Source organism: Planctomycetota bacterium, assembly GCA_033763975.1.
In the GTDB taxonomy this organism is placed as follows: Bacteria; Planctomycetota; Phycisphaerae; order Phycisphaerales; family UBA1924; genus RI-211.
Genome location: JANRJM010000009.1, coordinates 1 through 57,217, shown reverse-complemented (window position 1 = coordinate 57,217; position 57,217 = coordinate 1). Strand labels below are relative to the sequence as shown.

At 70.4% G+C, this 57,217-nt stretch carries 51 protein-coding genes, 2 tRNA genes and 1 pseudogene (1 of these 54 cut by a window edge); 26 read left to right on the top strand and 28 right to left on the bottom strand.

Annotated features, from left to right (window positions below; all coding sequences use genetic code 11):
• The 6 genes from SFY69_05510 to SFY69_05485 all read right to left on the bottom strand — a co-directional run.
• Positions 1-830 carry the 5' portion of a hypothetical protein gene (locus SFY69_05510; protein ID MDX2131488.1) on the bottom strand. 223 nt of this gene lie to the left of the window's left edge, so 830 of the gene's 1,053 nt are visible here — the first part of the coding sequence; its start codon is at positions 828-830; its stop codon lies beyond the left edge, outside the window.
• Positions 827-2,215 (bottom strand): hypothetical protein, encoded by a 1,389-nt coding sequence (locus SFY69_05505; GenBank protein MDX2131487.1) that lies wholly within the window; start codon positions 2,213-2,215, stop codon positions 827-829. Before SFY69_05505 ends, SFY69_05510 begins: the two co-directional genes overlap by 4 nt.
• A gap of 13 nt (positions 2,216-2,228) precedes the next feature.
• Complete coding sequence (locus SFY69_05500) at positions 2,229-2,996, bottom strand: glycosyltransferase family 2 protein (protein MDX2131486.1); 768 nt, start codon at positions 2,994-2,996, stop codon at positions 2,229-2,231.
• 98 nt (positions 2,997-3,094) lie between these two features.
• The gene (locus SFY69_05495; protein ID MDX2131485.1) at positions 3,095-3,718 is read right to left on the bottom strand and encodes a hypothetical protein; all 624 of its coding nucleotides are present in this window, start codon (positions 3,716-3,718) and stop codon (positions 3,095-3,097) included.
• A gap of 21 nt (positions 3,719-3,739) precedes the next feature.
• Positions 3,740-4,885, bottom strand: a complete 1,146-nt coding sequence (locus tag SFY69_05490; GenBank protein ID MDX2131484.1) for a hypothetical protein — start codon at positions 4,883-4,885, stop codon at positions 3,740-3,742.
• Positions 4,882-5,598, bottom strand: coding sequence for an ABC transporter ATP-binding protein (locus SFY69_05485; protein MDX2131483.1), 717 nt, complete (start codon positions 5,596-5,598; stop codon positions 4,882-4,884). The genes SFY69_05490 and SFY69_05485 overlap by 4 nt, the downstream gene beginning before the upstream one ends.
• 135 nt (positions 5,599-5,733) lie before the next feature.
• Between SFY69_05485 and SFY69_05480 the strand changes: the two genes are divergently transcribed.
• The gene (locus SFY69_05480; protein ID MDX2131482.1) at positions 5,734-5,952 is read left to right on the top strand and encodes a hypothetical protein; all 219 of its coding nucleotides are present in this window, start codon (positions 5,734-5,736) and stop codon (positions 5,950-5,952) included.
• A 16-nt stretch (positions 5,953-5,968) separates the two neighbouring features.
• Here the strand turns inward: SFY69_05480 and SFY69_05475 are convergent, their stop codons facing one another.
• Positions 5,969-6,955 carry an NAD(P)H-binding protein gene (locus SFY69_05475; protein ID MDX2131481.1) on the bottom strand — a complete coding sequence of 329 codons (987 nt, stop codon included), beginning with the start codon at positions 6,953-6,955 and terminating at the stop codon, positions 5,969-5,971.
• A gap of 87 nt (positions 6,956-7,042) precedes the next feature.
• Here SFY69_05475 and SFY69_05470 point away from each other — a divergent pair, with 87 nt between their 5' ends.
• Both SFY69_05470 and SFY69_05465 read left to right on the top strand, forming a co-directional pair.
• Positions 7,043-7,888, top strand: a complete 846-nt coding sequence (locus SFY69_05470; protein ID MDX2131480.1) for an ABC transporter ATP-binding protein — start codon at positions 7,043-7,045, stop codon at positions 7,886-7,888.
• An 8-nt stretch (positions 7,889-7,896) separates the two neighbouring features.
• A complete protein-coding gene (locus tag SFY69_05465) occupies positions 7,897-8,739 on the top strand; it encodes a hypothetical protein (GenBank protein ID MDX2131479.1) in 843 nt (280 codons plus the stop codon).
• Positions 8,740-8,772: 33 nt separating this feature from the next.
• On the opposite strand, the gene SFY69_05460 is transcribed toward SFY69_05465, so the two are convergent.
• The 4 genes from SFY69_05460 to SFY69_05445 form a co-directional block, all read right to left on the bottom strand.
• On the bottom strand, positions 8,773-9,453 hold the full coding sequence (locus SFY69_05460; GenBank protein ID MDX2131478.1) for a hypothetical protein: 681 nt from the start codon (positions 9,451-9,453) through the stop codon (positions 8,773-8,775).
• Positions 9,454-9,513: 60 nt separating this feature from the next.
• The gene (locus tag SFY69_05455) at positions 9,514-10,899 is read right to left on the bottom strand and encodes a Type 1 glutamine amidotransferase-like domain-containing protein (GenBank protein ID MDX2131477.1); all 1,386 of its coding nucleotides are present in this window, start codon (positions 10,897-10,899) and stop codon (positions 9,514-9,516) included.
• A gap of 134 nt (positions 10,900-11,033) precedes the next feature.
• A complete protein-coding gene (locus SFY69_05450; protein MDX2131476.1) occupies positions 11,034-11,882 on the bottom strand; it encodes a DUF4394 domain-containing protein in 849 nt (282 codons plus the stop codon).
• The gene (locus tag SFY69_05445) at positions 11,879-12,073 is read right to left on the bottom strand and encodes a hypothetical protein (protein ID MDX2131475.1); all 195 of its coding nucleotides are present in this window, start codon (positions 12,071-12,073) and stop codon (positions 11,879-11,881) included. Before SFY69_05445 ends, SFY69_05450 begins: the two co-directional genes overlap by 4 nt.
• A gap of 12 nt (positions 12,074-12,085) precedes the next feature.
• Between SFY69_05445 and SFY69_05440 the strand changes: the two genes are divergently transcribed.
• From SFY69_05440 to SFY69_05430, 3 genes are all read left to right on the top strand, one after another.
• Positions 12,086-13,462, top strand: a complete 1,377-nt coding sequence (locus SFY69_05440) for a DUF418 domain-containing protein (protein ID MDX2131474.1) — start codon at positions 12,086-12,088, stop codon at positions 13,460-13,462.
• Between the two features lie 36 nt (positions 13,463-13,498).
• Positions 13,499-14,698 carry a 3,4-dihydroxy-2-butanone-4-phosphate synthase gene (gene ribB / locus SFY69_05435; protein MDX2131473.1) on the top strand — a complete coding sequence of 400 codons (1,200 nt, stop codon included), beginning with the start codon at positions 13,499-13,501 and terminating at the stop codon, positions 14,696-14,698.
• Positions 14,699-14,870: 172 nt separating this feature from the next.
• Positions 14,871-15,776: a DUF1579 family protein gene (locus SFY69_05430; protein ID MDX2131472.1), complete on the top strand. Its 906-nt coding sequence runs from the start codon at positions 14,871-14,873 to the stop codon at positions 15,774-15,776.
• Between the two features lie 92 nt (positions 15,777-15,868).
• Here SFY69_05430 and SFY69_05425 read toward each other — a convergent pair whose 3' ends face one another.
• On the bottom strand, positions 15,869-17,152 hold the full coding sequence (locus SFY69_05425; GenBank protein ID MDX2131471.1) for a diphosphate--fructose-6-phosphate 1-phosphotransferase: 1,284 nt from the start codon (positions 17,150-17,152) through the stop codon (positions 15,869-15,871).
• A 102-nt stretch (positions 17,153-17,254) separates the two neighbouring features.
• On the opposite strand from SFY69_05425, the gene SFY69_05420 reads away from it, so the two are divergent.
• From SFY69_05420 to ftsH, 4 genes are all read left to right on the top strand, one after another.
• Positions 17,255-17,521, top strand: a complete 267-nt coding sequence (locus SFY69_05420; protein ID MDX2131470.1) for a hypothetical protein — start codon at positions 17,255-17,257, stop codon at positions 17,519-17,521.
• 58 nt (positions 17,522-17,579) lie between these two features.
• Complete coding sequence (gene bamD, locus SFY69_05415; protein MDX2131469.1) at positions 17,580-18,668, top strand: outer membrane protein assembly factor BamD; 1,089 nt, start codon at positions 17,580-17,582, stop codon at positions 18,666-18,668.
• Entirely contained in the window at positions 18,665-19,240 is a 576-nt protein-coding gene (locus SFY69_05410; GenBank protein MDX2131468.1) for an LptE family protein, read from the top strand. Before bamD ends, SFY69_05410 begins: the two co-directional genes overlap by 4 nt.
• Positions 19,241-19,404: 164 nt before the next feature.
• Positions 19,405-21,450: an ATP-dependent zinc metalloprotease FtsH gene (ftsH, locus tag SFY69_05405; protein ID MDX2131467.1), complete on the top strand. Its 2,046-nt coding sequence runs from the start codon at positions 19,405-19,407 to the stop codon at positions 21,448-21,450.
• A gap of 6 nt (positions 21,451-21,456) precedes the next feature.
• Here the strand turns inward: ftsH and SFY69_05400 are convergent, their stop codons facing one another.
• From SFY69_05400 to SFY69_05390, 3 genes are all read right to left on the bottom strand, one after another.
• Complete coding sequence (locus SFY69_05400) at positions 21,457-22,008, bottom strand: hypothetical protein (GenBank protein ID MDX2131466.1); 552 nt, start codon at positions 22,006-22,008, stop codon at positions 21,457-21,459.
• A 21-nt stretch (positions 22,009-22,029) separates the two neighbouring features.
• A complete protein-coding gene (locus SFY69_05395; protein ID MDX2131465.1) occupies positions 22,030-22,317 on the bottom strand; it encodes a hypothetical protein in 288 nt (95 codons plus the stop codon).
• A gap of 82 nt (positions 22,318-22,399) precedes the next feature.
• Positions 22,400-23,950 (bottom strand): DNA recombination protein RmuC, encoded by a 1,551-nt coding sequence (locus SFY69_05390; protein MDX2131464.1) that lies wholly within the window; start codon positions 23,948-23,950, stop codon positions 22,400-22,402.
• 226 nt (positions 23,951-24,176) lie between these two features.
• Between SFY69_05390 and SFY69_05385 the strand changes: the two genes are divergently transcribed.
• The 4 genes from SFY69_05385 (at position 24,177) to groL (ending at position 27,168) form a co-directional block, all read left to right on the top strand.
• Positions 24,177-24,689 carry a response regulator gene (locus SFY69_05385; GenBank protein MDX2131463.1) on the top strand — a complete coding sequence of 171 codons (513 nt, stop codon included), beginning with the start codon at positions 24,177-24,179 and terminating at the stop codon, positions 24,687-24,689.
• Between the two features lie 78 nt (positions 24,690-24,767).
• Positions 24,768-25,079: a co-chaperone GroES gene (locus tag SFY69_05380; protein ID MDX2131462.1), complete on the top strand. Its 312-nt coding sequence runs from the start codon at positions 24,768-24,770 to the stop codon at positions 25,077-25,079.
• Between the two features lie 67 nt (positions 25,080-25,146).
• On the top strand, positions 25,147-25,434 hold the full coding sequence (locus tag SFY69_05375) for a hypothetical protein (protein ID MDX2131461.1): 288 nt from the start codon (positions 25,147-25,149) through the stop codon (positions 25,432-25,434).
• A 99-nt stretch (positions 25,435-25,533) separates the two neighbouring features.
• The gene (groL, locus tag SFY69_05370) at positions 25,534-27,168 is read left to right on the top strand and encodes a chaperonin GroEL (protein MDX2131460.1); all 1,635 of its coding nucleotides are present in this window, start codon (positions 25,534-25,536) and stop codon (positions 27,166-27,168) included.
• A gap of 192 nt (positions 27,169-27,360) precedes the next feature.
• Here groL and SFY69_05365 read toward each other — a convergent pair whose 3' ends face one another.
• Positions 27,361-29,901: a DEAD/DEAH box helicase family protein gene (locus tag SFY69_05365; protein MDX2131459.1), complete on the bottom strand. Its 2,541-nt coding sequence runs from the start codon at positions 29,899-29,901 to the stop codon at positions 27,361-27,363.
• 683 nt (positions 29,902-30,584) lie between these two features.
• Here SFY69_05365 and SFY69_05360 point away from each other — a divergent pair.
• On the top strand, positions 30,585-30,740 hold the full coding sequence (locus SFY69_05360; protein MDX2131458.1) for a hypothetical protein: 156 nt from the start codon (positions 30,585-30,587) through the stop codon (positions 30,738-30,740).
• Between the two features lie 127 nt (positions 30,741-30,867).
• Here the strand turns inward: SFY69_05360 and SFY69_05355 are convergent, their stop codons facing one another.
• Entirely contained in the window at positions 30,868-31,704 is an 837-nt protein-coding gene (locus tag SFY69_05355; protein ID MDX2131457.1) for a hypothetical protein, read from the bottom strand.
• A gap of 141 nt (positions 31,705-31,845) precedes the next feature.
• Positions 31,846-32,682, bottom strand: coding sequence for a hypothetical protein (locus SFY69_05350; GenBank protein ID MDX2131456.1), 837 nt, complete (start codon positions 32,680-32,682; stop codon positions 31,846-31,848).
• A 198-nt stretch (positions 32,683-32,880) separates the two neighbouring features.
• Between SFY69_05350 and SFY69_05345 the strand changes: the two genes are divergently transcribed.
• A complete protein-coding gene (locus SFY69_05345) occupies positions 32,881-34,068 on the top strand; it encodes a hypothetical protein (protein ID MDX2131455.1) in 1,188 nt (395 codons plus the stop codon).
• Positions 34,069-34,112: 44 nt separating this feature from the next.
• Here SFY69_05345 and SFY69_05340 read toward each other — a convergent pair whose 3' ends face one another.
• A complete protein-coding gene (locus tag SFY69_05340) occupies positions 34,113-36,272 on the bottom strand; it encodes a PDZ domain-containing protein (protein ID MDX2131454.1) in 2,160 nt (719 codons plus the stop codon).
• Between the two features lie 194 nt (positions 36,273-36,466).
• On the opposite strand from SFY69_05340, the gene SFY69_05335 reads away from it, so the two are divergent.
• Positions 36,467-36,537, top strand: a tRNA-Gln gene (locus SFY69_05335).
• A gap of 262 nt (positions 36,538-36,799) precedes the next feature.
• Here SFY69_05335 and SFY69_05330 read toward each other — a convergent pair.
• The 4 genes from SFY69_05330 to SFY69_05315 all read right to left on the bottom strand — a co-directional run bounded on the left by SFY69_05330 (position 36,800) and on the right by SFY69_05315 (position 40,619).
• The gene (locus SFY69_05330; protein MDX2131453.1) at positions 36,800-37,642 is read right to left on the bottom strand and encodes a helix-turn-helix domain-containing protein; all 843 of its coding nucleotides are present in this window, start codon (positions 37,640-37,642) and stop codon (positions 36,800-36,802) included.
• 66 nt (positions 37,643-37,708) lie between these two features.
• A complete protein-coding gene (locus SFY69_05325) occupies positions 37,709-38,938 on the bottom strand; it encodes a serine hydrolase (GenBank protein MDX2131452.1) in 1,230 nt (409 codons plus the stop codon).
• Between the two features lie 105 nt (positions 38,939-39,043).
• Positions 39,044-40,141, bottom strand: coding sequence for a hypothetical protein (locus SFY69_05320; protein ID MDX2131451.1), 1,098 nt, complete (start codon positions 40,139-40,141; stop codon positions 39,044-39,046).
• The gene (locus SFY69_05315) at positions 40,035-40,619 is read right to left on the bottom strand and encodes a hypothetical protein (protein MDX2131450.1); all 585 of its coding nucleotides are present in this window, start codon (positions 40,617-40,619) and stop codon (positions 40,035-40,037) included. The genes SFY69_05320 and SFY69_05315 overlap by 107 nt, the downstream gene beginning before the upstream one ends.
• 240 nt (positions 40,620-40,859) lie before the next feature.
• Between SFY69_05315 and SFY69_05310 the strand changes: the two are divergent.
• Both SFY69_05310 and SFY69_05305 read left to right on the top strand, forming a co-directional pair.
• A pseudogene (locus tag SFY69_05310) lies at positions 40,860-41,174 on the top strand (multidrug efflux SMR transporter).
• A 202-nt stretch (positions 41,175-41,376) separates the two neighbouring features.
• A tRNA-Arg gene (locus tag SFY69_05305) sits at positions 41,377-41,450 on the top strand.
• Positions 41,451-41,539: 89 nt separating this feature from the next.
• Here SFY69_05305 and SFY69_05300 read toward each other — a convergent pair.
• Positions 41,540-42,904: a SpoIID/LytB domain-containing protein gene (locus tag SFY69_05300; GenBank protein ID MDX2131449.1), complete on the bottom strand. Its 1,365-nt coding sequence runs from the start codon at positions 42,902-42,904 to the stop codon at positions 41,540-41,542.
• Positions 42,905-43,060: 156 nt separating this feature from the next.
• Between SFY69_05300 and SFY69_05295 the strand changes: the two genes are divergently transcribed.
• The 3 genes from SFY69_05295 to lexA all read left to right on the top strand — a co-directional run bounded on the left by SFY69_05295 (position 43,061) and on the right by lexA (position 45,845).
• Positions 43,061-43,390 carry a hypothetical protein gene (locus SFY69_05295; GenBank protein ID MDX2131448.1) on the top strand — a complete coding sequence of 110 codons (330 nt, stop codon included), beginning with the start codon at positions 43,061-43,063 and terminating at the stop codon, positions 43,388-43,390.
• Positions 43,387-44,598, top strand: coding sequence for a DNA-processing protein DprA (gene dprA, locus SFY69_05290; GenBank protein MDX2131447.1), 1,212 nt, complete (start codon positions 43,387-43,389; stop codon positions 44,596-44,598). Before SFY69_05295 ends, dprA begins: the two co-directional genes overlap by 4 nt.
• A gap of 629 nt (positions 44,599-45,227) precedes the next feature.
• Positions 45,228-45,845: a transcriptional repressor LexA gene (lexA, locus tag SFY69_05285; protein ID MDX2131446.1), complete on the top strand. Its 618-nt coding sequence runs from the start codon at positions 45,228-45,230 to the stop codon at positions 45,843-45,845.
• Positions 45,846-46,058: 213 nt separating this feature from the next.
• On the opposite strand, the gene SFY69_05280 is transcribed toward lexA, so the two are convergent.
• The 4 genes from SFY69_05280 to SFY69_05265 all read right to left on the bottom strand — a co-directional run bounded on the left by SFY69_05280 (position 46,059) and on the right by SFY69_05265 (position 51,211).
• Positions 46,059-47,786, bottom strand: coding sequence for a hypothetical protein (locus SFY69_05280; protein ID MDX2131445.1), 1,728 nt, complete (start codon positions 47,784-47,786; stop codon positions 46,059-46,061).
• Between the two features lie 132 nt (positions 47,787-47,918).
• Positions 47,919-48,749, bottom strand: coding sequence for a heme-binding protein (locus tag SFY69_05275; GenBank protein MDX2131444.1), 831 nt, complete (start codon positions 48,747-48,749; stop codon positions 47,919-47,921).
• A 292-nt stretch (positions 48,750-49,041) separates the two neighbouring features.
• Positions 49,042-49,992, bottom strand: a complete 951-nt coding sequence (locus tag SFY69_05270; protein MDX2131443.1) for a PEP-CTERM sorting domain-containing protein — start codon at positions 49,990-49,992, stop codon at positions 49,042-49,044.
• Between the two features lie 184 nt (positions 49,993-50,176).
• Positions 50,177-51,211: a phytase gene (locus SFY69_05265; GenBank protein ID MDX2131442.1), complete on the bottom strand. Its 1,035-nt coding sequence runs from the start codon at positions 51,209-51,211 to the stop codon at positions 50,177-50,179.
• 92 nt (positions 51,212-51,303) lie between these two features.
• Here SFY69_05265 and SFY69_05260 point away from each other — a divergent pair, with 92 nt between their 5' ends.
• The 4 genes from SFY69_05260 to SFY69_05245 form a co-directional block, all read left to right on the top strand.
• Positions 51,304-52,278 (top strand): prepilin-type N-terminal cleavage/methylation domain-containing protein, encoded by a 975-nt coding sequence (locus SFY69_05260; protein ID MDX2131441.1) that lies wholly within the window; start codon positions 51,304-51,306, stop codon positions 52,276-52,278.
• 55 nt (positions 52,279-52,333) lie between these two features.
• Complete coding sequence (locus SFY69_05255; protein ID MDX2131440.1) at positions 52,334-53,545, top strand: hypothetical protein; 1,212 nt, start codon at positions 52,334-52,336, stop codon at positions 53,543-53,545.
• A 379-nt stretch (positions 53,546-53,924) separates the two neighbouring features.
• Positions 53,925-54,842 (top strand): prepilin-type N-terminal cleavage/methylation domain-containing protein, encoded by a 918-nt coding sequence (locus SFY69_05250; protein ID MDX2131439.1) that lies wholly within the window; start codon positions 53,925-53,927, stop codon positions 54,840-54,842.
• 104 nt (positions 54,843-54,946) lie between these two features.
• On the top strand, positions 54,947-57,217 hold a 2,271-nt coding region (locus SFY69_05245), incomplete at its 3' end, for a hypothetical protein (protein MDX2131438.1).

Sequence of the window (57,217 nt, the reverse complement as noted above, 5' to 3'; positions counted from 1 at the left end):
GCGCCCGGCACGAACGCGATGATCGCGCCCGGCGCCAAGGCCCGCACGTCTTCCAGCGTCAGTACCTGCCACGCCCCGCCCGCCGCGAGCGCCGGCGCGCCCCCCAGCCGCACGAGCAGGTCGTGATGGCAACTCCCCGGCCCCAGCGCGCCCGGCGGCTCGACCGCGCCCAGGAGCAGCACCCGCCCGGCCTGTGCCACCCCGGGCTCGGGCTCCAGCGCCGCGTCAAACGACGCCGCCAGCGCCCGCCCCTGCGCCGAGCCCGACGCCCCGCGCACAAAGGCGTCGATCGCGTGGATCTCGCGCGCCACGTCGTCCAGCGTCAGCAGCGCCGCGTCGTGCAGCGCGCACGCGCCCGACGCCGCCATGTCGCGCAGCGCTGCGGGCAACTCTCGCGCGCCCCACTGCGTGATGACGTGCGTCGGGCGAACCGCGCGGAGGGCCTCGAGATCGATCCCCGTCTGATCACCGCACACGGGCAGCCCCGCGCGCAGCACCATCTCGTACGCGTGCCGCCCCACGACCTGCTCGCCCAGCCCCAGGTCGCGCAGGATCACCGACACCGCGGGGCTGAGCGAGACGATCCGCGCCGCGCCCGAGCCGCCCGAGTCGCCCGCACGCGGCCCGTTCGCGCCCGGCCCGTTCGCGCCCGGCGCGTCGTCCGCCCCGCGCCGGCGTTCGCACCCACCCGTCAGCCCCGCCACGCCCAAACCCGTCGCGCCCAGGCCCGCGCCCAGCAGCCCCGCCAGCACGCGCCGGCGCGACAGCGAGCGCACATCCGCGCCTCGCCCCGCGCCGTTCGCCACGCGCTGCGCTCGCACGCTGGTCACGCGTTCGCTCCAAAGCCCGCCCGCACCGCGTCCCGCAGCTCGCGCAACACCGCTGCCGGGTACAGCGGGAACGCCCACGTCCGATCGTGCGCCACCGCCGCGCGCGACGCCAGCCCCGCCAGTTCGCGCGCCCGCGCGGCGAGCGACTCAACCTCGCCCCCCCGGCGCGCCCGGACCTCCGCCAGCAGGTCGTGCATGGCGCGGAACAGCCCGGCCCGCTCGGCGCGCGTGCCCGCGCCGCGGATCGCCGCCACCAGCGCGCGCTTTCGTGCGCCCGCCTCTGCCTCGCCCACCATCGCCGGGTCGTGCGCCGCGCGGTGCGCCGCGGCCCGCGCCCGCTGGATCTCCGACGGCTCCGGCAGCGTGCGGTCGCCTAGCGCCAGCCGGCGCGTCGCCGTTGCCACGGCCGTCGGCGCCAACTCCCACCCCAGCCAGTTGCGCAGCCACGCCTCGGTCACCAGGTCGTACTTCTCGCCCCCCAGCCCGTGCACGAACAGGTCGCACGCCGCCCGGCGCAAGACTCCGGTCAGCAGCAGCGCCCGCGGCGCCAGGGTCGCGCCGTCCCGGCCCGCGCCGCCGGGCCCCACGCCGCCGCCCGCGAGTTCATCCGCGTACACCCGCCGGCGCGCCGCGCCGGGCCGCACCCACCACAGGGGCAGTTCCACCCGCGCGCCGCGCGCGTGCAGCGCGCGGACGCGCGCGCCCGGGTGCGCCGCCGCCGCCGCGTTGTGCGCCGCCACGCACGCACCGGGCTCACGCCGCATCGCCTCCACCGCCTCGCGCATCACGGGCGTCTCGATCAGCGTCAGCGCCCACACCGGCGTGGGCGCAGGATCTCCCGGGGCGACCAGGCCCGCCCCGCGCAGCAGGTCGCCCCGCGCCCGCTGCACCTGGCGCGCCAGCGACGCCTCGCCCGTGTGCGCCGCGCACGCCGCGCGAATCGCCCGCAGCCCGTTCGCGACGAACTCCGGCACGCCCTCGCCCGGCGCCGCGGCCTGCGTCACCCGCAGCGCGCCCACGCACCCCGCGGGCGTGCCCTCCGCCGGCGGCCCGCCCTCGGGCTCGCCCACCCGCCACACCCGCCGCTCCAACCCCCGCGTCGGGTACGCGACGTCCCACGCCGCGCCGCTGTCCTGATCGACCTCCGCCCACGCCGCGCACCCGCCCAGAGCGCGCGCGCACGCCTGCGCGGCGAAGAACTTGGCGAGAATTCCCGGGTGCCAGAACTCGCACTGGTGCCCGCTCATCACCACTGGCCTGTCCGTCGGCAGGCCCAGCGCCCCCCGCGTCGCGTCGCGCATTCCCGCGTCGCCCCGCGCCCACCACGCGCGCGCCGCGTCCATCCACGCAGCCGGCGACGGCCGCATCGTCGGCGCCTCGCTCACGCTCGCCTTCCCCTCACTGACACGAGCACTCGGTCCCGTCCACGTCCAGCCCCGCCAACGCCGCCACCGGCAGGCGGTCCGCCCGACGCCGCAACTCCCGGTGCAGCACCCCACGGTAATGCGCCAGGCGCTTGGCGGCGTCGTCCAGCACGCCCCCGAACGTGCGGCTCGGATCGTTGTAGATCCGGCGCACCGGCAACTCGCGCACCCGCAGGCGCAGCGCCGCCGCCTGCGCCCAGAACTGCATCGGGAACGCGTACCCCCGCACCGTCGGCTTCATGCGGCGCAGCGCCGACACCCGGTACGCCTTGAACCCGCAGAACGCGTCCGTCAGCATCGTGCCCAGCGAACGCGACAGACGGCAGTTCAACTCCCGCGTGATGGCCTGGTTGATCTCCCGCCGATCGGGCGGCGCCGCGTCGCCGTTGTCGGCGCGCAGGTAGCGCGACCCGCTCACCACGTCGAACCGGTCCTCGCGCGCCGCCGCGATGAACGCCGGGATCGACGCCGGCTCGTGCTGGTCGTCGCAGTCCATGGTGATCAGCCAGTCGAACTTCTCCGCCGCCGCGAACCGGAACGCGTCCCGCAGCGACGACCCGTACCCGCGGTTGCGCACATGCCGGATGAGCTCCACCGGGTATTCCGCCAGCAGTCGCGGCGTGTCGTCCGTCGAGCCGTCGTCCACCACCAGCACGTCCCGGGAGTACACCAGCACGCGCTCCAGCACGCTCTGCACGTGCCGCGACTCGTTGTAGACGGGAATGGCGACGAGCGTCCGCATGCACACCTCCGGCCCTGCGATTGATTCGCCCGTCCGCCCGGGTCGGATGATACGGACACCCCCGCCCCGCGGTTCGCGTCACGCACCCCCGCGCTGCGCTATTCCGCAAGCCCCGGCCCGACGATCAGCGGCCCGGGCACGCCCGCCCCCTCCCGGCGCGACCGCGCCAGGCTCGTGAACGCCGCGAACCCGAACGGCATCTCCTCCCGCGCTTCCTCCGGGCTCGCGCTGTCCGACGACGCGCCCTTGATCCGCTCCATCAGTTCCGCGCTCAGCGCGTGCACCGCGCGGATCTCGTGCAAGGGCAGCGTGAACGCGTGCCCCTCGGGCGTTTCGATCTGGAAGACCGTGCACTCCACGGCCGTGCTTAACGCGCGCTCCTGCTCGCTCGTCGACACCGCGCACGCGAACAGCGGGTACACCGCCCCGATGGGCACGCGCGCCCCGTGCGCCGTGATCACCGCGATCCGCCCGTCGAACACGTCGGCGCCCGCGCTGTCGCCGCTCGTCCGCTTCGCGTGCAGCACCGACAACCCGGTCAAGATCTCCTGCACCACGTTGTGCCAGAACAGCTCCCGCGTCCGGAGCAACTGCTCCATCGCGTAGCCCTGCCCCGCGCTGAGCGCTCCCGCGCCCTTCGGGCCCCGCGCGGGCGCCGTCATCGCTCGCCGCCCTTTCTTTTCCCCGTCGTCCTGATCCCGCGCCCGTGTCTCGCGTCCCATGCAAGGCCTCCCGTCTCCATCCTACTGCCGCAGGTAGTCCGCCGCCTTCGCACGCAGCGTCTTCGCGCGCGCGCGTGCGTCGCGCGCCGCCTTCCGCCATCCGCTCTCGTACTGCGAAGCCCGCACGCGCCGGTCCCCGTCCTCGCGCGCCGTCCGCAGCACCTCGGGCACGCGCTCGACCAGCGCGTCGAACTCGTCGAGCGCGCGCTCCGCATGTGCCAGCGACTCTCTCGCCTCGCGCCCCGCCTCGTGGTACTTCTTCGCCGCCACGCTGTGGGTCGACGGGTCCGCCAGCGACAGCGCCCCCTGGGCCCGCGCCAGCGCCTCGTCCGCGCGCGCCAGGTGCCCCAGCGCCTCGCCGCGTGCCGCCCTCGCGCCCGGCGGCAGCCGTCGCTCCAGCACCATCCGCCCGCCCACGTCCAGCCGTCGCGCCGCCTCGCGCCACGCGGGCGCCTCCGCCGCGACCAGCCCCACCTCCGAAAGCGCCGCCCGCGTCAGCATGAACTCGCACCCGTCACGCCCGGCCCGCACCACCGGCTCCGCGTTCGCGCCCCCCTCGGGCAGCACGCGCAGCGTCGCGCGCCCGCCCTCGCGCACCAGGCGCAGCCCGTCGCAGGTGCCGGTCAACGCGATGGCGAGATCGGGCCCGTGCTCACGCGCCCCCAGCCCCCACTCCAGCCGCCCGCGCAGTTCCGCCGCCACCGCCGCCCACGCCGTGTCGTCGGGCGATAACTCGTCCGACGCGCCCCGCGCCGCGCCCGTTACCATCACGCGCGGGTGCGCCACCATCCGTGCCGTCATCAGCCCGAGCGCCAACTGCCCGGCGCCCACGCGATCGTTCTCGCCCCCCGTCAGATACCCCGCCAGCGCGACCTCCGCCCGACGCAGCGCCCCCGCCATCCGGTTCACCACGTCCAGGCGCGCCCCATCGCCGGATAACTCCAGCACGACCAGCCCGGCCTTTGCGCCCTTGGCCTCCTCCAGCAACGCCTCCAACGCCGCGGCCTGCGCGATCGTGTCCAACGCATCGCTCGCGATGATCCGCACCACCGGCCCCGCGTCGGCGCCCCGACCCGGCGGCCCTGCCGGCTGCCCCGCCGCCGCCGCCGCGCCCAGCACTACCGCGCCCAGCGCCACGGCGCCCACCACCCGCGCCAGCGTGTTCATGCGGCGTCCTCCGCACGCGCTCGCGCGAAGAACGCCCGGGCCAGCGTCGTCGGGGGCGTCGCCCGCAGCGCCGCCAGCGTGCCCGCGCCCGCCACCACGCCCCCCTCGAGCACCACGCCGTGCCCGCACAGCCGCACCGCCTCGTCCGCGTCGTGCGTCACCAGCACCAGCGTGCACCCGAGCCGCTCCCGCACCCGCAGGATCGCCTCGTGCGCGTCGGCCCGCGCCAGCGCGTCCAGCGCGGTGGTCGGCTCGTCGAGCAGCAGCACCCGGGCGCCCCGCACCAACTCCCGCGCCAACGCCGCCCGCCGACGCTCGCCCCCCGACACCTCCCATGCCCGCCGCTCCAGCACGTGCTCGATCCCCAGCGCCGCGGCGGCGTCCTTGGTCCCCATTCCGCTCGCGCCGCGGCGCGCCATTTCGATGCTCTCGCGCACCGTCAGGTGCGGGTATAACCCCGCCCCCTGCGACACCAGCCCCACCCCGCGCGCGTGGGGCGGCACGTCCGTCACCTCCCGCCCGTCGATCAGCACCCGCCCCGACGTCGCCCGCAGCAGCCCCGCGACCACCCGCAGCAGCGTCGTCTTCCCCCCGCCAGAGGCCCCGATCAGCGCCACGCTGCCCGACGCATCTACGGCGAGGCTCACGCCGCGCACGACCTCGCCCGCTCGCGCGTACCCCACCCGGATCTGATCCAGTTCCACCCGCGCCATGGGCACAGCCTATCGCCCGGGTCCGCGTGACGCCCGCGCAGACCGAACGACCCGCCGAGTCGGTACCAATGGTCTCTCGAACCCCAAGTCGAGCGCAGGATTGTCCGATGCCGGTGTCGCCAAGGAGGGCCGGCCATGGGACCGTCCGAAAAGACGTTCAATCAGGTGAAGTCAATCCTCGGGAAGCTCGATCGCTCGATCGACCAGCTCCGCGCCCAGCGCACCTCGCCCGCGCCGCCCGCCCAGGCCATCGCGCCCGAGCCCGCGCGCCCTGTAGCGCCCGCGCCCAACCCGCCGGCCGCCCACCGCCCCACCAGCATCTTCGGGCGCGCCACGCCCATCCGCTCGAACTGAGACCGTCCGCCGCGCGTTACACCGCGCCCGCGTACGCCCGGAACGTTGCGCGGAACCCGCTCGCCCTGAACTCCAGGTCTTCCGTCGCCTTCACCACGCTCGCCGTCGAGTCTTCGGCGCCCATGCGCGCCATCCCCTCGTCGAACGGCAGCAGCCCGCCCAGCCCCACCGCCCCGGCCGCCTTCGCGCCCCACGCCGCCGCCACCGACGGCACGCCCATCGGCTCGAGGTCGCGGTTCGCCCCGTGCACGTGGTCCCGCACCTCGCGCAGCATCTCGGGCCACGTCAGCACCTCGCCGCCCGCCAGGTTGTAGATCTCCCCCACCGCCGCGGGCGTCCCCAGCGATCGGACCATCGCGCCCGCGACGTCCTGCACCCACACCGGCTGCACCCTGGGCGCCACGAGCGTCACCGGCCCCAGCGGCACGCGCACGTCCTCCACCTCCCGCGCGAAGTACGGGATGAACACCCACGGCGCCTCGTGCCCGCTGCACAGCCCCTTCGCCAGGCGCACGAACTCACCCTCGGGCCCGTGGATCAGCGACGGGCGGAAGATCGTCCAGTCCAGCTCGCTCAGCCGCACCGCCTGCTCAGCCTCCCACTTCGTCCGCTGATACTCGCTCACCCCCACGTCCCGCACCCCGAGCGCGGACATCTGCACGAACCGCCGCACGCCCAGCGCCGTGCACCGCTCCACGAGCAGGCGCGCCGCACGCGTGTGCACCCGCTCGAACGTCTGGGCCCGCCCCCCCGTGCGCACCTCGCGGATGATCCCCGCCAGGTTCACACACGCCTGCGCGCCGCCCAGCAGTTCGTCCACGCGGCGTTCGTCGAGGATGTCGCCCTCGACCAGCGTCACCGATCCCGGCAGCGACGACCGCGCCGCCGCGCGATCGCGCACCAGCGCCCGCACGCCGTACCCCCGCGCCAGCAGTTCGCGCACCACGTACCCGCCCACGAACCCCGTCGCACCCGTCATCGCCACCGTCGTGATCGTGCTCATGCGGGCACAGCATAGTCGACGCCGCCCCGCCCACGCCCGATCTCCCCCCTGCGGCGCGCCGCGACGCCCCGCCCCTACCCTCCCCCCGTGACGCTCGCCGCCCACGACCTCCATGTGGCGTTCGAGCCCGGACTCCCCGTGCTCCGGGGCGTGTCCGCCTCTTTCGCCCCCGCCACCATGACCGCGATCCTCGGGCCCAACGGCGCGGGCAAGTCCACCCTCCTCCGCGCCCTCGCCGGCCTGCTCACGCCCGATTCCGGGCGCGTCCTCCTCCACGTCGCCCCCGACCGCGCCGAGAACATCAGCACACTCCCCGGTTCCGCACGCCCGCGCGTCGCCTCCCGCCTCGCCTACATCGCGCAGTCCGCAGACGTCGCCTTCGCCTTCACCGCGCGCGAGATCGTCGGCTTCGGGCTCTACGCCCGGGGCGACGCCCGCCCCGCCCTCGCGCCCTCGCCCGCCGACCTCGCCCTCCAGCGCGTCGATCTGCTGCCCCGCGCGCACGACCTCTTCGCCGTCCTCTCCGCGGGCCAGCGCCAACGAGTCTCCCTCGCCCGTGCCCTCGCCCAGATCGGCTGCGCCCACCCCGACGCCGACCCCGCCGGTCGCCTGCTCCTCGCCGACGAGCCCGTCAGCGCCATGGATCCCGCGCACGCACTCCGCACTCTCGCTCTGCTCCGCGCCCTCGCCGACCGCGGCGGCACCGTCGTCTGCGTCCTGCACGACCTCTCCCTCGCCCGGCGCTTCGCCTCCCACGCCCTCCTGCTCTCCCCCGCCGGAACCGTCGCCGCCCACGGTCCGGCGCGCGACGTCATGTCCCCCGGCGCGCTCGCCGATCTCTTCGGCGTGCGCTTCGACGCCCGGGGCGACGCCGACCACGTCGCGTACATCCCGCACGACGATCTCGCCCCGCACCGCCCCGGAATACACTGATCCGCCGCATGGGCACGCTCCAAGCCATCTTCCGGTTCTTCGCGAACCACCCGCAGATGCTCATCGCGATCGTCGTGATCGTGGGGCCCATTCTCAAAGTCATCTTCCAGGCGCTCGCCGAGCAGAAGCGCAAGCGCGACGCGCTCGCCCTCCGCCGGCGGCAAGAGGAAGAACAACTCCGCACCGGTCGCGTCGAGACGCCGCCGCAGCGCGCCCGCGAGATCGAACAGGTCTCCGCGCGTCAGAAGCTTGAGGAACTCGCCGCCCGCCGCCGCGCCACGCTCGAGGGCAACCAGGCGCCGGCCCCCAGCACGCAGCAGCCGGCCCCCACCCAACCCCCCGCCGCGGGCGGCACCACCCACGTCCGTCTTCCCGGGGGCATCATCCTCGAAGTCCCGACCGACATGTTCCCGCAGCAGCCCGCCCCGGTGCCGCAGCCCGCGCCCGCGCCGGCTCCGCGGCCGGCACAGGCGCCGCGACCCGCCCAGCGCTCACGCCAGGGCCCGCGCCCCGCCCCGGCCCAGTCGCAAGCCCCCGCGCAGGGTTCCCGGCGCGCCGCACGCCAGGCCCAGGCGCAGCGCCCCCGCCCGGCCCCGCTGCAGGCCCCGACCGAGGAAGATCCCGACGAACTCCGCCGCCGCGCCGCCTTCAAAGCGGCGTCCGATCCGCTCGACGACGTTCCCGCCCGCGCCACCTCGCTCGGCACCGCCACCCGCGCCGACGTCCGCCGCCGGCAGACCCCCGTCGATCTCGGTGTTCCGATCTTCAGCGTGCCCGTGACGCGCGCCGAATGGCGCCGCGCGATTTTGCTGCGCGAGATCCTCGGCGAACCCGTCGGCCTGCGCCGCTGAGCCACGTCCCGGCCGGTTCGCGCTCGGCCGGTCTCACGCCGTCCCGGCGCCGCCGCTGCTCGCGCGTGCCGGCTTCACCGCGCCCCACGCCCGCACGGCCGCGCCCCGAGCCGCTCGCGCCGCCGACGACCCCGCCGCACGCCGCGCCGCCTGGCGCGTCACGCGTGCCGCCTGCACGCCCGTCATGCACAATCGCCCGACACCCTTGCCCGTGGCGACGCACGTATCCCGCACGCCGCCCGCGGCCAATCGCACCTTGCCCCAGCGCGTCAGGGGCTTCTTGATCGCCGCCCGCGCCGCCGCATGACGCACCGCGCTCTGCGTCACGATCCCGCCGACCACCGTCGCCATCATCCACAGCAGCCACGCGCGCCCGTGCGTCAGCGCCGGCTCGTCCACCACGCTCACCAGCAACCCCGCGAACGCCGAGATCGCCAGCGTCGTGGCGAACCCCACGCGCAGCATGCCCTTCGGCGGCGGCACCGGCTCGGGCGTCGAATCCACCACCTCGAACGCCGTGCGCTGCTCCGCGCCGGCCGGCGCGTCGTCCGCGACCCCGGGCGACGGCGGGGCGCCGTGCGGGGCACGACCCGACGCCTCCGTCCGTCGCCGATCGGAGTCGTCAAACGCCCACCACAACAGCAAATACCCCCGCCACAGCAGCAGCACGGGGGCACACACAATCCACTTGATGATCGATGACACGTAGAGCACGCCGCGGCCCTCCGCGAGCCCTCGCCCGCGCCACTTCTTCGGGATCCGCCGCCCACCCTTTCAGCCGCCCGTCGCCGCCTCCGGCGCCACAACCCCCCGCGTCCGCAGCGACAGCCCCCACCCGGGCCCCAGCACATGTACCCGCGCGCCCTCGAGATGGCTCGCGGCCCGCGCACCCGGCGCACCGCGCGTCCCGGCGTACGTCGCCCCCGCCGAATCCAGCACCAGCACCGACGACGTGCTGTCCGCACGCACGCGCACCAGCCCCGCCTCGTCCACCGCGAGATGGCACCCCTCCGGCACCCACCACCCGACCAGCCCGGGCCCCGCGGCCAACGCCCCCAGCACCGCCGCGAACGAGTCCCACACGTCGTCGCTGAACGCCCGCGTCCGCACCACGCTCCCCGGCAGGCGCCCCTCGCCCGACACGCTCTCCCACGCCCCGCGCCGCTCTTCACCCGCGCCCGCCTCCACCTTTCGCACGCGCAGCACGCCCAGCCCGCCGTCGCCCTCACGCGCGCCGTCGATCGTGAGCGCCTCGAACGATCGCTCCTCCACCACATCCCCGTGCCCGTTGCGCGCGGCCTCCGCGGGACGCTCCACCACCGCCCCGTCCGCCATTCGAAACGCCGACCCCGCCAGCAGCACGTCGCACGACAGGTCCGTCACCGTCGGGGGCCCGCCGCTCCCCACCCGCACCCGCGACCCCGCCGTCTCGCGCAGCAGCGTCACCGTGCCCTCGCCCATCACCCGGGCGATACCGTCGGCCCCCACCGCCGCCGCCGTCCGCGGATCACACCCCACGCCCAGCACCGCCCGCCGCTCCTCGAACAACTCGCGGCTTCTTCCCAGCAGCACCGGCAGCCGCCCCAGGCGCCCCCGCTCGGTGAAGTGCGTGTCGAACAGCACGCCCGGCGCGAGGCCCGTGAACCCGCGCACCAGCGTGGCGTCCGGGTGGGCCGGGTCCGCCAGCGCTTCCGTCGCCGACAGCGAGTCGTTCTCCGCCGAGTACGTCACCTCGCCGAGCACCGCGCACCCGGCGCTCGTGCCCGCGACCACGCCCCCGCGCGCCGCGAGTTCCCGGATCGCCGCGAACACCGACGTATTCCGCCAGCCCCGCACGTAACGACCCTGGTCGCCCCCGCGAAGAAACAGGACGTGCGCACGCCCGATCGCCGCCGCGGCCTCCGCCTCGCCGCCCCCGTCATCCGTCACGATGCACGAGCGCACCTCCGCCGCGCCCGCGTCGCGCAGGGCCTGCTCGCGCTCGTCGGGCTCGTCGAGCGTCACCGCGCCCAGAATCACGGCGCGCACGGCACCGTCCCCGCCCCCATCGCGGGCCAACCGCTCGCGCGCCGTGCGCACCATCCAGCCGAACGCCGCCGCGCTCCACGCCGTCGGCGCCGACAGCCCGCCGCCTTCCGCAAAGATCCGAGCGTGCTCCATGCGGGCAGTCTACCTGCCCGCCGGCGCGCGCCTCGCTCCAAGCACGAACCGCCCGCGAGGAACACTCGTCCCCCGCGGGCGGTAGAGATAGAGGCAAGTGATGTCGCCCGCCCGTGCGGGTGTGCGATAGGGGCTCAGCGCCGGCGACGCAGCGCCGCCGCCATGCCCAGCCCGAGCAGCGCCGCCGAGGCCGGCGCCGGCACCACCGTCATCGCGGTGATGATGCTCCCCCCACCCACTTCGCCCACCATCATCCCCGCGCCGGTCGACAGGTTCACCGTCCAGAACGTCGACCGCGACAAGTTCATGTCGCGGATCGACATGTACGCCACGCCCGTGTTCCCCGAGATGTCGAAGGTCGAGAGATCGGTGATGTCGGTCCCCAGCGACCCGATCGTCGTCAGTTGCCCGCTGTTCGCCGGGTTCTGCAGGAGCAGCGCGTCGAGCCCCGCGTCGACCACGAACAACTGCGTCCCCGCGCCGGTCATGAAGTTGTTCGTGTACGCCGCGCCAACCACGTTGGGGTTCACGCCCGCGTTGACGTCACCCGCCGCGAAGGCGAGCGTCCCGTCGACCGTCGTCACACCCGTCGACGGCACCGAGCGTAGGTTCTGGTCCGCGTCGCTCACCGTGCGGATGCGGTCCACCGTCGGGTTGAAGTCGAACCCGAACGACGAGCCGTTCAGCGACGCGGACAGCGGCGCGACGAACGTCGCCTGCCCGTTCGCCGGGTTCACGCGGTACAGGTTGCTGAAGCTCCCCAGCGCGAACAGCTCCCCCGTCGCCGGGCGGAGGTCCAGGCCCTGCACGGTCTCGTTGGGCGCGAGCCCCTGCACCGGCGCCCCCGACAGGATCGTCCCCGGCGCCGCGCTGTCCCAGGACACCAGCGTCTGCGTCAGCGTCACCCCGTACACCAGTTCCGCCATCGCCGGCGCCCCTGCCCCGCACAGCACCATCCCCGCGATCAATGTAACATGCTTCATGAGTGCTTCCCTTTCTCCAGACCGATCGCCGCCGACAGCACGGCGCGTCCGCGCGCGGCCTGCTCGCCACGCGGCGAACGCCCGCACTCGGACTCGATGCCCGCGACCGTACCAGCATGTATCTCCGTGGCCACCATCTTGCGGCCGCATTGACTGATTTTCGGGATGAAGTTCAGGACTTGCGCTTTCACCGAGGATTGTGAATGAAACCTCACTCACCCGTTCCCGCATCCAATCGCATCGACGCCGTCGACGTCGCCCGGGGCTTCGCGCTCCTGGGCATCCTCTGCGTCAACGTCCAGTTCTTCTCCGAGCCGTTCGGCGAGTACATGAACTTTGCGCCCACGGGCCCACTCGCCGATCAACTCGTCCACGTCGGCGTCCACGTCCTCTGCACGGGCAAGTTCTACAGCCTCTTCTCGCTGCTCTTCGGCGTTGGCTTCGCCCTCCAGCGCACCCGCGTCCGCGACGCCGCCGCCGTCTCCTGGGGCCCCCTCTACGCCCGCCGACTTGTCTTTCTGCTCGCCGTCGGCGCGATTCATGCATTGGGCTTCTGGTACGGCGACATCCTCTTCCTCTACGCCACCCTCGGCTTCGTCCTCCTCCTCCTGGGGCACCTCCCCGCGCGCACCCTCGCCATCGTCGGCGCCGCGCTCCTCGCCTTCTCCCTTTTCCTCAACACCACCTTCGCGCTGCTCTCGACGCTCAGCCCCCGGCCGCAGCGCACCGCGTCGGTGGAGGTAGCGCCACCCGCGCCCGCCGAGCCCGCTCCCGCCGAGCCCGCTTCCACTGATTCCGCTTCCGCCAATCCGGACGCCGCCGCACCGACGTCCACCGAACTCGCGTCTCCCGCGCCCGCCAAGCCGCCCTTTGAGCGCCTCCTCCACGCCTGGCGGCAGGGTCAGGGCCAGAGCCCCGACGACCCCGTCTGGATGCAGGCCGAGACCGAGGCCTACCGCGACGGCCCGTACGACCAGCTCTTCGCCTTCCGCGCGCTCTCGTGGGGGTTCATCCTGCTCATCTCGCTCTTTGGCTTCGGCTGGAGCGTCCTGGGCATGTTCCTCATCGGCGCCGCGCTCGCCAAGGGCAACGCCTTCGCCCCCCAGCACCGCGCGCTCCACCGCCGCCTCGTCGCCGCGGGGTTCCTCGTCGGGCTCCCCGTCGCCGCCCTGGGCATGTGGGTCATCTCCTCCGGCGATCAACTCTGGCGGCTCGCCGTCTTCACCTTCACCCAAGGCCTGTCCGGCCCGCTCATGGCCGGCGGCTTCCTGGGCATGTGGGTCCTCATCGTCGCCTCCGGCAAGCTCCGCCTGCTCACCGCGCTCCTCGCCAACGCAGGCCGCATGGCCTTCACCAACTACCTCATGCAGACCCTCATCGCCACCACCACCTTCTACTTCTACGGCCTGGGCAACTTCGGCTCGTTCTCCCGCGTCGAGCAGATCGTCTTCGTCTTCAGCGTCTACCTCTTCCAGCTCGTCTTCAGCACCCTCTGGATGCACTTCTTCCAGATCGGCCCACTCGAGTACCTCTGGCGAACCGCCACCTACCTCCGCGCCCCCCGCCTTACCCGTGCCTGACGCCGCACCCCACGCCCACCCCGTACCCTGCCCGCGATGCCCTTCTCCCCCATCCCCGACGTCCTCGACGACCTCCGCGCCGGGCGCATGGTCGTCCTCACCGACGACGAGCACCGCGAGAACGAGGGCGACCTCGTCCTCCCCGCGCAGTTCGTCACGCCCGAGGCCGTGACGTTCATGCTCCGTCACGCCCTGGGCTACCTCTGTCTCTCGCTTACCGAGACCGACTGCGACCGGCTCAATCTCCATCCGCAGGCCGGCATCAACACCACGCCCCGCGGCACCGCGTTCACCGTCTCCATCGACCTCCACGCCAAGCACGGCGGCACCACCGGCGTCTCCGCCAAGGAGCGCGCCGCCTGCATCCGCATGGCCATCGACCCGCGCTTCGGACCCGACGACTTCGCCCGCCCCGGGCACATCAACCCGCTGCGCTCGCGCGACGGGGGCGTCCTCGTCCGCACGGGCCAGACCGAGGGCTCGCTCGACCTCTGCCGCCTGGCCGGTCTCTACCCCGCCGCGTGCATCATCGAGATCATGCGCCCGGACGGCGAGATGGCCCGCCTCCCCGACCTCAAGGCCTTCTGCGCCGAGCACAACCTCAAACTGTGCTCGGTCGCCCAGATCATCCAGCACCGCCTCGCGCGCGAGACCCTCGTCCGCCGCCTCCCGCCCTTCGAAGGCCGCCCCCTCCGCACCGAGTTCGGCACCTTCACGGCGTTCCTGTTCGAGTCCGTCGTCGACCCGCTCCCGCACCTCGTGCTCACAGTCGGCGACGTCGGACGCACCATCGGCGCGGACGCCGTCTCGCCACCCGACGACCGGCCGACCCTCGTCCGCATGCACCGGCGCCACCTCCTGGGCGATGCGTTCGGCGATCTGGACGCATCGCCCGACGGCCCCACAAGCCGCATCCTCCACGAGTCCATGCGGCTCCTCCAGCGCGAAGGGCGCGGCGCGCTCGTCTATCTGCGCACCAGCGGGCCCGACCACCCTCCGGGCGCGGACCTCGAGAACCACCTCCAGACGCTCCGACGCCACCCGCTCGACGCCGATCGTCCGGAGCTCGCGTCCCCCGCGTCGGGTGATGCACCACGGCGCGAGTTCGGCGTCGGCGGGCAGATCCTGCGGGCACTTGGCCTGCGCAAACTCCGCCTGCTCACCAACTCCAGCCGCGCACTCCCCGGGCTCGACGCCTTCGGCCTCGAGATCACCGAGCGCGTGCCCGTCCGATAAGCGCCCCGGGCACCGACAAGTCCTGAAACCCTGTCGATCCGAGAACTCGCGCGTCCGTCGGACCGATGGAGTCTCCCGGAAGCGAGAAGGTCAACGCGAGGACGCCGCGGGCACAGGGCCCGCCCGGCATCTCACCTCCGCGTGACGGCCTTCCGACCTGGGAAGACCAGCCATGCACACGACGACTCGCAACGTTCTCGCCGCCCTCTTCGTCCTCGTCGCCGGCAGCGCCGTCGCGCAGCCCTCCAACACCTCGACGCAGAACTCGTCCAACTCCAACAACACTCCCAACACCAACACCACCACAAACAACAACAACAACAACAACAACAACAACGCCGCGTTCTCCCCCAGCGATCCCTCGCAGACCGCCCTCGTCGAGCTCGGCCAGTTCGGCATGCCCAACGACAACCACTTCCGCTTCGGCCTCGACACCATGGGCCGCTGGACCACCGTCACCACCTGGTGGCCCGCCCCCGACGCCCAGCCCATGACCACCACCGGCGAAGCCACCTTCACCCTCGTCGACGGCATGGGCGGCAAGTTCGTCCGCCAGGAGTTCCGCAACACCGACCAGAACCAGAAGTTCGTCGGCAACGCCATCTACGGCTTCAACAACGCCACCAACCAGTACGAGTCCGTCTGGTTCGACAGCGCCGCCAGCCACATGATCGTCTCCCACGGCGTCCGCGCTGACGACGGCTCCATCTCCTTCACCGGCGCCTTCGTCGACCCCCGCGACGGCCTGCGCAAGACCACCCGCACCGTCCTCTCGTGGCAGGGCAAGACCACCATGACCTCCGAGTCCTTCGACACCACCTCCGACGGACGCGAGTTCCGCAACCTCCGCGTCGTCTACACCCGCACCACCCCCCACACCTGGAACCCCAACGCCACCAACACCTCCACTACCGCGACCACCACCAACAACAACAGCCCCAACACCACCCCGCGCCGCTTCACGAACGTCACCCCCGGCTCCAACACCATCACCAAGAAGCCCGACACCTCCAACCAGCACACCAACGTCCCCGATACCACCAACACCAACCCCACCGACATGACCTCGCCCCGCTGAGCCCCTCAACCCTTCCACAATGCACGACCGCCGCGGGCCTTCCCGCGGCGGTTTCGCTTTGTCTGTTCATCACCGCTCGCGAGCCGCGGTCGCTACAGCCGCTCGAACCCCGGCAGCGGGCCCACCAGCGGTAGCGCGTACTCCACGAACTCGCGCGACACGTTGTTGTGCCCGTCGAGGAAGTTCGCCGGCATGTGCCGCGTCTTCCCCGCGACCGCCGACAACTCCACCCGGCGGAACGCGCTCAGGTAGGGCTGCCCGTTGTCCTGCCCCAGCCACTGGTCGCTCCCCGACCCCTGCCGCACGATCGCCACGCTCCCGTCGTGCACGCCCTGCATCGCCAGACGCGCCGCGAACTGCCCCGCACGGCGCGCCTCCACGCCGTCCACCGGGCTCGCGTCGGGCCAGCAGCGCTGCACGTACCCGAACGTGTCCGCCCGCACGCGGGGCGGCTTCCCGCCGGCCGGCGTCAGCTTCGCCTTGAGGAAGTCCGCCAGCGCGTCGCCCAGCGCCCCGCTTCCGGAGAGCTGCACGTTCCCGTGCGCGTCGACCTGCCCCGAAGAGATCAGCTTCGCGCCGATGGGCGTTCCGCTCGCGTCGCAGATCCCCTCCGACACCGCGATGTGGCACCGCCCCTTGCGCGAGTACCACCCCTCCACGTCCGCCACGAACCGGTCCATGTCGAAGGGCACCTCGGGCACATAGATCAACTGCGGGCCGTCCGTGCTCTCGCCGCCGTTCGCGCCGGAGAACTCGCGGTCATGCCGGCGGGCAAGCACGCTCGCCGCCGTCAGGAACCCCGCGTGACGCCCCATGACGACGTTGATCTTGATCCCCGGGAGCGAGATGTTGTCCATGAAGTCCGCCATGCACGCCATCGCCACGAAGCGTGCGGCGCTCGGGAACCCGGGCGTGTGGTCGTTCTCCAGCAGGTCGTTGTCCACCGTCTTGGGAACGTGGAAGCATCGCAGGTCGTACCCCGCCGCCACCGCCCGCTCCCGCACCAGGCGGCACGTGTCGGAGCTGTCGTTCCCGCCGATGTAGAAGAAGTACCGCACGCTGCGATCGCGGCACGCGCGCAGCACCCGCTCGCAGTACTCCCCGTCGGGCTTGTCGCGCGTGCTCCCCAGCCCCGCGCTGGGCGTCGTCGCCAGCCGGTCCAGGCGGTCCTGGTGCATGTCCGTCAGGTCGACGAGCTCGCCCTTCGTCAGCCCGCGCACGCCGTGCCGCATCCCAAGCACGCGGCCCACCACGCCCGCCGCGTGCAGCCCCTGCCGCAACCCTTCGACCACGCCGACCAGCGACTGGTTGATGACCGCTGTCGGCCCGCCGGACTGGCCGATCACCGCGTTCCCAGGTACAAGCTCGCCCATCATGCCGCCAGCGTAGCCGACGACACGTCCCGGACCACGCCCCGCCGCCCGGCCCGCCCAAAAAGTCTACACTTCGGGGCGGCCCGCGCCGCTGAGGAGACTCCCATGCACCGCCGCCTCTTCGTGCTTTCCCTTGCCCTGCTCCCCCTCGCCGGCTGCGCGTCCACCGCCTCCAAGTCCGGCAGCCAGTCGCGCGCGAGCGCCGGCATGGTCAACTCCAAGTGCCCCATGGTCCCCGACCACCCCATCAAGCCCGGCGTCACGACCACCTACAAGGGCAACACCGTCGGGTTCTGCTGCAACGGCTGCATCCCCGAGTGGAACTCCCTCTCCGATGCCCAGCGCGACGCCCTCCTCGCCAAGGCCAAGTAGCACGCACGCCGCGCCCTCCTCGCACGCCCGTGCGCCCGCAACGGGTATGCTTCGCGCGATGAACCTCCTTCCCGCCGCGCCCCGCGCCGCGCTCGCGATCTTCGCGTGCGCCCTCGCCCTCTCGCTTGCCGCCGGCGGCTGCGGCTCGGGACGCTCATCCCGCGACCGATCGTCCGCGACCGCCCCGATCTCCGACGCCGAGGTCCGCCTCGCGGAGGGCTCGTCCGCGCAGACCATCGCCCAGGCACGCCGCCTCATCGCCGACGAGCGCTTCGCCCAGGCCAAGAGCCTCCTGGACGACTGGATCGCCGCCCCGGGTGCCCGACGCCTGGGCGTCTATCCCGAAGCGGTCTACCTCCGCGGCGTCGCCAAGCTCGGCGACGACCGTGAGTACGACGCCCTCTACGACTTCGAGGAGGTGGTCAAGAACTACCCCGCGTCCGAGTTCTTCGCGAGCTCCCTGGAGCGCGAGTTCGAGATCGCCAAGGACTACCTAGCCGGCAAGCGCATCCGATACCTGGGCCTGCGCATCGGCGACGGCATCGCCGAGGCCGAGGAAATCCTCACCCGCATCAACGAACGCATGCCCGGCAGCCGCCTCGCCGAACAGGCCTTGCTCGAGCTCGGCGACTTCTACTACCGCACCCGGAACCTCAAGATGGCGGCCGAGGTCTACGACGTCTTCCTGAGCCTCTTCCCGCGCAGCGAGCACCGCTCCAAGGCCATGCAGCGCCGGGCGTTCGCGAACATCGCCCAGTACCGCGGCCCGCAGCACGACGCGCGCGGGCTCATCGAGGCCAAGTACCAGATCGAGCAGTTCCAGCGCGAGTTCCCCCTCGACGCCGAACGCGTCGGGATGTCCGACGCGCTCCAGGCCCGCCTCGACGAATCCGCCGCCGAGCAGATGCTCGCCACCGCGCGCTGGCATCTCGACCGCGACGACCAGGTCGCGGCCCGCTACGCCCTCACCCGCCTGCTGAACGCCTACCCGCAGACCGGCGCCGCCCGCGACGCGCTCGCCCTCCTCCAGCGCAACAACTGGCCGCTGCCCGGCGCCGAGAACACGCCGGGCACCGATGTTCCCCCGAACGCCGATTCGCCGCCGAACGCGCCCGACGAGCCCGCCCCCGCGGAGGCCACCCCGTGAAGCCCCGCCGCCCCCGCTTCCCTGTCTCGCTGCTCGCTGTCTCGCTCTTCCCTGTCTCGCTCCTCGCTCTCTCCCTGCTCTCTGTCTCGGTCCTCGCCCCCGTCGGCTGCGCCGCCGACCCGCGCCAGGGCTACTCCTTCGCGTCCACCTATCCCGACGGCATCGAATCCGTCCGCGTGCCAGTGTTCGAGAACTACACGTACGAGCCCGGGCTCGACGCGGAGGTCACCGAAGCGATCATCAAGGAACTGCAGCGCTCGTCATCACTCCGCGTGGTCCAGGGCGACGCCGCCGCGTCCGTCCTGAAGGGCGTCATCACCGGCGTCGACCTCCGCCGCCTGTCGCTCGACCGCCAGACCGGCTTCGCGCAGGAGCTCGCCGTCACGATCACCGTGGACTTCGAATGGCGTGACGCCCGCAGCGGGAAGGTCCTCGCCGCCCGCTCCAACTTCCGCGCCACCGACACGTTCGTCCCCGCCCGCCCCACCGCCGAGCGCTTCGACACCGGGCGACACGCCGCGGTTTCCCGGCTTGCGCGCGACATCGCGTCCGAACTCCGATCCGGCTGGTAACGAGAGACGTACAACACATGCGCGGCCAGCCCGCGCGCTGGCATACGGTACCGATCCCGCCCCGGCGTCCGGGGGATTCCGCCGAGTCGCTGTGCATCCGCGGAACCGGATCGACGAAAAAACGGTGTTCGGCGCAACACTTTCCCGCCGAACCGGAGAACGCTGTGGCACGACTCCCGGATCTCTCGCATCACCCCATGGCCTCGGGCGACTCACCCCGCCCCGGCAAGAACCGCACGCCCGGCGACTCCAACCGCGCCGGGGGCCCTCCCGCCAACTCCCGCGGGCCGTTCTTCCTCGTCGCCCTCGCCGTCCTCGGCCTCATCGTCTTCATGCTCTTCGCCACCCCGGGCCGCGGCGAACGCATCACCATCGCCCAGTTCCGCGCGCAGTACGAGAACGGGCAGATCATCGAAGAGTCCGTCAAGGTCCGCGACGACGGCGTGCTCGCCAAGCGCCGCGCCGGCCCGGATTCCAAGGCCGACACCACCATCTTCGTTCCCATCAACAACACCTCCAAAGACGCCATCATGGCGGAGATCACCGACATCACCCAGGGCAAGTACGAACCCCTCCCCGCCTCTCCCTGGACCAACATCCTCCTCTTCTTCGGGCCCGTCCTGCTCATGGTCCTGCTCGTCTGGTTCCTGCTCTCGCGCGTCTTCCGCGGCGCAGGGGGCGGGCCCGGCATGCTCGGCAACTTCGGCAAGTCGCGCCATCGAACCCTCAACAAGGAAATGACCGGGGTCACCTTCTCCGACGTCGCCGGCGTCGACGAGGCCAAGGAAGAAGTCACCGAGATCATCGAGTTCCTCAAGAACCCCAAGAAGTTCACCAAGCTCGGCGGGCGCATCCCCCGCGGCGTGCTCCTCATCGGCGAGCCCGGCTGCGGCAAGACGCTCCTCGCCAAGGCCATCGCCGGCGAGGCCGACGTCCCCTTCTTCTCCATCTCCGGGTCGGACTTCGTCGAGATGTTCGTCGGCGTGGGCGCCTCGCGCGTCCGCGACCTCTTCAAGCAGGCCAAGGAATCCGCCCCCTGCATCATCTTCCTCGATGAGATCGACGCTGTCGGACGCCGGCGCGGCTCGGGCTTCGTCTCGGGCGGGCACGACGAACGCGAGCAGACCCTCAACGCCATCCTCGTGGAGATGGACGGCTTCACGCCCGCCGACGGCGTGATCGTCATCGCCGCGACCAACCGCGCGGACGTCCTCGACCCCGCCCTCATCCGCCCGGGGCGCTTCGACCGCCAGATCACCGTCCCGCTGCCGGACGTCAAGGGCCGCGTCGAGATCCTCAAGGTCCACGCCAAGAAGGTCAAGCTCAGCCCCGACGTCGACCTCGAGCGCATCGCCCGGGGGACGCCCATGTTCTCCGGCGCCGACCTCGCCGCGATCATCAACGAAGCCGCCATCATGGCGACCATGGCCGAGAAGGAACACGTCGAGCACGTCGACCTCGAAGAGGCGCGCGACAAGGTCAAGTTCGGGCGCGCCAAGAAGTCGCGCGTCCGCGAGAAGGAAGAGAACAAGCTCGTCGCCTATCACGAGGCCGGGCACGCCGTCCTCCAGGCACTCGCCAAGGACGCCGACCCGCTCCACAAGGTCACCATCATCCCCCGCGGCGGGATGGGCGGCGCCACCTTCTCGCTCCCCTCCAAGGACCGCATGGGCTACTCGCTCAAGTGGCTCAACGCCACCATGCGCATCGCCTGCGGCGGTCGCATCGCCGAGCAGAAGGCCATGGGCGATGTCTCCAGCGGCGCCCAGCAGGACATCCTGCAGGTCACGAGCATCGCGCGCGCGATGGTCCTCGAGTGGGGCATGTCCAAGAACCTCGGCTTCGTCCGCTACGCCGGGCTCGACACCCGCGAGTCCATGCTCCCCGACAAGGACTACTCGCCCGAGACCGCCCGCCTCATCGACGAGGAGGTGCGGCGCATCGTCGACCAGGCCTTCGCCGACGCCGAACGCATCATCGAGGCGCACTGGGCGCAGGTCGTCGCCGTCGCCGAGGCGCTCCTGAAGTACGAGACGCTCTCCTCCGACGATGTTGAGAAGCTCATGCGGGGCGAGACCCTGACGCGCCCTGCGCTCGTGAGCGACGCGGCCCGCGCCGAGGAACGCCGCAAGGCCGCCAAGGCCGTCCTCGACCAGATCGACCGCCCCGAGCCCGACGTGCCCCCCGGCACGCTCCCTACCCCGGCCTGACGCGCCCTACCCCATGTCGATCGATCGCATCATGCGCTCCGCTTCGGTCAGCGATTCGGCCGCCTCCGAGAGCTTCTCCAGCACGACGCGCGCCGCCTTCGGGTCCCTGTGGGAATTCATGTTCGGGTCTCGCGACACCGAGTCCCGCAGCTTGACGAAGTCCGCCGCCGCGAACTTCAGCCGCTGACACACCGCGTCCCGCCCCGTGTGGATCGCGAGGATGAAGGGCGACGATTCGTCGAGCTCCTTCCCGCTCCCGCCGCCGGACTTTGCCAGCGCGTCCAGCGTCGCCTGGTCCTTCTTCGCCGTCGCGTCCATCTTGTCCAGCGTCGCCTCGGCGTTCTTCAGGCTTCTCGCCAGCGCGTCGCACGCGGCCCGCAGCTTCGTCACGCTCACGACCTCCGCCTGCAGCGCCGACTTCGCGTGCTCGATCTCCGAAGGCGTTCCGTACTTGAGGTCCGCCAGCACCCGCGAGCGAGCGAGGCTGCGCTTGCCGGCGTCCTCGACGATCCGCATGATCGAGTCCGAAGCTTTCAGAACATCCGATGCGTCGGCCATGGCGTCCGTCTCCTCTGCTGCCTATATCTTCAAGGCAACCATCGCCTCTTTCGCCCGCGCCTTCGCCCCCGCCAGGTAGATGTCCAGCGACTTGAAGGCCCCCTTCGCCATCTCGCGCTTGCGTTCAAACTCCTTCACGCTCGCCGCCGTGTACCCGTCGGGCACCTTCGCGAGCACCTTCGCCTTCAACTTGTCCGCCTCGATGATCGCCGCGTCGATCTTGGCGACCGCCGCGCTGATCTTCTGCGATTGCTTGTCGAAGTAGGCCTTCGCCTCCGCGGACGAGTTGAACGATTTCACCGACGCCATGGGCACCTCCCCGCGTCAGCATACCGCGCCGCGAAGCGTTGTTCATCCTGCAACACACCGCCGGGGCGTTCGGGGCAAATCGCTACTCGACCCGGGCCGCGTCCACCGACACGCCGTCCTCGCCTCGCACCGGCAGCAGCGCGATCGACCTCGTCGTCGCCTCGATCTCCCCCACCGCCTCTACCTCGCGCGACGACTTCACCCCCGCGCTCTCGATCTTTTTCACCTGCGGGATCAGCCGACCGTCCACCGAACCGGCGAACTCGTTCCACGACTTCACCGCGCCCGCCAGGCTCCGCTGCACCCCCGCCGCCTTCTCCAGCGCGATCGCCAGCCGCTGGTGCAACTCCGTCACCAGGTCGCGGATCGCCCGTGCTTCCTCGCTGATCTTCTGCTCGCGGAACCCCAGGTGCACCGCGCGCAGCAGCGCGATCAGCGACCCCGGCCCCGCCAGCAGCACGTTCTGCCGCGCCGCCGCCTCCAGCAGGTCCGGGCGGCGCGCCAGCGCCGCATCGATCAACTGCTCGCCCGGCACAAACATCACCACGAACTCCGGCGCCCCGTCGTACCCCTTCCAATACGACTTGCTCCCCAGCGCCGCCGCGGTCTTGGCAACTCCGTTCGCGTACGCGTCGAGGCACGCCTCCACCCGCGCGGGGTCCTTGGCCTCCAGCGCGTCCAGGTACGGCTGGATGTTCGTCTTGGCATCCACCACCACATGCCGCCCGTTCGGCAAGCGGACGATCATGTCCGGCCGGTTGAGCGTCCCCTCGCCGTCTCGCGTCGACGACTGCTCCTCGAAGTCGCAGTACGCCCGCATGCCCGCGATCTCCGCCACGCGGCGCAGTTGCAGTTCCCCGTACCGCCCCCGCACCTGCGGCTGGCGCAACGCCTTCACCAGGTTCCCCGTCTCCTCCCGCAGCAGTCGCTCCGACTCCTGCAACTGCGTGATCCGCGTCACCAGTTCGCCCGCCGTCTTGGCGCCCCCCTGCTCGATCTCACCCAGCCGCGTCTCGGTCTTTGCCAGCGCTTCGCGCATCGGGCGCAGCATCTCGTCGATCGCGGCCTGCCGCATCGCCAGGTCCGCGCCGGCTTCGCCGGCGTGCTTCTCGAACTGCTGCTTCGCGAGCGCCAGAAACTCCTCGCGCGAGGTTTGCAACGCCTTGCTCGCGATCGCCCCGAACGCCTCGCGCACCTGGGTGTCGTACTGCTTCAGCCGGTCTTCGATCACCTTGTTCGCACGTTCCAGCGACTCCACCCGCGCCCGGTGCGCATCGCGATCACCATCTCGCTCCGCCTTGGCGCGCTCCTCCGCCGCTCGAACCGCCGCCGCCTTCGCCGCCTCGGCCCGAGCCGCCTCGTCCGCCCGGGCCGCGTTCGCGGCCTTCAGCGATGCCTCCAGCGACGCGGCCGCCTCCGACGCCCGCGCGTGCTTCTCCGCGATCCCCCGCAACTCCACCTCCCGCGCCGCCAGCAGTTCGTCGCGCCGGCGAACATCCTCCTCCAGCCGGCGTGCCGCCTCCTCCGCCGCCGCCAAGCGCCCCGCCCCCGATGCCCGCTGCGCCAGCAGCCACGCGGCCAACGCTGCGCCCGCCACCGCCGCCGCCAGCAACGCCCAGTGCATCCCGTCCATGTCGGCAGTGTACCACCGTCAGCACCTTGTGGTGCGGTGTTTATTCGGTACGATGTGTCAACTGTCGCCCGACCCCCGCGCCGCCCGCTCTGCCATTTCGGCACTCACCGGAACGCTTCGTCGGCCGCGCGCCACGCCGCACCCGGGCTGATGTCACGTCCGCGTCATCGCACGTCCGCGTGACGCCCGCCCGGCCCGGCACGCCGCTTGCCTGTCCCCTCCACACGTGATGCCCTCGCCCCGCCAACCCGACGAGCCGCAGAACCCCGCGACGGGCGGGCACGCCGGCTGCCGTCTCAACCTCCTGCTCTCCAGCGGCGGGTGGCAGAGCGACCCCTGGGTCGAGCGTCTCCCCCGCCTGCTCGAGCCGATGGGCGTCCGCTCGCACCAGGCGACCACCGGCGCCGAGGCCACCCGCATCATCCAGTCCACGCCGATCCACGTCGCCGTCGTCGACCTGGCGCTCCCGCTCGACACCGGCGCCGACAGCGACCCGGAACTCCAGGAAGGCGGCCCGCGTCTGCTGGAGATCCTCGTCCGTCTCGCCTCGCCGCCCCCGGTCGTCGTCATCAAGCGCCGGCGCACGCTGCGCGACGAAGCCCGCGACATCGCCGCGGCTCTCCGCATGGGCGCCTTCGCCGTCGTCGACCGCCCCCGCGAGGCCCAGGACCTCAACGTCATGCTCGAAGTGCTCCGCCGCTGCCTCGAGCGTCATTACCGCGGCAAGTGGCCGGTCTGATCGTCTCTCTTCCGCCCGACGCGCGTGCGCCGGGCGTCTGTTCAGGTTTCGCAACGCAGTGTGATATCGGAGGTTGTTATGGCGAAGGCGGCGAAAGCGACGGGCATCCGCCCGCTGGGCGACAAGATCCTCGTGCGTCGGGACGAGGCCCAGTCCAAGACCGAATCGGGCATCTTCCTGCCGGAATCGTCCAAGGACCGCCCCAAGACCGGCGTCATCGAGGCCGTCGGCACCGGCTCCATCAACACCGACACCGGCGAACGCATCCCGCTCACCGTCAAGAAGGGCGACAAGGTCATCTTCTCGTCCTACGCCGGCACCGAGGTCAAGCTCGACGGCGACGAACTCCTCATCATGTCCGAGGAAGACATCCTCGCGGTCATCGACTGAGTGCAGGGCACTCGGGATGAGGCGTGAGCCACCGGCGTCAGTCCTTCGTTCTGTCCCCTCGTGCCCGATGCCCAGCGCCCGATGCCTTCCCCCACCCATGACCCCGGACCAACTCCGCACAGCACTCCGCGAACTCAACGGCGAACGCGACTGCGTCTTCGCGTTCACGTCCATGCCCTCGCACGAGTCGCTACTCCACGTCCACACCGCCATGCTCATCCCCGACGAGCCCGACCACCTTGTGAAGGTCACCGACGGCCAGAGCGTCTACATCATCGACGCAGAACGCGTCGCCTGGGTCCGCATCGGCCTCGCGCACGCGGACACCCGCCGCGATCTCTCCGCCCGCACCTGATTTCGTTCTTCCTAAGTGCCCATTTGCCCATTTGCCCATTTGCCCATTTGCCCATTTGACCATTTGACCATTTGACCATTTGACCATTTGGAGACCCCCATGCCCGCCAAGTCCATCGCGTACAACACCGACGCCCGCGAACGAATCCTCCGCGGCGTCCAGAAGCTCGCCCACGCCGTCAAGGTCACCCTCGGGCCCTCCGGCCGCGTCGTCGTCCTCGAGAAATCCTTCGGCGGACCCACCGTCACCAAAGACGGCGTCACCGTCGCCAAGGAGATCGAGCTCGAGGACCAGTACGAAAACCTCGGCGCCCAGATGGTGAAGGAAGTCGCCTCCAAGGCCTCCAAGGACGCCGGCGACGGCACCACCACCGCCACCATCTACGCCGAGGCCATCTACGCCGAGGGCCTCAAGGTCATCACCTCGGGCGCGAACCCCAACATCGTGAAGCGCGGCATCGACGCCGCCGTCGCCGCCGTCGTCGACGAGCTCCACCGTCTCTCCAAGAAGGTCGACTCCTCCAAGGAGATCGCCCAGGTCGGCACCTGCTCCGCCAACCAGGACGAGCAGATCGGCAAGATCATCGCCGACGCCATGGACAAGGTCGGCAAGGACGGCGTCATCACCGTCGAGGAAGGCAAGTCGCTCGACACCGAGGTCGAACTCGTCGAGGGCATGCAGTTCGACAAGGGCTACCTCTCGCCCCACTTCGTCACCAACCCCGCCTCCATGGAGTGCGAACTCACCAACCCCTACATCCTCATCTACGAGAAGAAGATCTCCTCCGCCAAGGACATGCTCCCCGTCCTCGGCAAGATCGCCGACCAGGGCGCCTCGCTCCTCATCATCGCCGAGGACGTCGAGGGCGAGGCCCTCGCCACCCTCGTGGTGAACAAGATCCGGGGCGTGCTCAAGGTCTGCGCCGTCAAGGCCCCCGGCTTCGGCGACCGGCGCAAGGAGATGCTCGGCGACATCGCCACCCTCACCGGCGGCAAGGCCATCATGGAAGAACTGGGCCTCTCGCTCGACAAGATCGAGCTCGCCGACCTCGGGCGCGCCAAGAAGGTCTCCATCGACAAGGACAACACCACGATCGTCGAGGGCGCGGGCGACTCCGACGACATCAAGGGCCGCGTCGACATGATCCGCGCCCAGATCGAGAACACCACCTCCGACTACGACCGCGAGAAGCTCGAAGAGCGCCTCGCCAAGCTCGCCGGGGGCGTCGCCCAGATCAACGTCGGGGCCGCCACCGAGGTCGAGATGAAGGAGAAGAAGGCCCGCGTCGAAGACGCGCTGCACGCCTGCCGCGCGGCCGTCGAAGAGGGCATCCTCCCCGGCGGGGGCGTCTCCGTCATCCGCGCCCGCAAGGTTCTCGACAAGATCCGCAAGAAGCTCGACGGCGACGAGCGCGCGGGCGTCGATATCGTCTTCCGCGCCCTCTCGGCCCCCGTCAAGCAGATCGCCGCCAACTGCGGCCTCGACGGCTCCGTCATCGCCTCCAAGGTCGAGGAATCCGCCGAAACCAACTTCGGCTACAACGCCCTCACCCACGAGTACGGCGACCTCGTCAAGATGGGCGTCATCGTGCCCACCAAGGTCGAACGCGTCGCCCTCCAGAACGCCGCGTCCGTCGCCGGCCTGCTCCTCACCACCGAGGCGGCCATCGTCGAGATCAAGGACAAGAAGAAGCCCGCCGGTGGCCACGACCACGACCACGGCGACGACTATTAATTGAATCCTCAGTCAGCAGTCGCGAAAGTGACTGCTGACTCTTCATCAGCGGGTCGAAGGTTCGAGTCCTTCGGGGGGCACTTGAAATCGCCTCTGGGAGCATCCCAGAGGCTTTTTTATTGGTGGCTTCGGAGGCTCGAATCGGACGCCCGCGTCACGGCTACACCACGGCTACAAAGCCAAAGCACGCGATCATTCATCGTCCGATACCGCGTTGTCTTGGAGGTCGATAGCGAAGCGGTACTCCAACGACTCCGCGACTTGCGGCCAGAGCAACCCGTAGTAGGTGAACGCCTCTTGGGTTGCGGACTCCAAAGACGACCCTGCGGGGCGCACGACGATCCGCCGTCCCACGTTGATGAGCCGCTGCGCCAAGTCCATCATCGACTCCAGCGGTACCACCCGTAGGTCGGGAGGTGGGTTCGCTTGCATCACCACGTCTCCGAGGTCGCCCACCATCCATATGTGATCCTTCAGGTGAGGGTGGTTCTGCTTCAACCACTCGCGGCTATCGAGGGCTTGGCCGATATCGCGTGTCTTCTTGTAAACCACGGGCTTCGTCTTCTGGGTCTTCGCCTCCAGCCCCAGCGCATCCTTCGATTCTGGACAGAGCCAAGCCACATCCGGCCCCTTCTTGTCCGCCTTCTTCTCCGGCCTGCTGGATTCGAGCCCGAGCAGCGAGCCCAAGTCGCAGAGGGCTTGTTCGTGCTCCTCCGCGTTCTTGCCTCCGTCACCCCGCAAGCGGTCCAGGACCGACTTCGCTGCCGTTTCGAGTGCGCCCTTCGCCGCCACGACAGAACGCTTCGCCTGCGGTGATACCGCGGGTGGGACACTTGCCGCACCAACCGCGGGTCCGGCCGTCGCGGGACGGCCCAGCATCGCCTTCAGGTTCGCGGCCTGCTGGAAGGCGAGCGCTGCTGTGGCTGTGTCTCCCTCCTGAAGATGAGCAACACCGCACCAGTGGAGGTGCCACGCCGCCAAGCCGCGATCCTTGTCGGTCAGTTCGTTGCCGAGTCCGTTCAGGGCGTCAGCGGCCGCGCGGTGGCGGCCCTCCCACATATGAGTCCAAGCGTCGTACTCCTTCCTCGCCGCGCCGTCGCCCCATGCAGGCTCCTTCGGTCGCTTCTCCGTAGCGATCTCGGCGAGTTTGGCGTTGTAGAAGTCGTCCCAATCCTTCTCACCTTGGATGACCTTCAGCATAAGGTCGGGATACGCCTCCTCCTTCTCGCCACTCTCTTCGAGCGACTTGCGAATCGCCGCGCCCAGCAACAACTGCTGCTGAAGCAACTCAGGGAGGTACGCCATGTGCTCTGGTTGGCGCAGCCAACTCTGCAACGCTTTGTCTGCCAGCACGACCACGCCGTGGTCGGTGTTGCTGCGGAATATCCGCCCGATCGCCTGCGTCAACCGACCCGCCGTCTGCGAGAGCCGGAACTTTTTCGAGTCCAACTGGTCCTCTACGAACCGATCGTGTAGGCAGGCCCCGCGCGGGATGCCGTCCAGAACCAGCACCTTGCACGCCTTACCGGGGAGGTCGATGCCGTCGAAGATGCCCGCGAGGATCATCTTGCGAGTATCTGTTGCGTCTGCGAACTCTTTGATACCGGCGTGGCCTGACTTGCTGTCGTAGACGGTCCCGATGCCCTCCCACCGCTCCGCTGCACGCTTTGACGGGACGATGATGCAGGCTTTGTGCGGCTCAATCATCGTCTCTGTTTGGTCGTAGGCGTTCTCATCCAAGTCACCTTGCGGGAACGCGAACAATCGCTGAGCAGCGCCGATCTTGCCTGTTGGGGAAACGATATCCGCGCGATCCACGCCGAAAGTTCGGATGCACTCGTATCGGGATGGGAGCGTGGCCGTCAGGTACAACCGCCGGACGTTCTGCCCGAAGTAGGAGAGCGAATGCGTGGGGATGACGGGCGGTGTGATCTCGATTCCACGCTGGGAGAGGAAGAACGCGCACGAGGTCAAGTGGTCTCGCAGATGCCGGTAGGCGAAGCGCGTTCCGGCATCTTGTGCGTCCACTCCATTCTCGGCGAGCGCCTTCTGGATCGCTGCGCGATGCTCCCAGACAAACCACGCTGGCACGAACAACACTCCGCTTTCGTATTGGTCGCCTCCGGTGAAGCGGGAGAACCGCGTGGAAAACGGGGAATGGTCGAAGTGGGCGCGGAAGATGCCCATGAGCGGACCCCACGCTCCGTGATTGCGGTTTACTTCAATGGTAAAACACGAGCGGATCGTCGCGGGCGCTACGTGGGCATCATCGAAGAGGACGGCACGGATCGTGTCTTCAAGGAATGGGCTCCCACCGCGGAAAGCGGCGTGGTAGTTGGTGACGCAGCAGCACTCGGCAGAGTCATATCTATCTCTGTTGGTCCAAGTCTGGGACCCGTATGTCGCCACGGTGATTCCGCAGTCTTCAGCCTGCGCCGCCGTCTGCTGCACGAGTTGATTGGTGGGGCAAACGTACAACACCTTGCCCTTTGTCTCGTTCACCAGCGATTGCGCGGCGAGGAGGCCCACGAGGGTCTTGCCGCCGCCCGTGTTCATGGAGAACAGGACATCGGACTTGGCTCGGTGTTTCTGGTGCCAGACGTTCAGCGCCTCCTGCTGGGGGCCGTAGAGCGTCTCTACCTGTCCGCGCTGCGTGAGCCCGCCGAATATGCGGATCGGATCAGTTTCACGCTTCTTTGAGCCAAGGTCGAGTTTGAGTTTCGACAAGTCCATTCTTTTCTCCGCAACTGGTAGCGCATGCCGCACCAGTGTAAGGCAGGTGGCACCAACGTACGTACGGCAGGTGGCACCAACATTGATCAAGCCCGTGCCACCGACATCGGTCCGCCGATGTCGGAGCATCCCGTGGCCCAAACCTCCGTACACCCTATTCCCCCGCCTCTCGCCCCCAAATCAGCGATCTCCTCCGCCCGCAACTCGGCTCCGGGGCGGGTGGCACCAACGACCGAACGAGCAGGCGGCAGGTGGCACCCCCGTCCGTACACCCCGCACCACCGACCCCGCCTCCTCTTGGGCAGTCAACGCCTCCCTCCCGCTCCGTCTCTCCACACTCTCCCCCGCCGCACCCCCGACCCCGCCTTCGCCGGAGGGAGTTGCAGAGGGAACCGAAGGGGTTCCCTCTGCATCCGCACGTCTCGCCCGCGCGGGTTGGCACGGCTCCACACCGCGCCACGGGCGTCGCATGCACGTTGTTCGTTCGTAAACGCAGCGGTATGGAACCGTGTGTTCGGTCGCTCCGTGCGGCCTCCAACCTCACGCCGTACTTCGCAAGTGCCTTCCGGACAGGGAGTTGGTGACATGGTATTGTCGGAACACCGATGCCTCCCGCGCATCCGAAGGCATGGTCCGGCACTCTCGGGGGTGTGCCTCGCCGCCGGGCCGCGGGAGTTTCCGACATGTCGAGTACTGGAAGCGGCGGGAATCAGGGCGGCGGCAACAAAGGCGGTGGTGGCGGCGGCGGTGGTGGCGGCGGCAAGGGACCCGGCGGCAAGCCGAGCACGACCACCAACCCGTCCGGTCCGGGGCGTGACAACAATCCTCCCAAGAAGTAACTCGTTCGTGGGCACAACCACGGTCTCGTGAGACCATCTAGTACCACGACGCCCGGATGCCAACGCGTCCGGGCGTCATTGTGTCCAGATTCCGCCCAGGCCGCATCACCCTGCTGCGCCGCTGCCCTCACCCCACCCCGAGATTGCGCTCGCGGTTCACCCGCTCCGCCCCACCCGCTTCCCCCGCCTCTCGCAGTTCTCGCGCGCAGTCCTCACAAAACTCCAGCGGCCAGCCGCGGACGATCCCCGTCCACAGCACGCGCCAGTCGAACCCGGTGTACATCACGCACCCCGGGTTCGTGCAGTGCACCCCGAGCCCCTCGACGTCCCACGCGTGCGACGAACTCGCCGGCACGCCCAGCACGTGCCCCATCTCGTGCACGAGCGTCCATTCCCACAGCTTGCTCGGGCGCACGAAGAACCCCGAGCGCCGCGCGATCCCCTCGGGCATCACCACGACCACGGCGCGCCGGCCGCGCCCCGGCTCGCCCTCGCCGCGGCTTGTCGCATAGCCCGTCACCCACGCGCCGCTCGCGGGCACAACGAGCACCGTGGTCGGCGTCATCGCGCGGACGGCCTCGCACCGCTCGATCACCCGCTGCACCACGTCGTACTCGCCCGGCTCCAGTTCCACCTCGCACGCGTCCTCGACCACCACCTCGCGCCCGACGTGCTTGCCCAGGCGCGACGCGGCGGCACGCAGCGCGTCGTCGGGCGCCCGCAGCCCGCCGATCACCACCGGGCGCAGGCGCACCTCGCTCTCCAGGTATGCGCGGCTCACCGGGCCGACGCGCAGCGAGGCATCACCCTTGCGCGACGGCGCGGCACACCCGACGAGGGCGCCTGCTTCGCCGAGCGCGACAAGCGCGACGAAGGCGCTGATCGCAACCAACTTCGCAAGCGCCATGACGCCGGGAATCCGGCGTCCGCCCGCCCGCGACCTGCGCATCCGGTCGATGTTCACGAGGGCGAGTGTACCTCGCGCCCCGCGCGGGCAGGCGGCTTCAACGTACGCACACCCCGTGCCCCTGAACTCGCGGCGCGGAGCTCATGCGCGGCACCGCCGACCCCGCGCCCTTGCTCACCCCCGCACTTCCTCGCCCGCTCACGGCTCGGCGTTCCGCGTTCTTGCCCCGTTCGTCGGCGCGCCGCGACGCCGCCACATCGCCAGCAGCAGCCCCGCCGTCGCCAGCATTGTTTCGCCACCGGCCGACGGCACCACCGTGCCCGTGCCCGCGCCGACGGTGAACCGCAGCGCCTCGTCGCCGCCGCCTCCCGGGTTTCGGGTCGCCGTCACGCGAGCGCTGAAGGTCCAGTCGTGCGCCGACAGATCCGCATCCGCCGATATGCGCTGCGTCCACATCCCGTCCACCGTATCCGACGGCCCGCGCGTCGCCGGCGTGACCGACCCCGTCTCGAAGCCGCCCCCGGCGATCGTCAGCGTCGGGCTCGTGAACGACAACTGCGAGAAGGCCATCGTGGACCCGTTCAGCGTGGCCCGGGCCTCGATCAGCAGTGTGTTGAACGCACCCCCGGTGTGCACGCCGCCCAGCGTGACCGCGCTCGTGGCTCCCGCGGGCGGTTGCCCCGGGCCCCAGAACAGCACGCGTGCGGGCGAGGCCGCGCCCGCCGGCGTCATCGAGAACGTGAATCCCTCGCCGACCTCGTGCGCGACCACCAGTTCGTACGTGACGCCCGACAACTGCGACGTGTTGCCGATGGCCCCGGTCAGGTATGCGCCCAGGACGCTCGTGCCGCCGCCGTTGTCCAGCGACACATCGAAGTTGGTGTTCGACACCCGGTACTTGAAGCCCGCGACGCGCGCACCGAACGACGTGGCGTACGCGTCGTTCAGGTACACGACCCCCGCGCGCACCGTGCTCGGGGGCATCGCCGCGACGATGCCGAACACGATGATCGCCTGGGAGGCGCTCAGCCGCATACCTCGAGTGTTCGATGCGCGCCGGGTCCTGCCCACCGTCGCCCGGCGTTATCGCGTGCCCGTGGGCGGCCTGCGCGGGCGCACGCCGCTATCGGACGCGACCGCGCTGGTCGCTCCCACCTCCCGGGCCTCTCGCCGGTCCGGCTTGACAACCCGGTGAAACTCCGTACGGTGGAAGCCCGGTCGCAGGAGGGTGCCATGTTGAACCACCGGTTGTTGGCCGCGTGCGCGGCGGTTGTCGTCGGTCCCGTCGCGGCGCTCGCGCAGCCGTTCGCGTACCAGGGCCGCCTGGAAAACGCCGGCCAGCCGGCGACCGGGCCGCACGAACTCCGCGTGCGCATCTTCGCCAGCCCGGCCGGCCCCGATCAGGTCGGCGTCGAAACGCTGGCGACGGTCACGCCCGCGCCCGACGGCACGTTCACCCTCGAGGTCGATCCCGGGGCGGGCGTGTTCACCGGCCCGGCCCGATGGGCCGAGATCGCCGTCCGCCCCGCCGGGTCTGGCGTCTTCACCACGCTCGCGCCCCGCCAGCCGGTGTCGCCCGCGCCGTACGCCCTCCGCGCGCTTACGGAGTGGCTCGTCCCGTCGGGCGGCACGAACCTGCACGTTGATCTGTCGCGCCAGCGCCTGTTCCTCGGGCGCTCCGCGCGCCTCAACTCGTCGGAGTACTTCGGCTTCACCGCCGCCGCCCCGGACTTCACCTTCGGCGGCATGTACGTCAACATCGCCGGCGCGAACGCCCTGCCGTTCTACGGCTACAGCACGGGCGACGGCCTGCGCCTCTGCCGCACCTACTTCGAAGGCGCCACCCAGACCTGGGTCGTCGACAACGGCGGCGACCGCATCCGCGTGCAGAACAACGGCGACGTCGCCATCGGGCTGCCTTCCGCGACCGCCAAGCTCGATGTCGGCGGCACCGTCCGCGCCAACGCCTTCGCGTACAGCGCCACGCAGACCCGCGTGCTCTCGGTGCCCGGGGCGGCGTTCAACGCCTCCCTCCCCAACGTCTCGCCCACGCGCGAGGTCGGCCCCAGCGGCACCTTCCTTGACGCCGGCATCGGCAGCGCCGCGCTCGTCGCCCCCATCAACCTGCCCGACGGATGCCGCATCACCCGCATCGAGTTCTTCGTCTACGAGAACGGCGCCTCGTCCTTCACCGGCCTGCTCTACCGGCGCACGCACGGCCAGTTCGGCTCCAGCGGCCTCGTCGCCACGCCGTCCTCCGTGAACAGCGCGAACATTCAGATCATCTTCGCCGATTCGAGCGTGCTCATCACCAACTCTGTTTACTCGTACTACCTGTCGCTCGGATGCTCCGACTGGCTCGGCGCCTCCACCGCGCTCTTCTCCGCGCGCGTCACCTACATCACCAGCGCGCCGGAGTGAGCCGCCCCCGGCCGCCTCCTCCCCGGTGGCAGGCGTGCGGCGGGCTACTCCTTCTCGGCGCCGGTCTCGGTCTGGATGACCGGCTTCCACTCGGGCTCGGCGAACATGAACTGCGTCCGCAGGCCGCGCAGCACCACGATCGTCACGCGTTCCGGCTGGCGCTCGGACACGTCCTCCATCGCCTTGCGGTAGCTCGCGATGTCCGTGACGGGCATCGAGTCGATGCGCTGGATGAGATCGCCCGGGAACAATCCCGCCAGGCCCGCCCAGCCGGCGCGCTCGACGTTCTCCACCAGCACGCCCTGCACCGAGTCTTCCCATCGGTTGTCGTCACGGTCGAAGAACGTGAGCTCGCGCACCGAGAGTTCGAAGTCGCGGTTCTCGTCGCGCAGCGCTTCCTCGGGCGCCAGGCGCGTGCGCTCCAGGGTCATCTTGAGGTCCAGCGTCTGCGTGCCGCGGATGACGCCCAGCGCGACCTCCTGCCCGGACGACATGCGCCGGACCTGGCGCTGGAACATGCCCGAGTCCTGGATGCTCCGGGGGTTCAGACGATCGCCGTTGAGGCTGGTGATGACGTCCCCCACCTTGAGCCCGGCCTCGGCCGCCACGGTGCCGGGGTACACCCGCGTCACGCGGAAGCCGGTCGTGTCGCCCAGCCCGATCTGCTTGGCCAGGTCGCGCAGCACCGGCTGGGTCGCGACGCCGATCCACGCCTTGGGCAGCTCGCGGGGCGGGTCCTCGCGCTTGTCGGGGCGGGGCTCGAGCAGCGTCAGGTTGTTCTTGCCCGCGCGGTCGAACTCCACCGTCACGAACTCCGGCAGCGGGTCCTGCTTGGCCATCTCGCGGTACAGGTCGACCAGGTCGCGGAGCGTGTCGATCGGCGTCCCGTTCACGCTGCGGATGACGTCGCCACGCTGCATCGCGGGCTCGGCGTTCTCCGCGGGCCCGCCCCCTCGCACCCCCAGCACCATCGCGCCCTTGCCGTCGGTCAGGCGCCGGGCGCGCACCATCCGGGGCGTCACCTCGGCGACGGAGATTCCGAACAGGCGCAGCGCCGTCTCGTCGCCCCGCTCGCGCAGCAGTTCCTCCGTCGTCACGCTGACCGTGCCGGTCTCCTCACCCCGGCGGTACGTGAACTCCACGGGCGTGCCCACCGGCTTCTCGGCGATGGCCCGCAGCACGAGCGGGATCTCCTCGGCGAACCGCGCGTTCAGGGGCTTGCCGTCCATCGTCAGCAGCACGTCGCCGGCCTTGAGCCCGGCCTTCGCCGCCGCCCCGTCCGCGTCCACGCTGTTCAGCAGCACGCCCTCGTCGTACCCCGCCCGGCGCACGCTCTTGAACGCCGCCCCGATCGAGCTGCGCGTCACGCGCCCCTTCTCGATGATCTCCTGCGCCACCTGGCGTGCAAAGTTCGACGGGTTCGCGAAGCCCAGGCCCGACCCGCCCCGGGTGTTTACGCCGACGATCTCGCCCCGCAGGTTCACCAGCGGCCCGCCGCTGTTCCCGGGCAGGATCAGCGCGTCGTGCTGGATCCACCGCGTGAACACGTCGCTCGACGTGTCGAAATCAAACTCCTGGTCGGCGATGTCATCGCCCGAGAGCGACGCGAAGACGCGCTCGGTGTTCGAGACGATCCCCAGCGTCACCGAGCGCGACAGCCCGTACGGCGCGCCCATCGCCATCACGTAGTCGCCCACCTTCAGTTCGTCGGAGTTCCCCCACTCGGCCACGCCCGGCAGGGGCGTGCCCTTGAGGTCCGCGACATCGACGCGCAGCACCGCGAGGTCCGTCATGCGGTCTTCGCCCACGAGCGTCGCCGTCACCTCGCGCTTGTCGGAGAGCGTCACGCGGAACGTCCGTCCGTCGTCGGTCACGTGCTGGTTGGTGACGATCAGCCCGTCGCGAGAGATGATCGTCCCGCTTCCGGTGCTCGCGCCCTTCTGCTCCTTGCCCCCCCAGTACGACACGCTCACCACCTGGATGTTCACCAGCGCGGGGAAGACACGGTCGCGCGCACGGTCGATCTCCTGGCGCAGTTCCGGCGGGGCGGCGTCGATGGCCGCGGGCGTCCCGGCGCCCCGCCCGCCCCCGCCCTGCGCCCACGCCGCGGGCGCGAGCAGGCACAGCGCCGCCACCGGGCCCAGCGCGGGCGCGACGAACCCGGACCACGCGATTCCGACCTGCCGACGCCGTGCGATGCGCATGCGGGGTGCCTCCGGGGCGGGGTGGGCCCGCCGTGTCCGAGAAGGTATCCGGAGTTCGGCAGGCACGCCCCGCCCCTTGCCGGGGCGTTCCACCCGCCCTAAAACTCCCCTGCGGAGCCGACGCAAGGCCGCCCGCGCTCAGACCACGCCGGCCCATGGGCCCAGCGCGGCGAGAGAGCGATCGATAGACCGATTGGGGTATGGTGTAACGGTAGCACGAGTGACTCTGACTCACTTAGTCTAGGTTCAAATCCTAGTACCCCAACTTTCATTCGTTATTGATATACGCCTTTCACCGCGTGCCCCGTACGCAGGACGACGTTGCGTGCGCAGACAAAAAACCCCGAGTGGAGAACCTCGGGGTGCCTACGCACGGCGCGCGGGCGAGATCGGGTGCTGTGTCACGGCGTAGCCGACGCGGGCCTTGCCCGGCCATCGACGCCTGCCTGATGCGACACTACCGAACGCACGTGGCACGATCTTGCACGGGCTTTGCGCCGCCCCGCGAAGAATGCGCGCAGCCGGCGTTAGCGCACCGATTCGCGGAACCGCCGTGGGGTGCTGCCCGTCACGCGCCGGAACTCGCGCGTGAAGTGCGACTGGTCATAGAAGCCCGACGCCAGCGCGACCTCCGCCAGTCCCCCGTTCGACCGGCGCAGCAGCTCCGCCGCCCGCTCGACCCGCGCCAGTTGCACGTACGCCGACATCGAGCAGCCCATGGCATCTCGGAAGGCGCGGCAGACGTGCGCGGGATGCCGCCCCACGGCGTCGGCGATCTCGTGCAGCGCCGGCGGCGTGTTCGCGGCGCGCAGCAGGTCGGTGACGCCGCGGATCCACGCGGGCGGGGCCTCCGGGCGCACACGCTCGCCGGATGTCGGGGCGTGCATCACGAGCAGCGAGGCGACGCATTCGTCCGCCGCCAGCACGCCGCACTCGCGCGCCCGGGCGGGTGCGGCCAGCAGCGCCAGCGCCCGGGCCCACGCGCGCCCCGCGGGGATGTACGCGGGGTGCGCGGCACCGGGATCCTCGCCAAGTGTCCGCGACAGCCACGCCTCATGAAACACGACGCTCACGGTGCGGACCGTCGTCGCGGCGAAGACGCTCGCGTGCTCCGCCCCCGCGGGGATGACGCCCGACCCGCCCTCGACGCACTCGATGGTCCGCGGGCCGGCGCGCTCTTCCACGCGCCCGCGGACAACGACAAACACGCTCGAGTCTTCGTGCGCGTGGCGCGCATGCCGCGTGCCCGCGTCGTACGTCATCTGCTGGACGACATACGCGCCGGGGCGTTCCAAAAGCGTGCGGCACCGCCGCCCCCGCTCGGGCGCTGCGGACGCCACTGGCTCGCGCGGCGGCGAGGAATCGGTCATCGGCGGGGCTCCCGAGTGAGGAACACTAGCGCGGAGCCCCTCGCGGCATCGCTCGCGAACGTCCGCCTAGGGACAGCCGGACCCGGCGACGACCTGCGCCAGTGCATCCACGTCGTCCTGGTCGACGTTCCCGTCCCGGTTGAAGTCCGGGTCGGCGCCCATCCCCAGGCACGAAGACTCGCCCGCGACCGCCAACGCCAGACACGCGACGTCGTCCTGGTCCGCGCTGCCGTCGGCGTTGACGTCCGGATCGCAACCGGCGCGCACCGCGGCCGCCGCGGCGTCGCGGATCAGGTTCACCAGCGTGCGGATGTTGCTCGACTGGGTCCGGTCGGTGGCGAACGCGCCGACCATGCCGTCGTCGAAGTCGATCCAGGAGGAGAACCCCCGCGCCCCGGCCGCGAGCGCCCCGCGCAGCGTGCCGTCGGGGGTCCGTTCGTCGAGCCAGACCCCCACGCCGTAGTCCCCGTCGCCGGTGTAGGGGCTGCTGAGGACCGGGACATCCGGGGGCGTCTGGCGCGTGAACATCGCATCGACCGAGGCCTGTTGCAGCACGCGGACGTCCCCGCCAGGCCCGGCGTGCAGCCCGCCCCGGCGGAGCATCTCCATGAACGTCGCGAACTCCAGCGCCGTGCTCTCGCACCCGCCCGCGATGCGCGGGTTGTCGGGCGTCGTCAGCACGAACCGCGTGCGCGTCAGGCCCAGCGGGCCGGTGATGCGCTGCGCGAACAGCGTGTTCCACGGCTGCCCGCCGGCGAGTTCCGCCGCAGCGCCCGCGGCGTGCATCGACGTCCCGCCGTAGCTGAACGCCGTGCCCGGCACGTACGACAGCGGCGCCGCGGCGATGAGCAACGCCGCCTCCTGCAGCGTGACGCCCGGGTTCCCCTCGGCGCCGTTCTGCCCGGTGCCCGCCGTGTGGCTGAAGCACTGGCGGATCGTGATGAACTGCTTGAGCCCCGTGAACTGCGGGATGAACTCGCTGACGCGCGACGACAGCGAGAACGGACGATCGCTCGATTCCGTCAGCGACATGACGAGCGCGCCCGACAGCGTCTTGGTCGAGGAGTCCGCGGCGGCCACCTCGTCCAGCGACCACGCGCCGAACGCGCGCCGGTACACGACCTGCCCGTCCTTCATCAACAGCAGCTCGAACCCCGGCACCGGCACGTTCACGTTCTGACCGGCGAGCGCGCCCTCGGCCAACGCCGTCACGCCCGAGAAGTCGTACACCGGCTGACCCTGCGCCGGGTTCACCACCGCCGCGATGCCCACGAACGTCGCCAGGAGCGTGCGCATGAAAAAGCCTCCGGCCCGGGTGAACGAGCCGGAGGCGTGTGTATTGCGGCCGGCGCGGTGCGCGGGCCGCGGGGTATCACGCGTGAGGGATCCTCTCACGCTGGTTCACGGGCACGGCTGCCCGGCGACCACCTGCACCAGCGCCTCGATGTCGTCCTGATCCACGTTCCCGTCCTGATTGAAGTCCGGGTCGACGCAGATGCACGAGAACTCGCCGGCGACGGCCTGCTCGAGGCACTCCACGTCGTCCTGATCGACATTGCCGTCGCAGTTGACGTCCGGGTCGCACGGCGCGGGGCAGAGCTGCACTTCCTGCAGGCGACGCACGAACCGCAGCGGCAGCGGCACCCGCTCGTTGAAATCCTCGACGTTCAGCGCGATCTCGCGGATGGGGATCGAGAGTTGCGGCGCCGGCAGGTCGATCGCCTGGTCGAGGCAGTTCGTCACGCCATCCAGCCCCGCGAACACGCTGTAGCCGTTTACCGGAAGCCCGAGCACGGAGCGACTGCCGACCGCGATGAGATTCCCGCCGCCGTTCTCGATGGCGTTGAACCGCTCGTTGCCGTCCGCCGTGCCGTACCGGCGCGACCAGAGCGGCGTGCCCGCGCCGTCGAGCGCGATCGTTGCGGCCGCACCGGTGCTGCCCGGGACCTCGTAGCCGGAAACCAGGAACCGATCCTGCGCGAGCGTGGGGCCCGGCTCGTACGCCACGCCGCGCGGGCCGACGACCAGACGCGGGATCCGCGCGATCCAGCGCGCAGGGTTGGTAGGCGGCGGGAGCGTGGGGTTGAGACGCAGGACGAAGGTCTCGTCGGGCTCGGGGGCGCCGAGTGTGCGCGACGCCGCCGCCACCACCAACTCGGGGCCGTTCACTTCGACCGAGATGTTGGTCTCGTCCGACCCGGGCAGGTCGAGGATCGCGGCGTCGTGGATGGAAAGATCGGCGTTGCCGAGGATGAAGATGACGTCGCGCTGCGGGCCACGCTGCGCGTACCCGACGATGAAGATCGCCCCGCCGCCGGCGTATTCCACCACGTCGGTGAAGTGCAGCGATATGCCCACGCCATCGAACGAGCCGCTCACGATGCGCTGAAAATCAGGGATGCCCGAGGCGGGATCGATGCGGGCCAGATGCCCGCGATTGCCCGGCGCGCCGCCGGGACGCAGGGCCGTGCCGACCAGCGTGAGATCGCCGTCGCTCATGCGCGTCACCGCGGGGCCCGGTCTCGGTGAGATAGCCGGGGCCGAAGTAGTTCCACGCCCAACCCAGCGTTCCGTCCGAGTTGAACCGGATGAGGCAGTTGCCCAGGTCGTACGTGGGCGGGCTGGGGTTGAAGGTCGTGTGAGCCGCGACGAAGAGCGCCTCGTCTCCGGCGGCGGCGTCGGTGCCGATGATGTCCTCGAGCGGCGCGTCCGGGGGCGTGTCCACGCGCCACAGCCGCTCCCACACCAGCTGGCCCGTGGGCGTGTGCCGGATGACCTGCAGCCGCGACTGAACGTTGGGCGGACGCGTGTTGCCCCCGCCGACCGAGACCCACCCGCCGCCCCCGCCGGGGCCGATCGGCGCCACGGCCCGCAGACCGACGTCGCTCGTGCCGATGTACTCGAACTGCGCGGGCTGGGCGAACGCCGTCCCGCTTGCCGCGGCCAGTGCCAGTGCCGACGTGCTGAAGATGTTCATGGAATGCCCTCCCTGTGGTCCGTCAACGGGTAGAAGTGCGTAGCGCTCGCACGTCCTTCCCGGTGTATTGGCGATGGACCACCGGAATCTGTCACGGGCCGGCGGCAATCTTCGCGGAGCGTTGACAATTGCCCCGCGCGCAGGCGTCGGCAGGGCTCGCCCGCCCGCGCACGCCGTCGCCGGCGCTCCGGGGCGGATCCGCGCCCGGTGCGCGCGCTGCAATGCCTCTACCTTCCCTTCATGAAACCTTGGATCCTCCTCATCATCGCGGGGCTGCTCGAGGCCGTGTGGGCCACGTCCATGAAGCACGCGTCGGGCTTCACGCGCCTCTGGCCGAGCGTGCTCACCATCGCGACGATGATCGTGAGCTTCATCCTGCTCGCGCGCGCAATGACCGCGCTCCCGCTGGGCGTGGCGTACGCGGTGTGGGTCGGCATCGGGGCCGTGGGGGCGGCGTTGGCCGGCGTGTTCCTGCTGGGCGAGCGACTCTCGCCCGCCCAGCTCGCGTGCCTGCTGCTCATCGGCGCCGGCATCGGCGGCCTGAAACTCGCCACCCCGAGCGCCCCGCCGCCGAACGCGCAGCAGCCCGGCGGCACGCCACACGCTGCGCCCCCAAGCCTGACGCCCGACTCGCCGGCGGGCGGGCCGTGACGGCCAGCGGCTCACCGCTTCACCCACGCACGACTTCCACCCGTTCACAGCCCCACGGCACCGCCCCGCGGCCCGCTCGCGCACCCGGGCCGTACGATTCCCGCGTGCCCGGGTAGCTCAGTTGGATAGAGCGGCGGTTTCCTAAACCGCAGGTCGGCGGTTCGAGCCCGCCCTCGGGCGTTGCCTTGAGAGCTTGGGTACCACCACACTCCGTGTGGTGAGGACTACCACCACCCGCAACCGGCAGGTGTATTGAGATTCTTACAAATCTAATACGCCTTCACCACTTCCGCCCCGGGGTAGAACTCGCGGATCATGGACGCCCAGTCCTGGCCCTGGTCGGCCAGGCCCTTGGCGCACCACTGGCACATGCCCACGCCGTGACCCCAGCCGCGCCCGGTGATCTTCACCTGGTTGGCCCACACCTCGATCTGCATGTCGCCGCTGCGCACCACGGCGTCGGCGGGAATGGGCGCCAGACCCGCGCCGGTCTGGTTGAGCGCCATGCGGAGTTCCTCGCTGGTGAGCGAGTACGTGCGGCCCTTGTCGTCGGTGAGCGTGAAGCGATCAGGCCGCCCGGCGTCGTTGGTCTTCGCGACCGTCGCCTGCCGCACGCGCCCGATGGTCGCGACGTCGTGCTCGAACTGTCGCCCCCACGCGCGGAGGCGCTGCGTGACGTCGTCGTCGCTGCGGGTGGCCTCCCAGCGGTACCACTTCGACCCCTGGCACGCGTGCGGACGCTCCTTGCCCTGCAGCGGGTCGGCGAGGTTGAACTCGTACCCCTGCGTGGTCTTCCACACGGCGGCGGCGGACGCGGCTCGCCCGCCGCACGTGCTCGAGTAGTACGCGCGCAGCAGGCGGCCATCGCTCACGAGCACCAGCCCGCGCGTCGCGCGTGCCGCCTCGTTGGGCTTCGCCGCCGCCGTCGCCCCGCCGTACACCTGGTCGTTCGTGGTGTCCTCGACGTCGTACGGGCGGCCCTGGATCCTCGCGCGGCTGCGCTCGTGCAGCGCGTACGTGCGGGCGGCGATCGCCTGCGCCTCGTACGTCTGGCGGGGCCAGTCCTTCCACAACTCGTGCGTCAGCACGCCCGGCAGGTACGACTCCACGGGCATCGAGACGATCACGTCGAACGCGCCCGGCGCGCCGCTCCACCGCGGGCGGATGGCGACGACGCCGGGATAGCGAACCTTGTCGAGCAGCAGCGACCCGCCCGTGTCCTTGGGCGCGATCTCCACATCGACGCCGAAGCCGAACGTCGCCTGCCCGGCCGGGTGAACCACCTTGACGCCCGAGGCCGAACTCGTGACCGTCGCGGGCGTCTTGACCACCACCGGCGAGCCTTCCGCGCCGGCGACGGGTCGGACGACGATCTCGGGCACGCCCGAAACGGCCTTGGAGGACACGCCCCCGGCGATGCGCACGCGCACGTCGGGCTCGTCGGTGAAGGCGAACTTGCCCACCGCGCTGGTGTCTTTGGCGCCCGAGGATGTAAGGAGCGCAAAGTCCTTGCGCACGCCGCGGGCCGTTTCGCAGCCCAGCGGGCCCGCGACGGTCTGGGCGGCGATGAGGGCACACGCGCCGATGAGCCACCCCGGCACCCGACGTGCTGTTCCGACCGTGTTCGTGTTCATGGGGTATGCTCCGTTCGGGAGGGCCTTGTACGGGTCCGCGTCTCCCGGGGGTTTTGTATGGGTACTCGCGTGTCGATCGTTGTCGCCCGCCTCGTGGTCGCGCTCGCGGGCGTGTCTCTTGTGATCGGTTGCGCCTCGTCTGCGCCTCCACCGGCCGTGACGGACGGCGGCTTCAGCGGGCCCTCGGTCCAGGTCAACTCGCAGGAGCGTCACCACGTGATCGTGGTCGAAGCGCCCAGCCCGGGATGGGAGGCGACGCTGACGCGCGTGCTGCCCGGGCCGGGGCACCGCGAGGCGTACCTCACGCTGCGGCGTCCCTTTCCCGGCGCGCTGTACCCGCAGGTGATCGTGACGCAGCGCGTGCTGACCGGCGTGCCGACCAAGGAGGCCCTGCGGGTGTACGCGCGGATCGTGGACCACGACGCGCCGGCCCGCAGCGACGAGCCCTTCGCGCAGGCGGCGGAGGCCCGGGGCGCAACGCCGTGACCACGCCCGCGGAGGCGGCCGGGCCGGTGCTCGCCCCGCACTCGCCGGCGGAGCGGCACGCGCGCCTGCGCCTGCACCTGTCGAGCGGCGTGGGGCCGGTGCTCTTCCGGCGGGCCATCGAACGCTTTGGATCGGCCGCCGACGCGTGCGCCGCTTCGCCCGCCGCGTGGAAGCAGGTGCAGGGCGTGGGCGATGCCAAGAGTGCCGCCATCGCCACGGGCCTGCGCGAGGCGCAGGCCGCCGCCGACCGGGAGGTGGAGCGGGCCGCCGCGCTGCACATCCGCATCGTGCACCTGGGCGACCCGGACTATCCCGCGCTGCTCGCGTCGCTCCCGGATTCGCCGGGCGTTCTCTTCGTGCGGGGCGACCTGCGCCCCGCGACCGACGATCGCTACCCCGTGGCCATCGTCGGCTCGCGCGATTGCACGCACTACGGGCTCGAGCAGGCGCGGCGGTTCGCGGGCGGGCTGGCGCAGGCCGGGCTGACGGTCGTATCGGGCGGGGCGCGGGGAATCGACGGGGCGGCCCACCTGGGCGCGCTCCACGCCGGCGGACGCACGATCGTCGTGCTCGGCTGCGGGCTGGCCCACACCTACCCGCCCGAGCACAAGGACCTCTTCGACCGCGTCGCGGCGTGCGGGGCCATCGTTTCAGAACTGCCCATCGATACGCCCCCGGCCGCGGAGAACTTCCCGGCACGCAACCGCATCATCTCCGGGCTGTCGCTGGGCGTGCTGGTGATCGAGGCGGGCGAGCGATCCGGCGCGCTCATCACCGCGCGCCTCGCCGTCGACGAGCACGGACGCGAGGTGTTCGCGCTGCCGGGACGGGTCGATTCGGCGGCGTCGCGCGGCACGCTCGGCCTTCTGAAGCGCGGCGAGGCCGCGATGGCCACCGAGCCGGCGGACGTGATCGCGGCCCTCGAGGCCTGCGCACACCATGTGCACCGCGGGACGCACGCGGTGCGCTTCCCCGCGCGCGAAACGCTCGACACGCCCGCGCTGTTCACCCAGACGCCGCCCGCGCCCGCGCCGCCCGCGAACCCCGTGCACGCCGCGCTGCTGGCGGCGTTGCACGAACCCCGAACGGCGGACGATGTGGCGGAGTCGGTCGGAATGGACGTCGCCCGCGTGCGGGCGGAACTGACGATGCTGGAGATCCAGGGACGCGTCGCGCGAAGCGGATCGAAGTTCATTCACCGCAAGTGATTAGCGGGCGTGGGGGCGGTGCGCGGGCGTCGCGGATGGATGGATGAACGGAAAATGTTTGGGATTTTAGGGTTGAGGGCATTGACGGTCCGTGCGGTCAAAGGTAGACTATCGTGATCCGAACAGACTGCCAGAAAACTGATCGGGTAGGAAGATCCGGATCGATGATGGAGAGGCGCGGGTGGAGCCAGTTGGCCCGCGCGGAAAGGGATCGCGCGGCGCTTGTGGAGCGGGCGAACGCGCGGAGCGAGACGGCGCCATGCCTCAGATGCACGCCCCAGTCGTGAGCCTCGGACCGGGCGGGGATTTCGTGAAGGAGTACACGCAGGCGCGGGATTCGCGCGGGCGGGTGTTCGGGGTGTGGGTTCGCGCGGTGCGCGATTGGTGCGAGAGCGCGGCCCGGGCGGGCGGGGCGATCCCGTGGTGGGTGCGTGGAGGGCCGGCGTCGGGACACTCGGTTCGGGTGCCGTCGGCGCGGTCGGGCCTGGCCGACGAGTGTGGTGACGAAGGCGGAATCTCTGGAGTGCGCACGGACGGGGCGGGATCCGTGCACCAGGCCCGGGCGACAGTGCCCGCGGACTGGCGCGTGTGCGGGCCTGCCCCGGTGACGACTGAAAGGAGCGTTCGCGATGAACCTGACGCCCAAGCAGCTCAAGATTCTGCAGTTGATCCGCGACTGGCGGGTGCGCCGGGGCTATTCGCCGACCATGCAGGAGCTGGCCGACGAGATCGGCGTCAGCAAGGTCACCGTGTTCGAGCACGTGGAGGCGCTCATCAAGAAGGGGGCGCTGGTCCGCGAGCCGAACAAGGCGCGCTCTTTGTCGATCGCTGACGGGATCGCGGTGCCCGACGAGGCCCGCCCGCTGCGGTTCCCGCTGGTGGGGCGGATCGCCGCGGGCAACCCGATCGAGAAGGTGTCGGACACCGACGAGATCGACCTCGCCGACGTGCTGTGCGGCACACGCTCGCAAAACTCGACGTTCGCGCTGAAGGTCGAGGGCGATTCGATGCGCGACGAGGGAATCCTCGACGGCGACTTCGTGCTCATCGAGCGCACGCAGGTGGCGAGCAACGGCGACAAGGTCGTCGCGCTGCTGCCCGACGGCTCGACGACGCTCAAGACCTTCTACAAGGAAGACGACTACATCCGCCTGCAGCCGGCGAACCCGAACTTCGACCCCATCCGGGTGAAGTACTGTCAGGTGCAGGGGATCGTCAAGGGCGTGGTGCGCCGGTACGGGCGGTAGCGGGGTGTGATTGGCGCGTGCCCTTCCCGAGGCCTGGAGCGGCCCCGCCTCATTCGAAGCGGGCACCGGGCACGGGGAATCCGGCACCTGGCACAAGGTGCCGGGCGCTGGGCATCGGTGCGGCGATACGTGACGGCGATTGGCGGGTTCGCGGCCTTGGGTAGCCGCGTGTTGTGCCCGTGGCGCAGCGCGTGCGGGCCTGGTCGGCGGGGCCTAGAGGCTGCTGGGGTAGTACGTGATGGTGATGTCGGCGTCTTGAAGCGTGCCGCCGCCGCCGCCGCCGAGGCCGGTGTGCCTCACGCGGAGCTTGTATGAACGTGTGCCCGCGTCGACGGGGATGACGTGGTTGATGACCTGCGACGACTCCATGGACATGTCGGGCCCGGAAAGGGGCGGGCTGAGGCGGAGCGGCGATTCCTTGACCAGCACCTCCGGTCCGGTGGTCTCTTTGAGTTCCAGGATGACCGTGGAAGCCGTGGGTGTGGTGGTGTACACGTAGAGGACCGCATGGCAGTGGATGTGCAGGAAGCCGGCGGCGGGGACCGTGACGGTAATGTTCTCAATCAGCGTCCGCGAGTCATTGCTGATGACGCCCAGGAACGCGGAACCCGAAACGTGCTTGATGCGGGGCGTGTTCGCCGCCGCGATGGTGCCCGAGAACACGGCGTTCCCGTTGCCATCGTCGATCGTGTTGCGCCAGATGGGCGAGCCCCCCGAGTTGACGAGCGTGCCGACGCGACCGGTGTTCTGGATGCCGAACATGGAGCGTTGGCTGTTGGCGGGCACAGCGCCCCAGCCGGTCGCGGTTGGGTTGTACATGCCGAGTTGGAGGGTCGAGAAGGTGTCTTGAATGAACCCGCCGCCGGGGTCGTTCGTGTTGCGGACGCGGAGCATGGCGTCGGCCTGGGCGAGTTCGACGAGCGAGGAGGGGGCGGTGGTACCGATGCCGACGCGGCCGGCGGAGTCCAGAGCCATGCGGACGGCGAGCGCGGACTGATCGCGGATGAGGAGTTTGCCGGCGCCTTCGCTGTTGGAGGTGCCTGTGGCGATGAGATTCCAGGTGCGCCCGCCGCCGGTGTTCTGGAGGTTGACCCACGTGCCGCCGGAGTTGGAGCCGATGAGCGTGAGCGGCGTCTGGGAGGGCACGTTGATGACCTGCGTATCGGTGAAGACGTTGGTGATGGCGGTCCGGGGAATGCCGGCGGGGATGCGCGCGTCGGCGAGCAAGCCGCTGACGATCGCCGAGGCGTCGTGCGAGTGAGTGGCGCCGGCGAAGGCGGTGCTGTTCAGGCCGTCGAGCAGGTCGGCGTTCAGGTTCGTGACGCGGGAGGAACTGGCGACGCTGAAGGGCGAACCGGCGCTGGTGAAGGCGGGGGCAGTGCTGAACGTCTTGACGCCGCTGAAGGTCTGCGCGCCCGAGAGCGTCGAGATGTTGGAACTGAGCCGTGCGTCGGGGAGCGTTCCGGCCGAGAGGTTCGCGGCGTTGGTGTAGAACGTCGGAAGTTGGTTGTTGAAGAGCGAGGCGTTAGACGCCGTGGCGGCGGTGGCGGCGGTGAGCGCATACGACGCGTGGGGCGTCGCGGTGAGGCGCTGGCGGGGCGTGAGCACCGTGAAGCCGGACGTGATGTCGCACGCCGCGCCGGTGTCGGGTCGAACCTCGACCTGCAGAAAGCGCGAAGCACCGTTGAAGACAGATCCGAAGTTGAGTTCGACGGTGAAGCGGCCATCGACGACCTGGAGATTGTCGACGCAGAGGATGCCGCCGATGGGCGTGCCGTCGGTGGGTTGATCGAAGAGTCGGAAGCGCAGGTCAAAGGCGCCCGAGGGCGCCTGGCCGCCCTCGGTGAGCTGGCCCTGATAGGTGAAGACGTTGGTCACCTGCGCGTTGGCGAAGGCGGACCCCAGCAGCACACACAGCACGGACGACAGCACACGGCGCATCAGCATCTCTCCTCGCGGACATGCTAGCGTGCGGGTGGTGCCGGAGGGAAGCACAACATGCGCGCGGACGGCGCGGATTGCCGCGGAGAGCCCGGGGAGACGCGGGGCGCGCGGTGTTACGGGACGAGGGGGCTACCGCGCGGCGGCGCTGACCCGCTCGACGGGGATCTGGATCTCGCCCCACTTGTTCCACCACATGAGCTTGGGGCCGTTGTAGTAGAGGCTGCGCCAGTTTCCGGCGGCGCGCCACTGCGGGTTGGCCGCGAGCCAGGCCTCGATCTGTTCCATGGCGGGGCGGGCCTTTTCCATGCCGTAGTCGCCCTTGACGCCCATGGCGAGGACGGTGACGGGCGGGGCGTCACGGACGACGACGGCGCCGTCCTCGCCGGTGGGCCCCTGGTCCTGGTAGCGGTAGAGGAACGACATGGTCCAATCGCGCGACTTGGCGGAGTCGGCGTCCTGGACGTCGTTGTAGTCCATCTCGACGGGCGAGGTCATCGCGATGTCGCGCGACTTGATGTGGTTGAAGAGCGGCCAGAAGGCGCGGTCCATGCCGGACTCGGGCGTGCTCGTGCCGCGGAACTCGGCGCGCCGGACGGCGGGGTAGGTCTTGATGTCCATCGCGCCCGGGGGCGTGGGATCGGGGTAGCCCTCGGGGAGCGGGGTGTCGATGGAGAGCGGGCCGACGAAGAACTCGCCGTCGCGCTCGGTGATGCGGGTGTTCATGTCGCCCCCGACGCGGACGATCTGCCCGGGCGCGAGCGGCTGGGCCGGCAACGGCCCGGCGGACGTATCGGTGCTGGCGGCGGCATCGGCCGACGAGGCGAGCGAGGCCTGACGTGCGGGCCGCGACGAGGAGCACGCGGCGGCGCCGAGCGCGAGAGCGGCCAGAACGAGGGCGGCAATGGACTGCGTGTGCATGACGGGGGATTCGACCGGGCGGGCGCGACGGATGCTGGGCATGTCAGGGGTCGTTTCGGAACCGGGGCCTTCCGGGGCGGCGTTTTTGCGCTGTGGCGGGGGGATCGCGCAAACCGGGTGCAAGACCGGCCGCGTCGGCGCGGGGAAGATCCGGATCGTCATCGGCGCGTGCCGCCGAAGCGAAGCAGCGCGTTTGCGGCGTTCGCCGGGGGGAACGCCTTGAACGACGAAGGGCCGGCCCCTTGAACGGGAGCCGGCCCTTTGTACGTAGAGAGGATGACCCGATACGCGCTGCGCGGGCGGGTGAGGCCCGGGCGCACCGCGATGGGCGGGCTTAGCGGCGGCGGCGAGCGGCGGCCAGGAGGCCCAGGCCGAAGATCGCGCCCACGCCGGGGGCGGGGACGGAGACGACGTGGATCGACAGGCCGGCCTCGTCGCCGAGGAAGATGAGGTTGTTGGTCTCATCAACGGCGACGGACTCGAGCTCGTTGATGGCGGCGTAGTCGCCGAACGTGAGGGCGGGGCCGATGGCGTTGCCGTTGGTGTCGTAGAACGCGAACCCGTCGAACTCGCTGACGACGAGGAAGGCCTGGCTGGTGCCGACGGAGGCGCCGGTGACGGCGGCGGCGAAGGAGCCGCTGACGGCGGCGATGCCCTTGGCGCCGTTGATCACGGGGGCGCTGAACGACTGCACGGCCATGGTGTTCTTGTCGAAGAAGCGAAGGAAGGAGGAATCGCCCGAGCCGTCTTCGACGCCGGCGAAGAGGTCGAGGGAGGACGCCCAGGCGATGTCGTCGAGCGCGGGGACGGCGTTGGCGGTGGGCGACATGTTGGAGCCGGGGGTGCCGGTGTCGAAGACGCCGAAGGAATCAGTGCCGCGGGTCTCGATGCCGGTGATGCGGACGCTGCCGGCGGCCCAGGAGCCGAAGCCGGAGCCGGAGTTGTTGACGGTGATGCCCTCGGGGCCCCAGAGGCCGGCGGGGCCGGTGCCCATGAGGGTGGTGGTGGCGGCGGAGAGGTTGCCCGTGGCGCCGGGGGTGTAGGAGACGAGGTTGCCGGCGGCGCGGTTGGCGTCGTGGTCGTGCGAGACGTAGAGGGTGCCGTTGAAGAAGGTCATGCCCTCGGCGCCGAAGGCGGTGGAGGCGGAGCCGGCGTCGCCGGCGATGCGCCAGGTGGTCACGCCGTAGTTCGAGCCGTACATGGGGAGCGAGCCGGAACCGGTGACGGTGCCGGCGACGGCCGGAAGGGCCACGCACGCGACGAACAGACCAGCAGCGATCTTCATCTCTCTCTCCTCCGGAATGAATGCGACCGCGCGGGCAGACGCTGACCGTCGACGGTGCGTCGCGGCAGGCCGCGACCCCCCTCTCTCTCGTGGGGGCCTAAGTATTGTCGTCGGCCGTGCGGGAAACTATAAAGACAGCGCGAAGATGCCCGTTGAGGTCCCGAGGCAGCGGCGGGAATCGAGGTTACTTCGCGAGGCGGAGTGCGTCGGCGACCTTGGACCAGTCGGCGAGCTTGAAGTTCTGTTGCGAGCCCTCGTTGTCGTCCTGCGCGATGAAGACCCCGTGCGGGAAGGCCGGGCCGAGGCTTCCGGCGTGAACGTGGATGCCGTCGGTCTCGGTGACGCGGTCGGGTGGCGCGGCGTCGCGCGACATGGCGAGCGCGAACGAGCCCCGGTAGGAAAGGTCCACGCGGTCGTAGACGGCGAAGCGGTTCTCGCCCTGGCAGGAGGCGATGATGAAGCCGCGCCCGTGCCCGGCGTCGAAGATGGTGACGCCCTCGACATCGGCGGCGAGGTTGCCGGCGATGGCGCGGTCAGGGGACTTCACGACGTCGACGAGGCGGCGCGCGGGCTCGGCGGCGGGGTTCAGCGAGTACTGCCAGAGGCCGACGTCCTCCTCACCGATGTAGATGACGCCGCGTTCGGGGTCGGCGGCCATGCCCTCGATCTGCCCACCGACGGTGAACTCGCGCACGACGCGGGCCGCGGGCTTGAAGGCGTCGTCCTGGAGATCGATGAACCGAACCACGCCGCCCTTGCTGCCGACGACGGCGATGGTGCGGCGGGACGCGGGGTCGGTGTAGGCGCACAGGCCGTACACCTCGTCGAGACCGGTGGGAATGGCGGGGCCTTCGACGCGGACGAGTTGTCGGGCGGCGGCGTCGACGCGGTAGAGCGCGAGCGTCTGGTCGGAGCGGTTGGAGGCGATGACGAGGCCGGGCTTGCCGGGGCCCTGCACGACATCGACGTTGTTCATGCGCCCGTCGTCGAGTGTCTGGAGCGTGCGCCCGTCGAGGGCGTAGACGACGAGGCCGGATTTCTTGTTGGTGCCGATGACGAGGCTGAGGGCGGGGTCTGTGGGGTGAACCCAGAGGGCGGGATCGTCGGCGGCGTCCTCCGACGATTGGACAGGGTCGGTCTGGGCGGCGCACGGGACGACGGGGACGGACTGCGGCGGGGGCACGAGGGCGAACAGAGCAAGGACGAGGATCGGGTTCATGTGGAGGTCCTGTGGTGCTTTACGGATTCTTCACACACTGCAAAGAGCGGGGCATGTGGATTCACGGGGGCGCGGGCATCATAATGCCGGCGATGAGACCGGCGCGACATGGCGTGGGCGGGTTCACGCTGATCGAGCTGCTGGTGGTCATCGCGATCATCGCGCTCCTGATCGGGATTCTGCTCCCGTCGCTGGGGAGTGCGCGCGAGTCGGCGAAGTCGACGAAGTGCGCTGCCCAACTGCGCCAGTTCGTGACGGCGTTCGCGGGCTACTCGAACGACAGCAAGGGGTACTTCAGCAGCGGCGGGTGGGACAACCGGATGTACCGGAGTTTCGGCGCGCTCGACCAGTCGGGCTGGGTGGCGGACATGGTGAACGGCGGGTACGGGCTGCCCGGGCAGGCGCTGTGCCCGTCGTCGCCCGCGCGCGGGTCGGAGGTGTGGAACGACACGAAAGTGCGCGGGGCGGACGCGTGGCGCGTGATCTCGCAGGAGGAGCAGGCGGAGTTGATCCGCCAGGGGTTCAACACGAACTACACGCAGGCGTGGTACATGGCGTTCACCGACCCCAAGACGCGGGCGGTGCTGGTGGAGAACAAGGACCGCAGGTTCACGAAGGGCGCGCTGCGCGACGCCGCGGTCTCGTTCGCGCCGCTGTCGATGGTGCCGATGATCGGGGATACGAAGGCCGAGGAACTGGACAGCAACAACACGCTGGTGATCGACGGCGTGCGGTACACGGGCGCGAAGTCGGTGAGCGACGGGCCGACGATCGCGCGGCAGCCCGGGGGCGGGAACGTGAGCGGGCGCCAGATCTACCTCGACTTCGGCATCGCGCACGGCAAGGGCGCGAAGATCACCACCGGGCAGATCCGCCACGACCGGCTGTACGCGAACATGGGGTACGCGGACGCATCGGTGCGGGTGCTGAATGACTTCGGCAAGCGCGACGGGCTCTTCGGCTCGACGCCGCAGACGCTGTCGAACGGCTGGTCGGTACAGGTGTACGACGACATCGAGGGTCAGATCTACGGGGGCTGGCTCACGATGAGCGGGCTCAACTGGTAACGATTGTTTCTGTTCCGGGCCCCTGGAAAGGCCCACACGCTGAGGAGAGAGAGACATGCGTCACACACTCATGGCGGCGTTCGTGCTGGCGGTCTGCGGCACGGCCCAGGCTCAGAACATCACGCTCTTCGGGCAGGAATACTCGATCACGCGCCTGGACTACGCGCAGGTGCTGCTGCCGAACATCCCGTTCCCCATGGACCCGCCGGTGCCGTTCACGGAGTCGGAAGGCATCATCTGGGTCGGGAACAACAAGGTGCTGATGAGCGCGGACGACATCGATGATGTCGGCTTCGGGATGCCGGAGAACTGGATCATCGAAGTCGAGTTCGCCCTGTCGCCCGCGGGCGACATCACGGGGTTCGCGGGGTTCCGCCCGATCGTGGTGCAGGCCATCAGCACGACCGGGTACGACCTCAACCCGTCGGGCATCACCGTGAACCCCGGCGCGGGGCACGGCGGGGGCGGGAACGTGCTGGCGCTGCAGGGCGACGGGCTGCTGTACGGCTTCTCGTACCAGGCCGGCAGCGAAGGAACGCAGCTCGAGTTCCCCACGGGCTCAGGCTGCCTCGCGACGCCGGCGACCTGCGCGATGATCTTCTCGGGGCGGAACACGAACGCGGAGGACGTGGCGTACGTCTCGGTCCGCGGCGGGGAGTTCTTCGTCACCAACCAGGACATCACCGGCGTCGAGCGCTGGAACGCGGTCACGGGCGACTTCCTGGGCTCGTTCCCGGTCGGACCGGCCGGCTCCACGGCCAAGGGCATCGCGTACACGCCGGACTCGGCCTTCCTGCCGGCGTCGATCCGGCGCCCGGACGGCGTGGTGTTCGTCGCGTTCGACGACGACTTCCCGGCCCTGCAGGCGGTCGACGTGGACGGCAACGTGCTCGGCACGGAACTTCTGACGGTCGACGGCACGCCGGGCGGCGTCTCGCGGCTTGACGTCACCGGGTGCCCCTCGACGCTGAGCCTCGAGTCGCTGACGGTCGATCCCGCGACGGGGCGGCTGTTCCTGTCGAACCAGGGCAGCCTGACGCTGTGCAACTACATCTTCGTACTGACGCCCGTGTTCGGCACGCCGTGCGAGCCGGATTTCAATCAGGACGGCAACGTCGACCAGGACGACATCGCGTGCCTCGCGCAGGTGGTGGCGGGCGATGCGTCGTGCTCGGCGATCGACCCCGACTTCAACCGCGACGGCAACGTCGACCAGGACGACATCGCGGCGCTGGAGCAGGTCGTCGGCGGCCAGCCCTGCCCGTGAATGCGCGAGCCCCGCGCTTGAGCCGGTGAGTTGCTGAACGGGTGCGTGAGTGAGAGAGTGACCGCCACAGCGCGGGTCTGTGGCCACGCGAGCCTGCGCGGCGTGCGATCTCTGTCGCTCGTGGTGCCGCGCGGTGGTCGTGCCGGGCCAGAATCTGTCGGTTGTGCCACGGGAAGTTACGGGCTGTGTTGCGCGAACTCTCCGAACGACCGTCCATTCCCTGAACGATTCGCAATGACGGCGTGAGGGGCGGGCGAAGAGTTGCCCAACGCGCCTGATCTTGCGCGCAGCGGATGGGAAGGACGCGACACCACGGGTATGGTCAGCCGGTCGGAGCGGCCGCGCTGTGCCCGCGTGCCCCGACGGAGAATCGAGCGGCATGCACGCGCGAACGTCCACACGTTTGAGGGGCTTCACTCTCATCGAGCTGCTGGTAGTCATCGCGATCATCGCGCTGCTCATCAGCATTCTGCTCCCCTCGCTGGGGAAGGTTCGGCGATCGGGCCGCGCGACGGTGTGCGCCAACAACCTGCGTCAGGTGCACGGCGCGGTGATGCAATATTCGCTGACGTACAAGGAAAAGTGGCACGCGGTGTGGGACAACAACGCGTTGCGGTTCATCCCCGCGTTCGGCGGGAGGAACTACCTGCCCCGCCCGTACACGATCGACCCGAACGGGAACGCGGTGGACAGCGCGCAGGCGTACTGGGCGTCGCTGTACGACCCGTTCCTGGGGGAGACGATCCTCGAGTCGTACTACTCGCCCCTGGACGGGATCGGGACGGCGACGTCGCTGTCGTCGTGGCGTGCGACGCGATGCCCGGAGGCACGGTACAGCCTGCCGGCGTTCCGCGGGACGTACGCGCACGACCCGTACGCGACGTACTCGTCGTACTGCTTCAACGGCGTGACGCCGAGCTTCGACGGCGTGCCGGAGACGGTCGGCAAGACGTTCTTCGAGCGCAAGGGCTCGCGCCGCGTGCCGCGACCGCTGTACAACATCGAGTTCCCGTCGAAGATCATCATGATGCAGGACGGGTCCGAGGTGATGATGGACGGCAACGGCGACACGCTGGTGCAGCTCGACCAGTGGACGGCCGAGCTGCCGGCGGCGGAAGCGAAGCAGTGGATCGTCGAGTACCTCCGTCACAACGACGCGTGCAACGTGGCGTGGACGGACGGGCACGTGTCGACGATCAGCCGGGCGGAGGCGCAGAACAAGAAGGCGCAGCTGGTGCAGAAGTACGGGACATCGCGGAGCGTGCCGCTGCCGTGGTACTCGGCGCCGGATATCTAGGCCATGACGCCCGCATGCGCCACGGGGCGAGGCGGGACGCGTTGTTCTTACGTCGTGTGCATGTGTGCAATGGGTGGCGAAGAGTCATCGGAAGGAGAGACCTCATGAAGACGTTCGTTCGTATGTCGGCGGCGCTGGCGTTGGCGGTGTGCGCCGGGCAGGCGCTCGCGCAGGTCCAGCACGGGTATCTCAACGTCGTCGAGAACGACGCGGGCAACACCGAGGCGTCGGTGACGACGACGCGCGTCGGCGGGCACGGCCCGTGGGCGCCGATCGCGGGCGACCCGGCGAACGCGAACAGCCGCGGCGACTACTTCGTGAACTTCTTCACCGGCGCCGACGACACGAGCGGCGTGCTCATGCTCGGCGTGAACGAGTCGTACCGCGTCGAGCCCTCGGTGACCGAGGCGTACATCGGGACCGCGATGGCGGCCCCGAGCGCGACGACGGACAAGTACTTTGTCGCGATCTTCCGCCCGCCGCTGGCGGGCACCGAGGTGAACATCAACACGTCGCTGGCGTACTTCCCCGTCGCCGACGGCTGGCTGACGGCGGCGCTGTACAACGCGGCGAACAACGCGGGGCTCCAGACGTTCGTGGGGACGCCGGGCTTGCAGATCCGCCAGGAGGCGAACTACACGGGCACGGGCATCGAGGTGCTCGACTTCACGCTGGGCGGGCTGGCGAACGGGCACTACATGCTCTCGGCCGAGGGCGTTGACCTGCGCCGCGACGGCCTGGTGCTGGTGTGCGGCGCCAAGAACGAGGACAACCGGGGCGATGTCTTCGCGAACTACGACGGCACGGCGGTGCTGCACTGCATGAACATCTCGTCGGAGAGCGGCGGGGAGAACGACCCGGTCGCGTTCGTGTTCATCCCCGAGGGCACGGCGGGCGTCACGATGGCCTCGTTCTCGGGCGCGGGAAAGCCCCTCTTCCGCCAGGGCGACTTCACGATCGAGCTGGTCGATCCGCTCACCACCAACGGCACCTACCGCATCACCATCCCCGGCGAGTCGCCCAGCACGGGCACGATGATCGCGTGCCCGCACAGCGAACTCTCGGGCACGACGATCGACAACCCGGTGACGGTCCGCCCGGACGGCGACTCGTGGATCCTCGAGACGTACGACACCGAGCCCCTGCCCGCGGGCATGCAGCTGCAGGACCTGTCGGCGTCGGACGTGGTCTTCCACTTCGCGTTCTTCAAGAACGGGGTGAACATCCAGCCGGGGACCCCCAGCCGCTGGTACGAGGCGCGTGAGAACGACATCGTGTCGGCGCGGTTCGTGACCACGGAGATCACCGCCGCCAACGGGCTGGGCGATATGGACACCGTCCGCTCGGCGGGCTCCGACGCGCTCGAGTGCTACGGGCCCAACCGGGGCGATTACGGCATCGGGTGGCTGCAGGCGCGCCTGGCGGCCCGCAACCTCGGGCCCAACAGCGGCGGGCCGACGCTGGACACGCGCGAAGGCGTGATGATGCCGGTGAGCAGCGAGTTCTTCCGTGACAACAGCGTCACCGGCGGGCTCTCGGGCTGGGCGACCATCGGCTTTGACGCCGGCGAGGTGCGCGGGCACGTCGCCGGGCTGGGCACGAACCCCGAGATCAACAGCAACTTCAACGTCGCGTTCTTCCCCGCGTCGCGCGGGCTGAACCAGGACGCGGGCGTGGTGACCGACGCGGGCACGGGCGTGGTGACGGTCGGCGGCAACGCCGCCACGGACGGCGTGCTGATCGCCTGCAACTGGCAGAACAACAACCGCTTTGTGACCGCTACGACGAGCGGGGGGGACTGGAACCTCCAGCTCACCTACGCCGATGACCAGGGCGGCACGGTCGTCGCGGGCGGCCCGGTCACCACCTCCGGCGAGTACGGCTACGTCTATCTGCCCTACAACGCCTTCCCGAACTTCGTCGCGGGCCAGGTCAGCAACGCCGCCACGGTTCTCAGCGGCACCAACAACTTCACCGTCGCCACCGGGACGGACACCAACGGCTTCCCGGTGACCACGGTCACCATCCCGGGCGTCGACGCCCGCACCGACGGCGTGCTGCTCGTCACCTCCATGGACGCCGGGCGTCCGATCGCGGTCGAGGCCGGCCCCAACGGCGAGTTCGAGGTCGCCGGGCTCGACTTCACCACCGCGACGATCGGCCAGATCGCGTTCTGCTTCGCGTACATCCCGTACGAGGGCCTGGGCGGCACCGTGACCCCGCCCTGCGACCCCGACTTCAACCAGGACGGCAACGTCGACCAGGACGACATCGCCTGCATCTCGCAGGTCGTCGCGGGCGACCCGAGCTGCTCCCCGGTTGATCCTGACTTCAACCGCGACGGCAACGTCGACCAGGACGACATCGCCAGCCTC

Bases quoted from the DNA above. Each gene is read 5' to 3' on its own strand.
- groL (MDX2131460.1), top strand. From the start codon at position 25,534: ATGCCCGCCAAGTCCATCGCGTACAACACCGACGCCCGCGAACGAATC.
- lexA (MDX2131446.1), top strand. From the start codon at position 45,228: ATGAACCTGACGCCCAAGCAGCTCAAGATTCTGCAGTTGATCCGCGAC.
- SFY69_05255 (MDX2131440.1), top strand. From the start codon at position 52,334: ATGCGTCACACACTCATGGCGGCGTTCGTGCTGGCGGTCTGCGGCACG.
- SFY69_05500 (MDX2131486.1), bottom strand. From the start codon at position 2,996: ATGCGGACGCTCGTCGCCATTCCCGTCTACAACGAGTCGCGGCACGTG.
- SFY69_05350 (MDX2131456.1), bottom strand. From the start codon at position 32,682: ATGCGGCTGAGCGCCTCCCAGGCGATCATCGTGTTCGGCATCGTCGCG.
- SFY69_05280 (MDX2131445.1), bottom strand. From the start codon at position 47,786: ATGCGCCGTGTGCTGTCGTCCGTGCTGTGTGTGCTGCTGGGGTCCGCC.
- ribB (MDX2131473.1), top strand. From the start codon at position 13,499: ATGCCCTTCTCCCCCATCCCCGACGTCCTCGACGACCTCCGCGCCGGG.
- SFY69_05360 (MDX2131458.1), top strand. From the start codon at position 30,585: ATGTCGAGTACTGGAAGCGGCGGGAATCAGGGCGGCGGCAACAAAGGC.
- SFY69_05330 (MDX2131453.1), bottom strand. From the start codon at position 37,642: ATGACCGATTCCTCGCCGCCGCGCGAGCCAGTGGCGTCCGCAGCGCCC.
- SFY69_05375 (MDX2131461.1), top strand. From the start codon at position 25,147: ATGCCCAGCGCCCGATGCCTTCCCCCACCCATGACCCCGGACCAACTC.
- SFY69_05365 (MDX2131459.1), bottom strand. From the start codon at position 29,901: ATGGACTTGTCGAAACTCAAACTCGACCTTGGCTCAAAGAAGCGTGAA.
- bamD (MDX2131469.1), top strand. From the start codon at position 17,580: ATGAACCTCCTTCCCGCCGCGCCCCGCGCCGCGCTCGCGATCTTCGCG.
- SFY69_05420 (MDX2131470.1), top strand. From the start codon at position 17,255: ATGCACCGCCGCCTCTTCGTGCTTTCCCTTGCCCTGCTCCCCCTCGCC.
- SFY69_05345 (MDX2131455.1), top strand. From the start codon at position 32,881: ATGTTGAACCACCGGTTGTTGGCCGCGTGCGCGGCGGTTGTCGTCGGT.
- SFY69_05480 (MDX2131482.1), top strand. From the start codon at position 5,734: ATGGGACCGTCCGAAAAGACGTTCAATCAGGTGAAGTCAATCCTCGGG.
- SFY69_05465 (MDX2131479.1), top strand. From the start codon at position 7,897: ATGGGCACGCTCCAAGCCATCTTCCGGTTCTTCGCGAACCACCCGCAG.
- SFY69_05265 (MDX2131442.1), bottom strand. From the start codon at position 51,211: ATGAACCCGATCCTCGTCCTTGCTCTGTTCGCCCTCGTGCCCCCGCCG.
- SFY69_05300 (MDX2131449.1), bottom strand. From the start codon at position 42,904: ATGAACACGAACACGGTCGGAACAGCACGTCGGGTGCCGGGGTGGCTC.
- SFY69_05380 (MDX2131462.1), top strand. From the start codon at position 24,768: ATGGCGAAGGCGGCGAAAGCGACGGGCATCCGCCCGCTGGGCGACAAG.
- SFY69_05475 (MDX2131481.1), bottom strand. From the start codon at position 6,955: ATGAGCACGATCACGACGGTGGCGATGACGGGTGCGACGGGGTTCGTG.
- SFY69_05390 (MDX2131464.1), bottom strand. From the start codon at position 23,950: ATGGACGGGATGCACTGGGCGTTGCTGGCGGCGGCGGTGGCGGGCGCA.
- SFY69_05250 (MDX2131439.1), top strand. From the start codon at position 53,925: ATGCACGCGCGAACGTCCACACGTTTGAGGGGCTTCACTCTCATCGAG.
- SFY69_05455 (MDX2131477.1), bottom strand. From the start codon at position 10,899: ATGGAGCACGCTCGGATCTTTGCGGAAGGCGGCGGGCTGTCGGCGCCG.
- SFY69_05325 (MDX2131452.1), bottom strand. From the start codon at position 38,938: ATGCGCACGCTCCTGGCGACGTTCGTGGGCATCGCGGCGGTGGTGAAC.
- SFY69_05485 (MDX2131483.1), bottom strand. From the start codon at position 5,598: ATGGCGCGGGTGGAACTGGATCAGATCCGGGTGGGGTACGCGCGAGCG.
- SFY69_05320 (MDX2131451.1), bottom strand. From the start codon at position 40,141: ATGAGCGACGGCGATCTCACGCTGGTCGGCACGGCCCTGCGTCCCGGC.
- SFY69_05425 (MDX2131471.1), bottom strand. From the start codon at position 17,152: ATGATGGGCGAGCTTGTACCTGGGAACGCGGTGATCGGCCAGTCCGGC.
- SFY69_05400 (MDX2131466.1), bottom strand. From the start codon at position 22,008: ATGGCCGACGCATCGGATGTTCTGAAAGCTTCGGACTCGATCATGCGG.
- SFY69_05315 (MDX2131450.1), bottom strand. From the start codon at position 40,619: ATGAACATCTTCAGCACGTCGGCACTGGCACTGGCCGCGGCAAGCGGG.
- SFY69_05490 (MDX2131484.1), bottom strand. From the start codon at position 4,885: ATGAACACGCTGGCGCGGGTGGTGGGCGCCGTGGCGCTGGGCGCGGTA.
- SFY69_05440 (MDX2131474.1), top strand. From the start codon at position 12,086: ATGAAACCTCACTCACCCGTTCCCGCATCCAATCGCATCGACGCCGTC.
- SFY69_05395 (MDX2131465.1), bottom strand. From the start codon at position 22,317: ATGGCGTCGGTGAAATCGTTCAACTCGTCCGCGGAGGCGAAGGCCTAC.
- SFY69_05270 (MDX2131443.1), bottom strand. From the start codon at position 49,992: ATGAAGATCGCTGCTGGTCTGTTCGTCGCGTGCGTGGCCCTTCCGGCC.
- SFY69_05495 (MDX2131485.1), bottom strand. From the start codon at position 3,718: ATGGGACGCGAGACACGGGCGCGGGATCAGGACGACGGGGAAAAGAAA.
- SFY69_05430 (MDX2131472.1), top strand. From the start codon at position 14,871: ATGCACACGACGACTCGCAACGTTCTCGCCGCCCTCTTCGTCCTCGTC.
- SFY69_05450 (MDX2131476.1), bottom strand. From the start codon at position 11,882: ATGAAGCATGTTACATTGATCGCGGGGATGGTGCTGTGCGGGGCAGGG.
- SFY69_05340 (MDX2131454.1), bottom strand. From the start codon at position 36,272: ATGCGCATCGCACGGCGTCGGCAGGTCGGAATCGCGTGGTCCGGGTTC.
- SFY69_05260 (MDX2131441.1), top strand. From the start codon at position 51,304: ATGAGACCGGCGCGACATGGCGTGGGCGGGTTCACGCTGATCGAGCTG.
- SFY69_05275 (MDX2131444.1), bottom strand. From the start codon at position 48,749: ATGCCCAGCATCCGTCGCGCCCGCCCGGTCGAATCCCCCGTCATGCAC.